Consider the following 45,948-nt stretch of genomic DNA (forward strand, 5'->3'; position numbering starts at 1 on the left):
TTTTTGTAGAATATTATTTAGAATATTATTTTTGTTTTAACTGCCATTCCCAAGCAGATTTTAAGGCCTCTTGCAACCCTAATTCCGTTTTCCATGCCAACTCTTTGTTAGCAATAGTTGTATCGGCATAAGCAGCAGTAATGTCTCCCGCTCTTCTATCTACAATTTTGTATTTTAATTTTACGTCGTTTGCAGTTTCAAACGCATTGATTACTTCTAACACAGAGCTTCCTTTACCTGTACCAACGTTAAAAAACTCGTAAGATTCTTTGTTTTTCTTTTCTATCAATCTGTTTAGAGCTGCAATATGAGCTTTAGCTAAATCTACCACATGTATGTAGTCTCTAACTGCTGTTCCATCGGGTGTTGGGTAATCGTCTCCAAATACAGACAGTTCTTCTCTAATTCCTGCAGCCGTTTGTGTAATAAAAGGAATTAAATTTTGAGGCACACCTAAAGGTAATTCTCCAATTTTTGTTGATGGATGAGCTCCAACAGGATTAAAGTAACGCAAAGCAATAGCATTAATTCCGTGTGCTTTAGAGGCATCTTGTATGATTTCTTCACCTATTTGTTTGGTGTTTCCGTATACAGATTCAGCTTTTTTAACAGGTGCTTTTTCCGTAATAGGCAATTCGTCTGCTTGACCATATACAGTGCAAGATGAAGAAAAAATAAAGTTGTCTAATTTTCTATCTCTCATTTCTTGTAGTAAGTAAACCAAGGCTCCTAGATTGTTTTCGTAATAATCCAAAGGTTTGTGCATACTTTCTCCTACGGCCTTAAAAGCAGCAAAATGGATAATTCCATCAACTTGATACTTGTCAAAAAAGTTTTTTACATCTTGTTTGATACGCAAATCAATTTGTTCAAAAGAAGGTTTTTTACCTGTAATTTCAGCAATTTGGTCTAAAACTTTAAGGGTAGTGTTCGACAAATCATCGATTACTACTACATCAAATCCTGCGTTTTGTAATTCCACTACGGTATGCGATCCAATAAATCCCAAACCTCCTGTAACTAGTATTTGCTTAGCCATGTTAAAAAAGTATTATTTAAAAAAATTAAGTATTATTTCGACAATCAATTCTTGTTGTTCTGTTTCTAATTCGGTATGCATAGGTAAAGATATAACTTGCTTAATTAACCTATTGGTGTTGGCAAAGTTTTCTTCTATAACGTTTTCTGTTTTGTAAGCTTTTTGATTGTGCAATGCTACTGGATAATAAATAGCATTGGGAATTTGCTTTTCTTTTAAATACGCATGCAGCTCATCTCGTTTACCATTGGTAATTTTTAAGGTGTATTGATGGTATACGTGGTTAGAGAATTCAGAAGTTGCAGGGGTACTAATATGTTTACAATGCTTAAAGGCTTGAGTGTAATAAGCAGCCGCTTTCTGGCGAGCTTGGTTATAAGCATCTAAATAAGGCAGTTTTACATTTAGGATAGCTGCTTGTATACTGTCTAATCTAGAGTTTACTCCAACTACATCGTAGTAATATTTTTGATACATTCCATGGTTTACCATACCTTTAATGGTGTGTGCCAATGCATCATTATTAGTAAAAATAGCTCCACCATCTCCGTAACATCCTAAGTTTTTAGATGGGAAAAAAGAAGTTGTACCTAGGGTACCCATGGTTCCTGCTTTTTGGACTCTTCCATCACTAAAGGTGTAGCTAGCTCCTAGTGCTTGTGCGGTGTCTTCTATTACATACAGATTGTTTTCTTTAGCAATTTGTAAGATGGGTTCCATATGTGCACATTGACCAAACAAATGTACGGGTATAATAGCTTTTGTTTTAGGAGTAATTGCCTTTTTTAAAGAATCCAAACTCATGTTAAACGTATCTTCTTCTACATCTATTAAAACAGGAGTTAACTTTAACAGTTTTACAACTTCTACTGTTGCAGCAAAAGTAAAATCTACAGTGATTACTTCATCACCTGGAGCTAAATCCAAAGCCATTAAAGCTATTTGCAATGCATCCGTCCCATTTGCACAAGGGATTACGTTTTTTACATCTAAATAAGTGGCTAAATTGTTTTTAAAAGAGGCAACTTGTGGCCCGTTTATAAAAGTAGAATTGTTTATAACTTCTTGTATAGAAGTGTCTATTTGTTCTTTTATTTCTAAGTATTGACTTTTTAAGTCAACCATGGTCAATTCTTTCATTCAAGACAGGTTGAGTTACAAATAAACAAAAAAGTAACCACTAATCCTATCATTCTCCTCTAGGTATTCTTTATATTTAAGCACAAAAATATTTAAGAAATGAAATTGATAAAAAATATAGTACTCGGTATCTTATTGCTACTGGTTTTAATAATGGTAGGGGGATTTTTTTATTTACAGAGTACTAAACCAAGCTATCAGGGAACAGTAAAAATCAAAAAAATTAAAAACACAGAAGTAGTGTTTGACGATATGGGAGTTCCTCATATTTATGCTGATTCAGAATTGGATGCAACCAAGGCACTAGGTTATATTCATGCTCAAGAACGTTTGTGGCAAATGGAACTTCTTAGAAGAATTGCTTCAGGGAGATTGGCCGAGATTTTAGGGAAAGACTTGTTAGAGGTGGATGTGTTTTTTTCTCACTTAGGAGTAGACAAAACTGTTGAAAAACAAGTGGCTGCTTTGGAAAAAAATCCAAAAGTAAAAGCTTTAGCACAAGCATATTTGGACGGGGTAAATACCTACATAAACAATGGAAGTACCCCAATTGAATTTACCTTATTGGGAATAGAAAAAGAAAATTACCAAATCAAAGACATGTATTATGTAGCTGCGTATATGTCTTTTAGTTTTGCACATGCTTTTAAAACAGACCCATTATTGTCTTTTGTTCAAAAAAAATACGGATCAGTTTATCTAAAAGATTTGGCGATTAATGCAGATGAACAAACGTTTTATCAAAAAAATTATGAGGATAAGATTGCAGGAATTTCAACAGTAAATTCCATACTAAAAAAATTGCCATTTCCTCAGTTTATCGGAAGTAATGGCTGGGTATTGGGACCAAAAAAAACAACCACAGGTAAAGTCATTTTTGAAAATGATCCACATATTGGATATGCTCAGCCATGTGTTTGGTATCAGGCACATATCAAAACTCCAGATTATGAAAATTATGGGTTTTATTTAGGTTTATTTCCTTTTCCATTATTGGCTCATAATAGAGATTACGCATACGGAATTACTATGTTCGAGAATGATGATTTAGATTTTTATCAAATACTCAATCATCCAACAGATAAAAGTAAATATATCAGTAGCACAGGAACACATACGTATATTTACAGGTCAAAAATCATTAAAGTAAAAGGAGAAGATGATGTAAAAGTTAATTTAAAAGAGACGGTTTTAGGAACAGTTTTTACTCATCAAAAAAAAACATTAGACAGCCTAAAAACAATAACTTTACAGTGGGTGTATAACGAGCAACCAAGTCGTGTGATTCAGGCAGCTTACGGATTAAGTCGTGCTAAAAACATCACAAACTTTGAAAGTTATTTAGAGGGAATTACTGCTCCGGGGTTGAATTATGTTTATGGTGATGCAGAAAACAATATTGCATTATGGTCTGTGGCAAAACTGCACGAGTTCAATGCAGACGTAAACACAAAGTTTGTGCTAAATGGAATGGATTCTTTACAAACACAAAAAATACCTCTGTCTTTTACCGAGAATCCAAAAGCTATCAATCCGCCTAATGGATATGTAATTACTTCTAATACACAACCAGATTCTATTCACGGAAGACTTTTTAAAGGGTATTATTTACCTCAAGACAGAGCAGTTGCTATTGAAAAAGGAATACAGAAAAAACAAAAATTATCTGTTTTAGATGTCCAAAGTTTGGCCAATAGTCATACCAATACAGTTGCATTAGCTAATGTAAATGCTTTGGTTGCTGAACTTAACTTGCAGGAACTTACAAGTTTTGAGCTTTCTGTGTTAGATGCTTTGGTAAAATGGAAAGGAAATCATGGGCTACAAAATATAGAGCCAGTAATCTATTACAAATGGACCAACAAGCTTTTGCATAAAACTTTTTCTGATGAGTTACCCAAAGCTTATTTTGATGATTTTGTTAACTCCAATCTTTGCAAACGCACACTAAACAAAATAGTTCATATACGCAATGCTGCCTGGTGGGATGATGTAAACACAGCTATTAAAGAAACTTATAAAGACATCGCTATGCAAACATTTAAAGAGTCGGTGGCAGCGTTAAAAAAACAATTAGGAAACGATATTAGCCAATGGCATTGGGGTAAAGTACATACTGTAGAACATGAACATGCTTTGGCAAAAGTGAATGTGCTAAAAAAATTATTCAACGTAGGAAGTTTTTCTATAGTGGGAGGAAACGAAACCATTAACAATACCATGTTCGACTTTACTTTAGACGGAGTTTACAAAGTCAACGCAGGACCTTCAACACGTAGAGTCATCGATTTTTCAAACATAGAAAATTCTTATGCAATTATACCCACTGGTCAATCTGGAAATTTTTTAAGTCCTTATTACAAAAATCAAGCAACAGATTATGTAAAAGGAGTGTATCATAAAATGTTATTAAACGAAAAAGAAATTCGTAAAAGTAAAAATATTTTGAGGTTTGAAGAGTAAAATCAATCAAGACCTTATAAAAATAAAGCCATCTGTAATAGTTACAGGTGGCTTATTTAGTTAATGAGAGATAATAATTATTTTTTTATAAAGTTTTCAGGTGTTGTAAAATCTACCTGATCAACAAACTTTATGTTAGACAAAGTTGCTTTTCCAATAACTTCGGTTAGTCCTTCTTGTTTGTTCCATCCCGAAAAACTCCATTCCGAAGCAATAGGAATTCCATCTACTTTAACATAATTGCTATAAGCAATTGCATGCGGATCAGATTCTGCTTTTTCTTTAGATTTTCCGTAAGTAACAATATATGCAGCAGCACTTACCAGATGGTTTTCGGTGTTGCTGTACACGTAATACCAATCATCAGGAGTGTCTCCAGTACCTCCTTTAAAGGTTAGCTTTTGAATGTTGTAAGGGGTTCCGTTCATGTTTTGGGTGCCAAATTCAGACCACATAGTACCCTTGTCAGAAAGTTTGTAGGGTAGTAAGAAAAAATAAGGCCACGTATAGGCATTAAAACGAATTCTTTCTTCGTTTTTCATTGCTGGATCATGATAAACTTTATCTGCAATCGTGATTAGTTGGGTACCATCACTAAAATCAATTTTTCCTTTAGAAGAATCTGTTAATAAAGAAACTTTTCCGTTAAAAATTTGATTTCCTCCGAACACGATAGATAAATCAAACGCAATGGCTTTTTTTGATAAAAAATGTTTCCTGTGGTGGGCAGCTTCAATACGGTCTATTTCCGTTTCTTTTTTTAAGGAATTCTCTTGTTGATGCGTTGCTGTGCTTTCTTTTTCTTTTTTGGGTTGACAAGCAATTAGAGCAAATGCAGTGCATCCTGCAACTAAAAAAATAGGTAATGGTCTCATAGAAAATGGTTTGTTTAGTCGAACAAATCCGACGATAAATATCTATCTCCTCTGTCGCAAATAATAGCAACAATTACACCTTCTTTTAATTGATTTGCAACTTTTACTGCCGTAGCTACAGAACCACCAGAACTCATCCCAGCAAAAATCCCTTCTTCTTTAGCCAAGCGTTTGGTCATGGCTCTAGCATCTGCTTCGGACACTTCTATAACCTGATCCACTTTAGAACGATCGAAAATTTTAGGTAAATATTCTTCAGGCCATTTTCTAATTCCTGGAATTTTAGAACCATCGCTAGGGTGTGCTCCTACAATTTGCACATTAGCATTTTGCTCCTTTAGGTATGTTGAGGTTCCCATAATAGTACCTGTAGTACCCATAGCAGATACAAAATGAGTGATTTCTCCTTGGGTGTCTCTCCATATTTCAGGTCCTGTGGTTCGGTAATGAGCTTTCCAGTTGTCATCATTTGCAAATTGATTTAACATAATATAACCTCCACCTGCAACTTTTTCATCGGCATAGTCTCTAGAGCCTATAATTCCAGTATCGGCAGGAGTCAAGGTAACTTTTGCTCCGTAAGCTCTCATGGTTTGCACGCGTTCTGCGGTAGAATTTTCTGGCAACACCAGTTCAATATCAATATTAAGAAGCTGTGCAATCATGGCTAGAGCAATTCCTGTATTTCCACTTGTAGCCTCTATCAACTTGTCTCCATCTTTTATTTCACCTCTATCCAAAGCTCCTTTTATCATGCTATAAGCTGCACGATCTTTTACGCTTCCTCCTGGGTTGTTACCTTCTAATTTTAAAAGAAGTTTCACCTTTGGATTTTTTACCAAATGACTTGTTTCTACCAAAGGGGTATTCCCTATATATTCTAATAATTTGTGATACATAGTATAATTAATTAAAGGTGTAGCTCAATTTTATTTGTCCTAGTCCGGCATCAAATTTCCAGAAATTGGTTTGTTTAGATTGAACTTCTCCATCGTAAATTTTATTCAAATATTTGTCTATATGATCCACAGTAATAAACCCGATAAAACTTCCTAAAGCAACATCAGAAAACCAGTGTGCACCACTCCATAATCTAGAAATAGGGGTGATAGCTCCCACGGCATAAATTCCGGCTTTGGCCCAAGGATTTTCTATTTGCCTAGCAATACTGTGAGAAAATACAGCAGCAACTACAGAATGTCCCGATGGGAAAGAATGGAATTCTGCTAATGGACTAAAAGGTTTGTAAAACCTTGGGTCGTAACCAGACGATGGTCTAGCTCTCCCTACAAAAGTTTTGATTGAGGATTGTAAAAATCCAGCAGCTCCAATGGAAGACATTAATAGAATTCCTGTTTTTTTTAATTTAGAATTGTGTTTAATATGACCTATAGTATATAGCCCTGTAGATAAAACAACGGCATTGATAGGACCTCCAAACAAATCACCAAATCGTTGAATTCCTTCGGGTACTTTTTGAGATTGCTCTTTAAAATATGGAGCTAAAGGCTCGTCAACAAAAGTTAGTAGTGTATAGGTACTGGCTACAGCACCAAAGGTAATCCATTCTTTTTTTTGCCAACGTAAAGGAGATGTGTAGAAGTTGGCAATTGCTTTCCATGTATGATTAAAATCTTGTTTAGGAGTACTTATGTATAAAAGAGAGTCTACGGCCGTATTGTTTTCTTTTTGGGAATACCCTTTTAAAAAGATAAAAAAAAGTAAGAGATAAAACATTGTTTTTTTCATAAGCTTTATCTAGTTTTTATATTCGATTCAATGGTATTATAGACTACAGAGTTTTTGGGGATAGATTTTACGACCCAAACGTTTCCTCCTATAATTGAGTTTTCTCCTATAACGGTTTCACCACCAAGTACAGTAGCATTTGCATAAATACAAACATCTGATTTTACTGTAGGATGTCTTTTTACATCTTGCTTATCTTTAGTAACACTCAATGCTCCTAAGGTAACTCCTTGATATATTTTAACACGTGGTTCAATAATACAAGTTTCACCAATTACAATTCCAGTAGCATGGTCTATAAAAACAGGAGCTTGTATGGTTGCTCCTGGATGAATATCCGTTCCTGTTTGACTGTGTGCATACTCACTCATTAAGCGAGCAAACAAATACAATTTTTGATTGTATATTTCATGGCTTAACCTATGAATGGCAATAGCGTAAAAACCAGGATAAGCAAAGTAAATTTCTTCTAACCTACGTGCTGCTGGGTCGCATTGCATAAAGTAAGCAGCATCTTTGTTAAGATCGTTTAGAACTTTGGGTAATTTTTTAGCAAAAGTTTCCCAATTGCTATTGCAAATTTCCTCTGGAGATTCGCAAGCAATTTTTGCAGCTCTTTTAAAGAAAATTTCCAGTTCTAGGAATCCTTGTTTTAAATCTATTGTATCATCAAACAAAACTCCAAAGATTTTTTTGGTAAAATCTTCTACACTTGTTTTTACACTGTAGTTTAAATTGGTTTGTTGTTTGATTGCTTGTAATTCTGTAATGATGTGTTCCATATCAAAATTGTCTAAGCATAAAAGTAAACATTACACGCTTAGGAAAAAAAATGTAATTGGATCTTTTGTGTAATGGTTTTTGCTAGTTTGAATTTAGATTCTACAGTCCAACCTGCAACATGCGGAGAAAGTAATACGTTTTCAGACTGAATTAAATATTGAAAAGCAGCAGGTAGCTGTTGGTTTTCAAATAAATTTTCGAAAGAGGTTTTTTCGTATTCTAATACGTCTAAACAAGCTCCAAGAATTTTTCCAGACTTAAGTGCTGCTACCAAAGCATCGGTTACAATGGCAGTTCCTCTTGCTGTGTTGATTATGTAAAAGTTTTTTTGAAACTTTTCAATAAAATCAGCATTAATCATTTTATAAGATTGTTCGTTGTGCGGAGTATGAATGCTAACTACATCGGTTCGTTGTTGTAGTTCTTGCAAGGAAACTTGCTGGCAGTTTTCATCGCCTACATTTGCTTTTAGGTCGTAACAAATTACCTTGCAATCAAAACCTTTTAACTTTTTAGCAAATGCTTTTCCCATGTTTCCATAGCCAATCAATCCTATGGTTTTTCCTTCAAGCTCTAAACCTCTGTTTTGTTCCCTCAACCACAAACCTTTTCTAATTTCTAAATCTGCTTTTTTTAAGTGGTTAAACAGGCTTAAAATCATTCCCAGAGCATGTTCTCCTACGGCATTTCTATTTCCCTCAGGAGCAGCAATTAGTACAATTCCTTTACTTGTTGCATAATCGCAGTCAATACTTTCTAAGCCGGCTCCTACACGAGCTATAAATTTTAGCTTTTTGGCAGCATCTATAAAAGTTTTGTCTATTTGAAATCTACTACGGATTACAATTCCATCATAACTATGAATTATAGTTTCGATTTCAGTTTTAGAGGCTGTAAAATTTTGATGGTTTTCACATCCAAAAGAAGCCAAATCTTCCATTAATATAGGATGATTGCTGTCTAGGTGTAATACTTTCATAATTGTTTTTTACCGTTAGCTAATGATGATTGCTTAGGGTTAAAGGACACAAGCTTTTTGCAAAAAGTTACTTAATATTGTTCTTTTTCGTTAGGAAAGTCAACCGATTTTACGTCTTTGCAATATTGTTCAAAAGCATTGCTCATATCATCGTATAAGTTTAAGTACCTGCGTAAAAACCTTGGATGAAATTCGTGAGTCATCCCCACCATGTCGTGAGTCACTAATACTTGACCATCAACATGAGAACCTGCTCCAATACCAATAATTGGGATGTTAAGTTGTTCTGCTACTTTTTTTGCCAGTTTTGCTGGAATTTTTTCCAAAACTATGGCAAAACATCCTTTAGATTCTAAGAATTTAGCATCATCAATTAGTTTTTTAGCCTCGGCTTCCTCTTTAGCTCTTACAGTATAAGTTCCAAATTGATAGATAGATTGCGGCGTTAGTCCTAAGTGTCCCATTACAGGAATACCGGCATTGATAATTCTTGTTAATGCGTTGTCTATTTCTATACCTCCTTCTACTTTAACAGCGTGTGCACCAGACTCTTTCATAATTCTGATGGCAGAACGCAACGCTTCTTTAGAGTCCGACTGATAACTACCAAAAGGAATGTCTACCACCACCAAACTTCGTTTAGAAGCCCTTACCACACTGCTGGCATGGTAAATCATTTGATCTAAAGTAATTGGCAGCGTGGTTTCGTGTCCTGCCATTACGTTAGATGCAGAATCTCCAACCAAGATTACATCTACTCCGGCATTGTCTATAATTTTTGCCATGGTGTAATCGTATGCCGTAAGCATAGAAATTTTTTCACCATGTTTTTTCATTTCAATAAGAGAGTTGGTTGTAATCCTTTTGTATTCTTTTTTGATTGCAGACATAATTGTATGAACTAAAAATTGCGAGGGTAAAATTACTGTTTATTTATCAGAATTTGGTGGCTTAGAATAAGGATTGCATAAAAAAACACATCTTGTATAACTAAGATGTGTTAAAAGTGTAATGCTAAACAATTTTTTATTCTGTCGGAATTCTTTCGTCTATCATTTTTAACGGCATTCCTTCCATCAAATCAAAAATGTCTATAATGCTTCTAAATTTATCTTCTTCTTCTGCTTGTTCTGTTATAAACCATTGTAAAAAAACTTCGGTTACAAAGTCGTCTTCAGTTCTGGCTTTTTTAAATATTTTTTTGATAGAATCACTTACAGCAATTTCTTGATCAAGTGATTTCTCGTAAATAGCTTTTAAACTTTCAAAGTCGTTGTTTACACTGTCTATTGATGGAGAAATAGCGGCTCCTCCGTTATCATTTATAAACGTAAAAAATTTCATCGCATGTTCACGTTCTTCTTCTGCTTGTTTGTAAAACAATTCTTTACTGTTTAACAGTTCTCGTTGATCACACCAAGAAGCCATGGCTAGGTAAGCTGCAGAAGCATGCATTTCCATAGCTATTTGTTTATTAAGCAAATCCATCACCTCTGGGTGAATAGAAATTTGTTTTCTGATGATTGTATTCATAATTGCCTGTCTTAATTGTTACCTTACAAATTTAATAAGCCAACAGGGTAGAACAAATATGAATAGATGGTTTAGAGAGATTCATAAAGAATCTAAATTAAAATATTGTTTGTATCAAAACTAAAGAAAAATAGTAATTCTTCTTTTAATGCAATTAGGCTGGGAACCTCTAAAAACAACAATTCTTTTTTGTCTGCAACAAAAAGCAAAGCACAGTTTTCGTTTTCTATAATACGATAGAGATTGTTAGGGCTAGTAAGTTGCAGCAGTTGTTGTCTTAACTGTAACAATTGCGGAAAAGTTAACGGAATTGTTTTTTCATAAAAATACAATTGAAAACGGCAAAAGGTTTCCATTTCTATGTGTATATCAGCAGAGGAATTGCAAACAGTTTTCAAGATAAATTGAATTTGGGATGCAAATATAGTTCTTATTTAGAGTAAATAAAAACAATATTGCTTTTTTATTCTTAGAATTGCAAAAAAAACGGTGCTGTATTCGTTTATTGGCAGTTAATTTGTAGTGCAAAAAAGTTATATATTTATGCTATAAATCAAAAAGGATGCAGGAAAACAAAGTGCACACACTAGATCCGGATAAATGGATTGATGCTTACGCTGATTATTTGTTTAATTATACCATTGCAAGAGTTAATGATACAGAGAAAGCAAAAGACTTGGTTCAAGAGACTTTTTTTGCTGGACTAAAATCGATGAAAAATTTTGAAGGAAAAGCAAGCGAAAGAACTTGGTTGGTTTCTATTTTAAAACGAAAAATTATTGATCATTACCGCAAAATTAATTCTAACAAAGGAAAGGCGGAAGTACGTATGAATTTTTATCAAGAAGGAGATAGAGAAGGAGATTGGTTGGAAGAACGAGTGCCTCAGAAATGGGATAGTTCTGCCGATGCTATGATAGAGTCAGAAGAATTAGGTGAAGCGTTAACGGCATGCATACAAAAGTTGCCAGAAAAGTACAGAATGGTGTTTGAGATGAAAACTATTCAGGGTTTTGAGACCGAAGATATTTGTAATGAGTTAGATATCACATCGTCTAATCTTTGGGTAATCATCCATAGGGCTAGAACGCAGTTAAGAAGATGTATGGAAGATAACTGGTTTAAAAAGTAAGAAAGGGCATGGGAAAATTAAAAATTACTTGTGAAGAAGCAACAACCATATGTACAAAAGCACAGTATGGAGAAGCGAGTTTTTTAGATAAATTTAAGTTGAATTTACACTTTGTATATTGCAAAACGTGTAGAACATTTAGTAGGCAAAACTCAGAATTGTCAGATATGTGTGCACTTGCAAAAAAATATCAAGAAAAACACAAATGTTGCTTGTCTGAGGCAGACAAAAAAGCGTGGAAAGAAAAAATGAAAGAACTGGAAAAATAAACAAACATGCACTTTTTACCAGAAAAAATTGATGAATATGTAGTGGCTCATTCTCAAGAAGAACCAACTTTATTGCAAGAATTAAATACCGAGACTTGGCAAACCGTTTTAAATCCACGTATGTTAAGTGGAGCTTATCAAGGACGTTTGCTATCTATGTTGTCTAAATTAATTCGTCCCAAAAATATATTAGAAATAGGAACCTATACGGGCTACTCTGCTTTGTGTATGATAGAGGGAATGCAAACTGATGGAGAATTGCATACCATTGACAAAAACGAAGAATTGTATGATTTGCAAAGAAAATACTTTAACAAATCTTCTTTTGGAAGCAAAATACACCAACATGTAGGAAACGCAATAGACATTATTCCAACAATTTCTACAAAGTTCGATTTGGTTTTTATTGATGCAGACAAAGCCAATTACGCCAATTATTTTGATTTGGTTATAGATAAAATGAATGCAGGCGGAGTAATTTTATCGGACAATGTATTGTGGAGTGGTAAAGTAACCGATGAGGTTATTAACGAAAAAGATGTAGACACCAAAGAGTTAATTGTTTACAATAAGAAAATAAATGAAGACCCAAGAGTAGAGACAGTATTGTTACCCGTAAGAGATGGGTTAACAATAACAAGGGTTAAATAAAAAGTATTTATTTGCTTTATTAAAAAACGACATTTCTAAAAGAAATGTCGTTTTTTTAGTACATATAATCTTGTTTATGGTGTAGCTACATTACACACAATTCTCTTAAGTTTGTTTTATTTCTGTAACTTACAAGTTAAAAAGCTATGCGTTGGATTACCAAACCTTTACCCAATACTGAACTAGTAAACTCTTTGTCTAAATCCTTAGGAATAGACAAAATATTAGCACAGCTATTGGTACAAAGAGGAATTTATACGTTTGATGAAGCCAAAAGTTTTTTTAGACCCAACTTAGAAGAATTGCACAATCCTTTTTTAATGAAAGGAATGGAGCGAGCTGTAACTCGAATTTTTAGAGCCATAAAAAAACAAGAAAATATCATGGTTTTTGGAGATTATGATGTCGATGGAACCACAGCTGTTGCCCTAATGTCAACCTATTTGTTAAGCCTGTATCCTAATGTGGTTACTTACATTCCAGATCGATATACTGAAGGTTATGGAATTTCTTATCAAGGAATAGATTTTGCAGAAGACAACAACATCTCTTTAATTATTGCTTTAGATTGTGGGATAAAAGCTATAGACAAAATAGCTTATGCAAAAGAAAAAAACATTGATTTTATTATTTGTGATCATCATAGGCCCGGAGCAACAGTTCCCGATGCTGTAGCAGTGCTAGACCCAAAACAAAAAGATTGTAATTATCCTTATGATGAATTGTCGGGGTGTGGAGTAGGTTTTAAGTTGATTCAGGCAATAGCACAAGTACAAGAGCAACCATTTTCAGATTTAATTCCATACTTAGATTTATTGGCCATTAGTATTGCAGCAGATATTGTACCTATTAATGGAGAAAATAGAATTTTAGCCTATCACGGTCTTAAAGTTATTAATAGCAATCCAAGACCCGGAGTTAAAGCTATTTTAGAGCAAGTACAGAAAAAAGAATTGACCATTACCGATGTAGTATTTATCATTGCTCCTAGAATTAATGCAGCAGGAAGAATGAAACAAGGAATTCATGCCGTTGAATTGTTAACAGAAACAGATCAAAATTTAGCACAAAAATTTGCTAGAGAAATAGACCAATACAACTTAGATAGAAAAGAATTAGACAAAAAAATTACTGATGAAGCTTTGCAACAAATTAGAGAAAATAAGGAAGAACAAAACAGTGCAACTATTGTTTTTTCTGAAACTTGGCATAAAGGTGTTATTGGTATTGTTGCTTCTAGATTGATAGAAACCCATTACAAACCAACCTTAGTTTTTACCAAAAGTGGAAATAAATTAGCAGCATCGGCACGTTCTGTAAAAGGTTTTGATGTGTACAATGCCTTAGAGGCTTGCTCCGAACACATAGAGCAGTTCGGTGGGCATATGTACGCTGCAGGGTTGACTTTATTGCCAGAAAATTATCAGTCTTTTAAACAGACTTTTGAAAAAGTAGTGAAAGAAACGCTACCTAAAGAATTAACAACTCCTGAGATTTCTATAGATGCTGAGGTTGACTTGGTAGATTTGAATCCGAAGTTTTATAGAATTTTAGCTCAATTTGCTCCTTTTGGACCTGCAAATATGAAGCCTGTATTTAAAGCATCGGCACTAAGAGATAATGGTTACGGAAAAAGAATAGGAAAGGTAGAAAAGGAAGGAGACTTGCCAGAACACTTGCGTTTACATATTATATATGGTGCCGATGAAAGAACTTACAATGCTATTGGCTTCGGAATGGGAGATCGAATAAAAATTATTGAAAATTCCGAAACTTTTGATGCTGTTTTTACTCTGGAAGAAAACTGTTGGAATGGGTACACGTCTTTGCAATTAATGCTAAAAGATATCAAAGGAAATAGTTGATTTTTGTTTGTGATACTTTTGCATTAGGGATTACCGAACTCTAGTAGTTTTAAAACGGTTTTCCAATTTCTTGTAGTAGTATTCATTTTTAGTTTTTTTTCAAAAAAAAGATTGCTAAACTTAGACTGATGGTATTTGCCTTTACAGCAAATAAACACATCTTTGTTGCTAATTTTAAAAACATCAGTCTCATCATTATAAGAAAGAAGAGTAGCCAAGTTTTCGGAGCTAGGTGTTTCTTTTAAAAATGTTAAGTGCAAGTTGCTAACATCTGTTTGATTGTTGTAAAAAGGGTTGTTGTGTACAGATTTTTGCAATTCAGCAATAGATCTTATGATAACGGGAACTTTAAAATGAAAGGTTTTTAAAATTGCATCTTCAATCAAAATTTCTAAATCAGAATTTTTTTGGTTAGAGGTGAAAAGTATATTGCCACTTTGGATGTAAGTAGAAACATCTCTAAGGTTTAGATTTTTACACATCAACTTCAAATCAGCCATTAAAATTTTTCGTTTTCCAGCTACATTGATTCCCCTTAAAATTGCAACTTTTAAATCCATTATATTCTTATTATAAATAATACACTAGCTAAAAAACATTACCAGTTTACCCCAATACCAAAGGTAAAACGCAATCCCTCTTTACTATTAAAAAAGTTAAAATTTGCTTTGGTAGCACCAGGTGCACTTGCCCATAAGGTAGTTCCGTAAGCTACGTGCCATCGGTCAGAATCTTCGTTAGGTAACCAAACTCGTCCGTAATCATAACCCAAAGATATTCCGTAAGTCAATGGTAAAATTGGTGTGATAATTTCATCAATAGTATAGCGTAAATTGGTGTTCTGTACAAAGCTTTGTTTTCCTGCAAAACGTTCGTTTCTAAAACCACGCAACCCATTGTTACCTCCAATAAAAGCAGATTGGTAAGGCATAAACTCTGTTGGTCCTATGTTTATTTGTGTTCTAATTTTACTGTTTAGGATCCATTTATTATCTAAAGACAATGGATGTACCATTCCGATGTTGGTTTTAATAAAAATCAGTGAGTTTCCTTTAACCGTGTTGTAATCCCAACCTGGATTTAGCTGAAATTCAAAACCTCTAGTTGCCAAAGAGGTATTATCTTGGTTTTGGTAGGTAAGTTTTGTATTGATTCCTGTAAAAAGTTGATCTTTGAATGTAGCAGGAGCAAAAGTGTCTATAAATCTGTTGTTTGTATTTTCTATTTCATAAACTTTTAGAGGAATGGTAATTGCCACAGAAGCTCCTTTTTGATTCTCCCATTTCATTCCCAATTCAATTTTTTTAATTTCAGTTTTTACACGGTTGTAGTTTAGCCCCTTGTTATTGTCAACATTTACTGTGTTGTTCCCAAATCCAAAAAAGTTGTTGCTAAAGTTAGAGCTGGTAAGTCGGGTGTTAACTAGTCCATTCCAGTTGTTTAGATAGGTAGCAAACTCACTGCTATGAGAAAAATCAAAACCTTGGGTTGCAGTATAGTATTTTGCGCTTACATAATGCTTGTTGGTAAAAGGTTGCCTATTGTACCCTAAATAAGTTCTGTTTAATGCAGCACCAAAAGCAAAACCATCGTCTGGGTTAAAAGCTACTAAGGGAATTATTGTTTGTGTATGATCTTTCACTTTTCGATATTGATAAATATTGTTGTTATACCTGTCCGAAAGGTGTTTTTTTATATTACCATCATAGGTGTTTTTTTTACTGATAAAATCATGCACACGCACTTTTTTTGCTGATTTTTCTACGTGATATGTGTCGTTATTTTGTCCACCAATCAATCTAATTTTTGGACTATTTGTAGCTGTGTTTATCACATAAAATATATCATCGTCATCCAAACCGTATACCCATATTTCTTGCGTGTTTCTATTGTTAAATTCCTTAAAAAAATGCAAGTCTTCTTTTTTACCATCTTTTAAGTTAAAAACCTTAATGATAGTTTTGTTTTTAGTAGCTGATATTTCAAAATATTCATCTTTGTCGGTTCCTTTTACAATCGCAAATTTTTCTAAAAGACTTCTGTATTCTTGGGCAATTTCTTCTACGTGATCTCTTCTGTATTTCAAGATTTTTTTAATTTTTTTTATGTGATGATCTTGCAATACAGGTGCTAACTTGCTAAAGGCTTTCTCAATTACATCGTCTGTTAGTTGGTTTTTAATAAACGTAGCTTGTTGGTTCCATACGTCGTAAGAACTTTCTTGTAGTAAAGAAATATCCATAGGGTAGGGTTCGTCATTAAATTTAAACAAGTTTCGGATGTCTTTATCGTAGGTTTGCATCAGTTTAATAGGATCTACCAAAGTGGTTAAAGATTCTAATATAAACCCATCATAATTAGAAAAAGCTTGGTCTCTATCTCTAGGAATTGGTTTAAAGGTTTTCTTTTTTCCATCCTTAAAAACTGCCCATCTCCATTGGTCAACATGTCTGTCCCAGTCTCCCAAAATCATATCAAACAAACGAGCCGTAATGTAATTTTTCTCGTCCAATTTGTTTCTTTTATGTTCTCTTAGTTCAGCAAACAAATCATCGGTACTGATAATATCATCTGGAAAACCAAAAGATTTTAAATCTGTATGATGATCTTCAGGACGTTCTTCTATCATATATAAAGCATCACCAAATTCATCATCGTAAGGAATTAAGGTGTTTTGTCTAGGCACATAAAACAGTCTAGGATTGGTATGTAAAACTCCAATAGGATCGGATAAATCATCAATAACAAAAGGAGTATAAGGATGTGCCGAAGTATAGAAATCGTATAGTAAATTTTCGGTGTACGTTCCTTCCATTTTTTTGCTGATGTAGTCTTTTTTAAAAGCTACAGTTTGTAAAAAACGGATGGCACTTTTTTTTAAGGCTCTCATTACATATTGCTTACCATTTTTATCTTTTAATCGTAAAGATTTAGATTGATGTCCTCCCCCTTTTTTTACTAAAGATAAACCACCGTATAGCGTATCTAACAACACCGATGGAGCCCAAATTTCTTTGCTGTAAACATCTCTATAGTGCTTGCCCCATAAAGATTTGTAAAGTTTATTTTTGTCGGTCAATTCATTAGGATAGATTTGGGCTTTTACCATTTTGGGAATTGAAGCTGTAGCGTATTTTGTCTGCTTATGAGACTCTGTTGAGTTAAAAACAGTAGCTTTAAATACAGATTCTTGATTGCTTATAAAATTGGCAATAACCTCTTTATTAGGATATATACTAAGTTTTACATAACCGTTTTCACCATAACTAAAACCAGGTTCTTTACCTAAATAGGTAGGCGACTTTTTAGAGCCAGATCCGCTAACAATTTGTGGAATTCCGTCTTGATGCAAATATTGCAAACTATGATCGTGACCCGATACAAACATTAAATGCGAATGTTCTTTAGCCAAAGTACTAACTCTCTGAACCAATTCATTGTACCTGTATGCTTGAATGTCTTGAGAATTTAGTCCACTAGTCTTTCTAAGCAATTGGTAAAAACTACCTAGCACAGGCAAAGGTATGTTTGCATTAAAAGGAAAAAGATGTTGTTTAACTGAAGAAGCACCACCGTGTACTCCTAGGGTTTTCATAGGATGATGCAAAGCCAACAATGTTACCTTATCCTGACTTTTGTTGATAAGCCCCTCTAACTCTACAAAGAATTTTTCTCGAGTTTTAATTTCATCACACTTATCGTTCATTTTTGGGTGTTGATCCCAATCGGTAATGTACCATTGTGAGTCTATAATTATAATTTCTATAGCATCGGTTAAATGTACTACCTCTAGCGGACATCCATTTTCGGGTAAAAAGGTGTTTTTTCCTAAAGCATCCTCTACAAACTTTTCCTGTTCTTTGAGGCCATCCAAACCGTAATACCAGTCGTGATTACCAGGAATAAAAATAGTTTGTCCTTTAAAGTTTGTAACCGTTTTTAGTTGAGCCTCTAATCTTTTAATTCCGTCTTTTTGTTTTTTCTGATGATTGGGATGCAAGCCTCTTGGATAAATATTATCACCCAAAAAAATAACGGTTGCGTTTTTTTTTCTTCTTGTAATTCTTGTGCTAAATTTTGTAAGTTCTGATTGCTTTGTGGACTATTACCAGCATCACCTATAAGGTATATATGATGAGCTTTTGTTTTACTTTTTGGCTGAATTTTTTGCCAGTTTTGATGTGAATCAGAAATTTGTTTTTTATACGTGGCACAATTCACTAAAGTTAGAAAAGCAAGAAAATAAAAAGATTTTTTTTTATATATTAACTTCATTGTTTTTTTCATATAAAGAGGCAATTAAAAGTAACTTATATTTTTAATACTTTTGGTAAAACACAAACAAAAATTATGAAATCTCCTGTAGTAGATTCTGCTGAATTGTATGTAGTCAATTATTTAAAACACAACCTGCCCACAGGTACACTTTACCACGGGATATCTCATACACAAGATGTCGTAGATGCTGTTAAAACCTTAATAAAAGAAGAAAAAATTTCTAATGATGAGGCTGAATGTGTGTTGATTGCTGCTTGGTTTCATGATGTAGGTTATGCCAAAGGAAGCGATGCGCATGAAGAAAGAAGCATAGAAGAAGCTGTTGGTTTTTTAAAAGATCATGAGTACCCTGATGATAAAATAAAAAAAGTGATCGGTTGTATAAGAGCAACACAAATGCCACAAGAACCTAAAACCAAAATAGAAAAAATTATTTGTGATGCAGATTTGGTACATGTAGCTACAACTTCTTTTGAAGATAGCAGCAAGTTGTTACGTGCAGAATGGGAACTTCTAGAAGGTAAAACATTAACGGATGTAGAATGGTTTCAGTGCAATTCTGATTTTTTAAGAGGACATAAATTTTATACCAATTTTGCCTTTAGGCATTGGAGTGCAATGAAAGCTTCTAATTTAGCAGCAAATGAAAAAAAATTAAAGAATGCCATCCAGAAAGAAGACGATGCACTGCTAAAGAGAGAGAAAAAAATACTAAAAGCATCCAAAAAAGAAGTCAATAAAAAAGAGCAAGCTGGTAAAACGATTGAAACAATGTATCGTGTTACGTTAAAAAATCATATAAAATTAAGCGACATTGCCGATACCAAAGCCAATATATTATTAAGTGTGAATGCTATTATTTTATCGCTAGCACTGGCCAATTTATTTCCTAAATTAGATAAAGTAGACAACCAATACTTAATTATTCCTACAATTATATTTTTAATAACAGCGGTTGTGTCTATTGTATTTGCTGTACTTTCTACCAGACCCAAGGTTACATCGGGCACGTTTACCCAACAAGATATAGAAGATAAAAAAGTAAACTTACTGTTTTTTGGAAATTTTCATAAAATGCCTTTAGACGTTTTTGATAAAGGAATGTTTACTTTAATGGAAGACAAAGAATATTTGTACAAGTCGCTAAACAAAGACTTGTATTTTTTAGGTGTTGTGTTGGCTAAAAAATACAAGCTTTTAAGGTTAACCTATGCTGTTTTTATGGTAGGAATTGTAGTTTCTGTAATTTCTTTCGGAATTGCATTTTACAATTTAGGATTGCAATAGAATAGATTAGGACAATAGCTTTGTTGCATCTAAAAGATTTTTAAACGATATATCTTCTTGATGTCTTTTGTCAAAATTGATAGGGATTCTTAAGGCTTTTAAACCAGAAACACCTTGTAAATCTTCAATTTCAAGAAACTCAAGATCACCTTTAAAATAATCTAGTTTTTTTAAGTAATCTATGTATTTAAGGTATTCTTGCAAATCATGCTCATGTGTGTAAACAATGGCAATTTTTCCTTGTTCCGTAAGTCTTTCCTGACTTCCTTTTAGATATGATTTGTCAATTCTTTTTTTGATGATTTCATAACGCATATTATAAGCTCCATCAACATCAAATTTTTTCTCGTCCATTCTAAACTTAATGTCTAATGGAAGCGAATGTACTAGAATTAAAGAGGTTACTTGTAAACTAATTTCAGAATGTTCCGCATCAATTCTTTTAGCTATGTATTCTAATTCGCATTGTTGTTGTAGTTGCCAAAGTCTTAAGTTCTGAATGTACAATTCGTGAAACTTTTTTTCTTTGGTAATGCTTTCTCCAATGTAAATGTTATAATCCAAGCCATCTGTTTTAAAACGTTCGTAATAATGAGGAAAATAATTTTGGACTTCTACCTGTGCTTCGTCTAGGTGTTTTGCCAAGGCAGAGTTTAAATGGGTAATAAACTCTTCGTAAGCTTTTCTCTTTTTGTAAACAATTTTATGATTTGGGTCAATCTCGGCTTCGTATTTTTCAATCAATCCTTTTAGTTTTGGGTTGATGGTTTTTACGTGTTCTAAGACTGGATATATATCGTTCTTTAGCAACTCGGTCACTTGAAGCTCGTCTGTAGTTTTAATTTCTCCTTTAATAGAAGCTAAGGTTTTTCTTAGTCTATGAATGGTTTGAGAGTAAACAATTAGATTTTCTTTTTGAAAAATATTTTCAAAAAGAGCTATGGTTTGCTCTAGTTGATAGGTTAAATCTTCTTGAATAGCTAAATTTCTTGCATCAGAAGAACCTTTTACATCGCATTGTCCGTATATAGGATATACGTTTTTAAAAGAGATGTCTTTAAATTTAGGGCTCCCATTTTCGGTTAGCTTTTCTATGTAAGCTTCGGCAGCATTGTAAAACTTCCATTTTACACTAGAGTGGATACTGGTGTAATTTTCTTGAATTATAGATTCTAGCAAATTATGACGATCGTCCATAGCACGTTCTACCGTTATAGACAATACAGGAATAATGTCTTTTAATTTGTTAGCATTAATAGAGTTCAGTTCGTATGCATTTGGTGAACCGACTTCTAAAATGGCCATAAAATCTTCGTTTAAATTTATGGGAACAAGAATAATACTTTTGATTTTGTTTTTTGAAATAGCCTTATACAGCTTGTTTTGGCCTATTGTTCTACCGTAGTTTTCAATATCTGTAATGGTTGTAATTTGTGACGATTTAAAAACCTGCTCTAAAATAGTGGTGCAAAAATGATCTTCTAATGAGGGACAAAAACCGTTGGTAATTATGCTAAAGTCATTAAAAGCCAAATGATTTTGCATGTTCTTTTCTGTTTTACTGTACATAGAAATTCCCAACTTAATACAGTCAATTCCAAATAGTTTTTGGATGTGTTTTTCTAAGTGAGTAAACCCATCAATATCTCTTTTGATCAATGTGTTTTTTATATCAGAAATAATTTCGTCTTGAGTTACATCAAACAAGTTCATCATTCCAAATCCTTTAAAAATATAGGAGTTCGGAGGAAATTTTTCTTTCCAAACCTCTATGTTATCAAAGTTATCCATCAAAACTTTTACATCTTCTTGCGTTATGTTTGGGGTGTGTTCTTGTTTTTTAATTACGGCAAAATCTGCATTAAATAAAGCTCTGTAGCTTTTTAAGGTGTTGTTTTTTTTGTCTGGAATTTCAAAAAAGAAAGGACGTTTAAAATCGATATGTATTCCATAACAGTAGCTTAAAATATATACGCAGGTTAAAATGTAAATATTTTCTAGTTGTGAATCTCTGATATCAAAAATAAAATCATCACCAGCATTGTCTATAATATTTCTAAATCTTTTGGAAAGCATAAAGCTTGTCATGTCAAAAGGAATAGAAGCAGCTTTAATTTCGTTAGTTTGTAATAATTCAGGAAATAACAAACTCAATAATTTTTGAATTTGTTTATCGTAAGTATGTAGCAGATTAAAATCTGTAAATCCCTCTCTTAAAACAGGATATTGATTCATTTCCTCTAGCAGTTTGATAGAAGAATCGTACAATACACACTCTTTGTTTAAAGACTGCTTTTCTAAATACTCATAAATTTTTTCAAAACTTATATGAATCTGTATGGGTAATTCTTTGTTTTTTATAGAGCTTTTTAAGATGTGCATAGTTTAGTTAGGTATATTCTTGTATGGAATATACCAATTTTAGGTCGAAAAAATGATAAAAACTAACAGATACTGTTCTTATTTTTGTCTAAAATAGATGGTAATAGGAACTCCGCTAAAATTGTAAATTTCTCTCATTTTGTTTTCAATAAATCGCTTGTAAGGATCACGAATGTATTGTGGTAAATTGGCAAAAAAAGCGAACTGAGGTGTAGGTGTAGGGAGTTGCATACAGTATTTTATTTTAATGTATTTCCCTTTAACTGCAGGTGGTGGATAGTTTTCTATAACCTCTAGCATAGTTTCGTTTAGTTTGCTTGTAGGAATTCTATGGGAACGGTTTTTATGTACTTCTACAGCAGTTTCTAGAGCTTTTAATAAGCGTTGTTTGGTAATTGTTGAGGTAAAAATAATAGGAACATCAGTAAACGGAGCAATTTCTTTTCGCACCATTTCTTCGTATTTTTTCATGGTATTGGTTTCTTTGCTTACCAAATCCCATTTGTTGATAAGGATAACAATTCCTTTTCTGTTTTTTTGAGCTAGCCAAAAAATGTTTTGATCTTGTCCTTCAAAACCTCTGTCTGCATCGACCATTAGAATAGCCACGTCACAATATTCTATAGCTCTTACAGCTCTCATTACAGAATAGAATTCTATGTCTTCTTTTACCTTAGATTTTTTTCTAATACCAGCGGTATCAACAAGTTTAAAATCAAAACCAAATTTATTGTAAACAGTATCTATGGTATCTCTTGTGGTACCTGCAATATCGGTTACAATATTTCTGTCTTTACCCGTTAAAGCATTAATAAAAGAAGATTTTCCAGCATTGGGCCTACCTACTACGGCAAACTTGGGCAATTCATAAGATTCTTCTTTAGTTTCGCTTTCTTCTTGGTTTGGCATTTCTTGTATCAATGCATCCAGCAATTCTCCAGTTCCACTACCGTTAATAGAAGAAATTGTGTAAAAATCTCCTAACCCCAAATTATAAAACTCAAAAGCATCTGCTTCTCGCAAAGCATTGTCTACTTTGTTGATAGCGACAAACACAGGCTTTTGAGTTTTTCTTAGTAAGTTGGCTACAATTTCGTCCAAAGGCGTAATTCCAGCAGTTACATCAACAACAAAGACAATAATATCACACTCGTCTAAAGCCAGTAGTACTTGTTTTCTGATTTCTTCTTCAAAAATATCATCAGATCCTTCTACATAACCTCCTGTATCTATTAAAGAAAATTCTTTACCATTCCAATCACTTTTACCGTAATGACGATCTCGTGTTACTCCACTCATATCATCAACAATGGCTTCTCTACGTTGAATTAGACGATTGAATAAGGTTGATTTTCCTACGTTAGGTCTACCTACTATAGCTACAATGTTGTTCATGAAACATAAATTTTGTGCAAAGATACGCAAAAATGTATGTTTGCGTGTGTAACTATTTTAAACAGTAGTTTCTTTGAACTTTTTCTTAACTCTACTTAAGGATTCTGGTTTTACACCTAGATAGCTTGCAATATGATATAAAGGAATTCGAGCTACTATTTCTGGTCGATTTTTCTTTAAATCAGTGTACAATTCTTCTATTGTAAAAGTTTTTTTAAGTTCCTCGTTTTCTAAAAGCTTGGCATAATTTAACAAGTAAAAATTAAGCGTAGCTTCTGTAAAAACAGGACATTTTTTTAAAATGGTTTTAAAAGCCTTTTGCGAAACTTCAATCAACTCAGTTTTTTCTATTGCCTGAACACTGGTTTTGGAGTTTAAATCATTCATAATTTGATGAATTTCTCCTATCCAGTCTTCCTCAAAAGCAAAATGCCTGTTGTGTTGGTTTTTTGCCTCGTCTTCGATAAAAATACGAACAGAACCTTTAAGAATATATGCCAAAGATGTTTGTGAATCATCTTTTTTGTAAAAGTATTCTTTTTTGTTTAATTTTCTGAAAGTAATCAAATCTGCAATAACGTCAATCTCTTTTTGCGGTAGGCTTACATTTCTTTGGTTGTAATAATTTAAAATTTTATCAAGCATTACTTTTTGTTTTAGGGGTTTAGTTGTAATACTTTTTCATAGAAAACGGTGCAAATCTAATAAATGTCTTCGAGATAATTGATATGTATTTTATCTTTAATTTTTTGTTTGATTTAACTGTTTTCGTATCCTACTTAAAGATTCTGGCTTAATACTTAAATAGGATGCAATTTGAAAAAGAGGTATTTTTTTATCTATTCCGGGATGTGTTTTTAATAACTGTTGGTAGTTTTCTGCTGCGGTTAAGCTTTTTTTCTGCTTTTCGTTTTTTGCTAATGAGTATTTTTCTGCGGCAGAAATTTCTAATATAATGCTAGTGGTGACAGGACATTGTGCAACCAAAATTTCAAAATCATTTTTGCTAAATATCAAAACTTCGCTTTTTTCTATAGCTTGTACACTGTACAAAGCAGGTTTTTCATGCATCAATTCAAACAAGTCAACAACCCACCAATTTTGATAAGCAAATCGTCTTATGTGTTCTGTTGCTTTGGTGTCTGTATAAAACTCTCGCAAAATTCCTTTTAATACAAATGCACCATGTTTGGGAGTTTTGTCTTCTTGATATAAAAATTCACCTTTTTGCAGTGTATAAGGTCTTGCTAATTGTTTAAGAATGTCGATCTCACCTTGTGGAATTTCTTTAGTTTTGGTAAGAAAGTCTATGATTTGATGTGACATTTTAAAGTTGATTATAGGTTGTTGATATTTAAGTGGTTACGTGTTTTTTCGCAACCACTCAAATATACGTTTTTTTTACTAGTAAAATGACAAAAGCTAGTTTTAAGATCGGGTTTGTCCGTTTCCTTTAACAATCCACTTATACGAAGTAATTTCTTCTAGAGCCATAGGTCCTCTAGCGTGTAATTTTTGGGTACTAATTCCTATTTCTGCACCTAATCCAAACTGGGCACCATCTGTGTATGCAGTTGAAGCATTGGCATAAACTGCTGCAGCATCTACTCGGTTAAGATAGGTGGCTACTGTATCTGCGTTTTCAGATATAATAGCTTCACTATGTTTAGAACTATATTTAGCAATATGGTTTAGTGCTGTTTCAAAAGAATTTACAGTTTTTATAGCCATTTTATTTGCTAAAAATTCAGTTCCAAAATGACTGTCGTCTGCTTTGTGTAGCAAATCTTTAGGATAATCAGTTAGTTTATTGTAAGAGGCTTCATCAGCATAAATAACGGTGTTTTTGGTAGCTAGCTCTTTGGTTAACTGGTTTAAATTGTCTAATTGAGATTCGTGAAGCAACAAACAGTCTAATGCATTACATACACTTACTCTTCTTGTTTTAGAATTGGCGATAATTGCGGTTCCTTTGGCTAAGTCTCCATCTTTATCAAAATACACGTGTACAATACCAGCTCCTGTTTCGATAACAGGTACTTTTGCATTTTCTCGAACAAAATTAATCAATCCTTGACTTCCTCTAGGAATAATAATATCTACATAATCTACAGCATTCAACAATTCTGCAGTAGCACTTCTGTCTGCAGGCAATAGCGTTACAACATTTGTATCTACATTGTGTTTTTTTAATACTTCTTTAATGATGTTTACAATTGCAATGTTAGAGAATTCAGCATCGGATCCTCCTTTTAGAATACATGCATTTTTGGTTTTAAAGCATAATGAAAAAACATCAAAGGAAACGTTAGGTCGAGCTTCGTAGATAACTCCAATAACACCTATTGGAACCCTTACTTTAGAAATATCTAAGCCGTTATCTAGCACTTTATTTTCTATTACATGTCCTACAGGGCTTTTTAGCTTAGCAACATTTTTAATGTCTCCTGCAATTCCTTTGATTCTTTCTTCGTTTAACAAAAGGCGATCGTATTTAGGATCGTTTTTATCCATTCTGTCCAAGTCTTTTTGATTGGCTTCTAAAATGCTGTTGGTATTTTCGATGGCCAAATCGGCTATTTCAATCAAAATAGCATCAATGGTTTCGTTATTCAGTTCTACCAAAGTTCTGCTTGCTTTGGTGGTGTTCTCAAAAGTGTTTTTTAAGGTTAACTCCATAAAATTATTTTATTGTTAAGTAGTTATAGTGCACTAATGCAGGCTGGTGGTGTTTTTGTAAATACCCTAAAGCTTTCTCTGCACTATAAGATGCTTTACCATAGCCTATTTCATTGCCTTCTAAATCTAGCAAAGCAATAATGTCTCCTTTTTTAAAATCTCCTTCAATTTTTTCTACCCCAATGGGTAACAAACTGTTGGCTTTTTTACTAAAAAGGGCAGCTGCCGCTCCAGAATTCACAAAAACTTTACCTTTAGAAAAGGTTTCGGAGTTGCTAATCCATTTTTTTACAGCAGTCTTGTTTTTATCATGTTTAGCCGCAAAAAAAGTACCAGTTTCTCTATGTAACAATTTATGGGTAATATTGTCAGTTGTACCATTTCCTATAGATACATGAACTCCTAATTCTGAAATTTTAATAGCAGTGTTAACTTTGGTCAACATACCTCCTCTACCAAATTCAGATTTTTCTGCGCTAATAGCTTCTTCAAGGTTGATCTCTTCTTTATAAAACTGTCTAATTAACTTTGCAGTGGGCTTGCTAGGATGGTCTGTAAAAATACCATCTACATTGCTTAAAATTAACAGCTCATCGGCTTGGACCATAGTAGCTACCAATCCTGACAATTCGTCGTTGTCTGTAAACATGAGCTCGGTTACCGAAACAACATCATTTTCATTAATAATTGGAGTAATGTCACATTTAAGCAATGCTTCAATGCAGTTTACCATGTTTAAATAATGTTCTCTAGTGCCAAAAGATTCTTTGGTAATAAGTACTTGGGAACATTTTTTTTGATGTGTTTCAAAGCATTGGTTGTAAAGATTCATCAACTCAATTTGCCCTAAAGATGCTAATACTTGTCTTTTGCTAATGGGGTCTAATGTGTTGGGTAAATCAATTTTAGATCTACCAGCAGCTACAGCTCCAGAGGATATTAAAATCACTTGATGTCCTTGTTTTTTCAAGGTATAAATTTGCGCTACCAAATCAGTAATGCGTTCTTTGTTTGGGGTTCCTGTGGCAAGTGTTAACACGTTAGAACCAATTTTGATGACAATTTTTTTAGCAATCATGGTTGTAAACTCAATACCGAAAAATCAGTAATATGTAATGCAAAAGTCGTTAATTTTTAAGGACTTTACAAACCAGGTTGCGGAGATTTGCAGAGCTGTTATTTATTTGATTTGTTTTTGGATTAGAGAAAAAAATGAGGATAACTCTGTGATTTGAGTAGTTTTTTTAAAAAAAAGTGTTGATTTTTATTGTTTTGTTTTTTTATTGATTTCGGTAAATGTTGTATGTGTATAGTTGAAATCATACTAAAGTATGATGATTTATTTGTGAAATACTTATACATTTGTTTCCAGACAAAAAAGTCTTTTGTGATTGTAAGTCAACTTTTGTGCTGCAAATAATTAGAGTACCAGTATTGATAGAATTTAGGGGTAGGTTACTATCAAAAAAATGTGGTTATAATAATTGTATTTTGTGGTTGTTGTACAAAAGAAACAGGGCAATTGCAAAAGCTTTTTTTTATTCTTTAAGCAACGGAATATGGATTAAAATACTAGTTCCATTTTTTACTTTTACGTTAAAATTACCACATAACAACTGCACTCTTTCTTTAATTCCGTTAATACCAAAAGAGGTGCTAGGAATATTTTTGGTTTTAAAACCAATACCATCATCGGTAACAGCTAAGTAGATGTTTTGTCTTCTAAGAATCAGATCAATGTTAATAACGCTTCCTTTAGAGTATTTAATAGCGTTGGTAGTAAGTTCTGATGTTGCTTTAAAAATAAGTTTTGCTATTTGTTGGGGGAGTTCTACATGTTTATTAATAGCACTGTTAAAAACAATGGTAATATTGCTTAATTTATTCATTTTATCACAGTACTCTTCTATAGCTTGTTCAAAATTATCAGAATTAATGTTAGGGATGTAAAGTGAATTGAGTAAAAAACGATAGTCTTTTTTAAAAGCATTTAAAATCTCATTAATTTTTTTGTCGTTCAGTTTTTTGTTTAACAAATTCAAACGCAAAGCTTCAATATAACCACCAAAAGAATCATGAACATCACTCATTAAAATATTTTGATGTTCTTCTTGTAAAACAGATAAGTTTTCGTGAAAATTGTTCTTTAAAAAGTTGTTTTCTTTCTTTAGGTTGATGGATAAAAATTCACCATCGATGGATTGTTTAGAGATGTAGAAAATAATTACAAATACGTTGATGAAAATACCTAAGTAAACCGATTGATAAATAAAATAGATAACATAAGGATCGTTAAACAGCTCTTTAAAGTTTCCTAAGTTAGCATATACACCTACAATAGGAAGTAAAAAAGCAACAAACATATACATAGGGATTACTCTATATCTTGCCAAGATGCAGTGTGCAATAAGAGAAGCCAAAGAACAGTAGTTTAGTGCAATATGTGCATAGTATTCGATGTTGATAATTTCTACAAAAAATAGAGTAACTAAAGATAGCAGAACTCCACAGGCACAAAATAGACTGATCCCTTTGTAGATGATACTTTTACAAAAAAGAGTTTTATGATTGTAATTGTAGTAATTTCTAAAAAATTCGGATAATGACATAACTGAAATCATTATAAAAATATTGTCCAAATTGTATTTGTAAATAGTTTGATTGCTAACCAACCACTGACCTAAAATTCCATTGTCGGCCAAGTATTCTGACACCAAAGCACAAAGGTGTACCATGTACCATAATATAACATATTGTCTTTTGTATAAAAATAGAATACAAGCACAGGTAAGTAGTACAATAATTCCGATAACGTATGCTCCTATTATAAAATAATCAGCTTGCATTTTTTTCTTAAACTCTTTAATGTTTAAGATTTTAATTAAAAACTCAGTTCTGTAACTAGTAGCATCTTTAGTTCTTATGAATAGTTTAGAAGGGCTTGTTTCTTTACTAATATGTGCTTGAGGAAACCTATATTCTCCTGTTTGCAACTCTAGTCTTTTTATTTGGTTATTTCTGTAAAGGTAGATTTCTAAAATATCCAACAAAGGATTTTCGATGCTAATAAAATAATCTTCTTTTAGCTTAGGGATTTCAGCTGTAATCCAAATAGCTTCTTTGTTCTTAAAATCTTGATAAATTTTATTGGTAAAGAGAGTAGAAAAACGTCCTTGTTTTTCTAGTGTTACAATTTCTGATATGGTAAGGCTATCGCTTTGAAAAGACAGTTGCTTGTATTCTAAATCCAAAACGGATTGTGAAAACATAAGATTGGTAATCAATAAGAAATAAACAACCAGTTTCATATAAGTGAATTATGTGGCTAATAAACAATTTTTATACTATGTAAATCCTATGAAAAAATCATATTTTGATATGATTTATGTTATTAAAACGTTATTTTAAGTGTCATTGTTCTCCCAAATGAAAAATGGTAATTTCGGGTCTAACGTTGCATCTTACAGGAAACAGGTTTCCTAATGCTCTGTTAATGTATAAAGTTCTTTTGGCATCTAATTCAACTTTGCCAGCTGCATACCTTTTGTTTTTTACGGGAAGAATAAAGGGAGGTAAAAAAGGAGGTTTTACTTGCCCGCCATGAGTGTGACCAGACAAAATCCAGCCTTCAAATTGTTCCCAAATAGGCAAATCGCACACATCGGGATTGTGGCAAAGTGCTATTTGCGGATTTGTTTTATTTAGGGTTTTCATTACGGGTTCAGGAAAAAAATTGGTTCCCCACAAATCATCTATTCCTATAATGTCTAAGCCAAAATAATTTTTTTTCTCATTTCTTAGCACATCAATCCCTGCATTTTTTAGAAGGTTGCTTATATTGTTGGCTACTTCTTGTTCTTGAAAATTTTTACCATAATCATGGTTACCAAGTATTGCAATGCTAGCCAGTTCTCCACAAACAGCATGCATCATTACTTTTTGTAACTGAGTGTATTGTTCTTCGTTTTCCCAGTTTACAAAATCTCCTGTATATACTACAAAATCTGGCTTGTATTTTTGTGCTTTCTGAAAAGAGTCGATGATGTAGTTCCAATCAAACCTATTTCCTACGTGTATATCGCTAATTTGCATAAGGGTCTTACCCACCAACTTAGAAGGTAAATTTTTAATGGGCATGCCTAGTGTTACAAACTCTAGCCAGTAAGGTTCAATTTGCCAAGCATAGGTTCCTAAGCCTATTGATAACGCAGCTGATCCCAATAGCCCTTTTTTTATGAAGCTTTTTCTTTTCATCTCCCTTTTTATAGCATGTTCTATTGGCTAATATAACTACAAAGGCCTTTCAAAAAAAATGAAAGGCCTTTGTAGATAGGTGATAAAAATCAATTTATTTTTTTAAAATTTTCCATTGGTATGAGCCATTTTGGATGGGATTTCTGAAATAACATCCCAGTGTTCTACAATTTTACCATCTTCTAATCGGAATAGATCGTAAAAAGCTTGTTTTTTTCCAAACCAAGTTCCTTCACTCATACTTAGTACAAAATTTCCTTGTCCCAGTACCTTGTGTAATTTAGTAACCACAAACATGTTGTTCTGAGAGATTAAGTAATCAATTGCATTGCCCAAGCCGTCTAATCCATCTTTTATGGCTACATTGTGTTGATGGTATTGTTCTGTGCTAATATATTCTGTAATTTTTTTTGGATTTTTACCCATCAAAATATCGTTTACAAAATTGCGAACCAAGGCTTTGTTAGTTGCTGTTTTGTCTAAATCTTTTATTTGGGTGGGGCCATCTGTTTGACTACGTCCGCTAGCAGTTTTTTCTACCCACGGAGTTAAATTGTCCCAATGTTCAGCTACTTTTCCGTTTTCTAATCGATAAACATCAAAAGCTACCATTTTTTTAGCACCAAATGCTTGTGCATTGTTATAGGTGTTGTGTAATATCACAAAGTCTCCGTCCTGAAAAACACGGTGCGTGGTGCTTGTAGTTTTAGCTTCTTTTAGTTTGGGTAAAAAGTTGATTATTGTAGATCTTCCTGTAGGTACATGTGGATTGTGTTGAGTGTAGTTTTCAGTAAAGTGTTTTTTAATCCCCCTGGGATTATAGTCTTCAAAAAAGGCTTGTTGAGCTTTTAAGGTGCGTTTAATGTTAGGCGAGTTTTGTATGGATTTACATGCGGTAGTAAATACAAATGCAATTAAGCTAAGTTTTACAATTGTTTTCATAATTAAAATGTTTTATTGTTTCTAAAAACAAAAGTACCTGTCTTTTGTATGCATGCGACTATACAAAAAAGAATAATGACTGTAAAAATGGGAAAATGTCTTAGGTAAATGTGGTTCTAAAATGTTCCGGAGTGGTCTGTGTGTGTTTTTTAAAAAACTTGTACAAATTACTTGGATCCTCAAAACCTGAACGATAGGCAATCTCTTTTACAGAAAGTTTGGTGTTAACCAAAAGTCGTTTGATTTGTGTAACAGCAATTTCGTCAATAAACTGTTTGGCCGATTTGTGTAAAATAGCCTGCGTAATGTTGTTTAGAGTTTTACTACTAATAGCCATTTTGCTGGCATAAAAGTTAATTTTTTTTGTTTGAAAACATTCTTGCTCTACCAATTTTTGAAAAGTTAAAAACGGTGACAAATACTTGTGGTGTTCTTGATGTTGTTTTTGTAGGCTTTTGTTTCTAAGCAACAGTCTTATGATAATTTGTAACTGACAGCGAACAATATCTGTAGAATATAAATCGTTAATGGAAAAATTTTCTTGCTGTATTTGTTTTATAAGTAATAATAGTGTTGTAAAAGTAGTAGGTTCTAGCGTAGATTTTGGATTGCTAATCAGTTCGTTAAAAAGCTGTAGACTTTTTAGAATTTCTTTTTTTTCAAAAAAATGAATCAAAAAATCATCGGTAAAGAGCAGTAAAAAACCTTGGCTGTTAGAGTTGGGGTGAAACTTGTGAATTTGGTCCTTTCGAATGCTTAAAACACTACCTTTTTGATATGAGTAATCTGTAAAGTCAATAGTGTGAGTGCCTTTGCCTTTAGTGCAAATAAACAACATGTAAAAATCTATTTGCTGAAATTCGAAAAGAGCGTGTGGTAAGTTTTTTCTATCTAATAATTCACGTAGCTCTATCAAATCAAAATGGTTTTTACTACGTTGGTTATTAAAGCTAATTTGCTGGATGTCTTCTTTCAAAAAAGTTAAGATTTTATAATTAACAAGCTGTTCTTTTTAACAACATATATTCACCGTTGTTTTTGAATTCCTTTAGAGATATTCCTGCATAACGCTTAAAGGTTTTAGAAAGATGGCTTACATCGGTAAAGCCTAGGTCGTCTGCAATTTCAGTAAGAGTATAATCTGAGTTTAGCAGACGTATTTCAACCATTTTTAACTTGGCTTTAATAATGTATTCTCGCAAAGAAACTTGCATTTGTTTTCTGAAAAACTCGCTTACATATGTTGGCGACATCGAAAAAACTTGTGCCAAATGTTCTACTTTTAGCAAGCTAGGTTCATGTAGGTTTTCATTTATATAGGTTAGCATTTTATTGATTCTGTCGTCCGTGTTTTTATCAGTAGCTTCGTGATAATTGCTTTTTTTGATGTTACGGATCAAGATTTCTAAAATACTAGTCATTAAACTTTTAATCAGTGAAACAGAATCTTCTCCAAAGTGAGTAGATTCTTGTAATATCATTGAAATTAATAAATCAATATATTGTCTATCTGCTTCACTTTTAATAATATCTCCTGGCAACTGATTGTAGTTAGATAATATGTAAGCTGCCTCTTTAAACCATTCGTCTCTGTTAATAGATGCTTTAGACATGTTTTTAAAAAAAGTATCGGTAAATTTTAAAAATACAAAGGTGGTTGAGGATTCAATATTAAAGGAATGACATTTTAGAGGAGGTAGTAAAAAAATACTTCCTTCTTGATAAGGGTAATGGTTGTAATTAATGCATTGTGTACCAGCTCCTTTTTTAATAAGTACCAATTCAAAAAAATTATTTTTAACGGGACGTTGTTTCCATTCAGATAAATTGATTTCTTGTATTTCAAAAGGTTTTGGGGCTTCTAATACTTGCATAAATATCATTTTTAAATTCAAAAATAATTATTTTTTACATTTTAATCTTTTTTTAGCCTTTAAACTTACATTAACTACCGCTTTTTGTACATCAATAAATAAAGGGTGCTGTTGTACCTTTGAAGTGTAAAAAAATCATAAAAATAAAATTAAATGAAAGCTGTAGGATATCAAGAGAATTTAAGTATCGATCATAAAAATGCACTGGTAGACATTGAGCTGCCAACTCCAAAAGCTATAGGAAAAGATATTTTGGTGGCTGTAAAAGCAGTGTCTGTAAACCCGGTAGATTATAAAGTAAGATTAGCTGTAAAATCAGAACCTGAAGAATGGAAAGTACTGGGGTGGGATGCTGCCGGGATTGTAGCTGAAGTTGGGAATGATGTGGTTGATTTTAAAGTAGGTGACTCTGTGTATTATGCAGGAGACATAACCCGATCAGGGAGCAATGCTCAGTACCATTTGGTTGACGAACGTATAGTAGGGCATATGCCCAAAAGTCTTTCTTTTGCCGAAGCAGCAGCTTTGCCCTTAACCTCGTTAACTGCTTGGGAACTTTTGTTTGATAGAATGGAAATAGATACTAAAAATGCAAACAAAAGTATTTTAGTGATTGGTGCTGCAGGAGGAGTAGGGTCTGTTTTGGTACAGCTACTAAAACAAAAAACACAACTTACAGTAGTAGGGACTGCTTCTAGGAGTGAGACCGCAACTTGGTTGCAAAATTTAGGAGTAGATTATGTTATCAATCATAAAAATAAGTTGAGTGATGAGTATGATAAATTAGCGTTAGCAGCTCCTGACTATGTAGTAAGTTTAAATGCAACCGAACATCATTTTGATGAAATAGTAAAAATTATAAAGCCGCAAGGAAAATTTGGCCTCATAGATGATCCAAGTCAATTCAATATCATGCCTTTAAAATCTAAAGCAGTAGCTACTTATTTTGAGTTTATGTTTACTCGTTCAATGTTTCAAACAGCCGATATTAGAAAACAACAAGAAATACTCAATCAAATTGCATATTTGATAGATGAAAAAGTGATAAAAACTACCGTTGGACAACATTTAGGAACACTAAATTCAGTCAATCTAAAAAAAGCGCATGCCATGTTAGAAAGTGGAACTTCTAAAGGAAAAATTGTGTTAGAAGTAGGTTAATATATCTATAAAATAACATATTAGTCAGTATTAGATGTAACACCTACATAAACAGGTTGGTTAGGTGATTATAGACAAGAAATAGTTAAATTTTAACTAAATGCAGAGTGAAATATTAAGTAAGAATACCTTCTTATTGTAAAATAGAAGGAGAAGAAATTAAGGGGTGTTTTAGAATGGCCTCACTAATAAGGGGGGCGATTTTATGAAAGATATAGATGGTTAAAAAACTTATCAGTTAGAACCTCTAGATTTATCAGTTGTGATTATAGTATAAAATACAAAGACAAATTGGCTTGATGTGAATTTATAAAAGCTTTCAGAAAAAGCTTTTATGGTTAAAATAAATATAAAAGGAATAATGAAAAAAAAGATATTGATTACAGGGAGTACCGATGGAGTAGGGAAGTTGTTGGCTCTACAGTTGGCAGAAGAAGGACACGATTTGTGTGTTCATGGTAGAGATGCTTTTAAGGTGAAAAATTTAGTGTCTGAGTTAAAGGCAATTACTCATCATAACGAAATAAAGGGGTATGTAGCCGATTTTTCGGACGTAAAGGCTGTTAAAAAAATGGCGAGTAAAGTAGTTTCTGAACATTCAAAACTAGATGTATTGATTAATAATGCAGGAGTGTTTAATAGTTCTGAAACAAGCAATACAAACCAAATAGATTTACGCTTGGTAGTAAATTATTTAGCGGCTTATGTATTAACGGAGTCGCTAATGGTTTTGTTACAAAAATCTGAGAGTCCTAGAGTGGTAAATTTAAGTTCTGCAGCGCAGGCTTCGGTTTCTATAGAAGCACTTGCGGGAACAAAAGCTTTGGGAGTTAGTGAGGCGTATGCACAAAGTAAATTGGCGTTAACTATGTATGGTTTTTATTTAGCTAAAAAAGAGCCTTGGTTAGGAGTTGTAGCTGTCAATCCAGGTTCATTACTCAATACCAAAATGGCTCATGAGGCTTACGGCCAATATTGGTCTCCGGCCGAAAAAGGAGTGGCAATTGTAAGACAGTTAGCCCTAGAATACAGCAAGGAAGAAATACAAGGGAAGTATTTTGATAACGATCAGGGAGAATTTACGAAAGCTCATTCAGATTCTTATAAAGAATCTCTTGTTTTAAATTTGATAGATCAAACTAAGAAAATTGTAAATATTTAGTAACTAGAATGCTACGCTGTTAAAGACATTGTTTTCAATGTCTTTTTTTTGTGTTAAGAAAAGGTTAAATATGTATGTATTCATGCAAAATGGTTTTTTAGTATGACCTGTATTGAAAAGGATTGATATATATTTGTTACAGGTTTTTATAAACCAATGTTAAAAAACTAAACAAGCAAATATGAAAAAAACATTGATTTTATTGATTTGTCTTTGTACAAGTCTATCGGCCTTTTCGCAAGAAGAGAAGGAGCGAAAACATGCACTTGCTATTGGTGCAGGTTCTGGGTTAAATGTAGGATATTCCTATAAATTAAATGATTACTTTTCTTTAACAGCCAAGTATGGAGCATTAAAGTACAAGCAAGAAGATTTTGATTATGAAATTGATGGTGAAGATTTATTGGTAGACGGAGAGTTTGATTTTACACATGGAGATTTAATGCTAAACATTGCACCTTTTGGAAGTGGATTTAGATTTGTAGTTGGAGCAGGTTATTTTATGACAAGTGCTATTGATGTAGATATGACTTTTAGTGAAAGTGTTTTTATCGGAGATGTAGAGTTTACATCAGACGATGTAGGGCATATCTTAATTAATGCAGAGTGGGATCAGATATTGCCATATTTTGGATTAGGCTTTGGTAGAGCAGTACCCAAAACAGGTTTTGGGTTTGGATTGGAGCTAGGTACTTATTACGATGCCGATGGTCCAACCATGACTCTAGATGCCACGGGATTGATTGAAGATACTAAAAATCAACAAGAATTGCTTCAAGAAAGCTTTAAAGAGAACAAGTTTATTCCTTATGTAAATCTAAGATTTGCGTTCTCATTCTAACAAACTAAATTAAAACGAACATATTATGAAAACAATTAAATATTTAATTATTGCAGCTGTACTTGGTTTACAGGTAGGTTGTATCGATAAAAAATTTGAAGACGAATTTAAAATTTCAATTACTCCCGATGCAGTTGTTAGTAAAACAACCCTAGAGATTTCAAATGCGAATGGAGATGAAACACCTATATCAGGTGAAATTTCTTTTTACGGAGAAGGGTCAGAGTTTATTTATACTCCTGAAGGAAAGAAAGAATTTGTAGTGAATGAAGGGGTTGTAACAGTTGGGGTAATAGCAAATGCTAATGCTTCTTTAGAAGATCCGATCACAGTTTTAGGAACTATTACAGCAGAGGGGTATGAATCTAAACATGTTGAATTAACTTTTGATGGTGAGGATGAGTTTAAATATATCAACACTACTATTTCTAAAATAGGAGAAGAACCTGAAGGTGTTGAAAGTAGTTCTAAATCTGTTGATTTGAATAACGGAACAATTACAGAAGAAGTAACGGTAGATGTAACCAGTAATGGTTCTGGAGAAAGAGTTGAGGTTACCCTTCCTGAAGGAACGATTGTAAAAGACGAAGAAGGAAATGTATTAGATGATAGTGATTTGGAATTTGAATTAGTTTCTTATGACTTGACTAAACCTAGCACACTTGATGCTCTGTCTGAAGGTGGTTTTTTAAGAGAGGATGAAGATGAGGATGACTTAGTACAACGTATGCCTCTTGTAAATGCAATAGCTTCTGATTCACCCCAATTGGATTCGTCCGGAGATCTAATCATGCCGCTGACAAATCCTTTAGGTTTTTATTTAAAATCAAGCAAAGTAACACATAGGTATAGATACACTAGAAGACACTGCACTTGGAGTTGGTGGAGAAGAAGATGTCATTACCATACCTATTACAGATACAATACCTTTACTTACCCTGCAAGAATTATTAAGTACATTACCCCTGGTACATTAAATCCTGTATCAGGTAATCCGATGAAATTGGGAGATAGAGTTACGGTTTATAGAGAAGAAGGAGGCGTATATAGAACAAAAGGAGAAGTCTCAGTTGTTGATAGATACGGAAGTTTGGCTTTAGAATATTCAACATATAGTGATGGTCGTTATCTATTTGGTTTTTCACCCAAGCAGGTAGAAACATGTACAGTTGATGTTAGCTCTCAAATTACATTGGTTAACAATGGAATTCCACAAGCATTCAAATTTGTAGTCGCAAAAAATAATAGAGTTTATGCAAATGCATATATGTATGTAGGTGGAGAAATGACTATTAATTTGAGTTACGCCCCAAATTTAGCAGCTACTTTACGTTATTTAAATAATCCTGGATATAGTTTGCAAGTTTATACTGCTGTAGGAGGAGTTAAGGTGTATGATAAGCAATTAACTTTATGTGATATTATTGGAGGAAATATTGATTTAGACGGAACTTCTGAATGTGTATATCAAGCTAATTATGACGTAAAAATTGATTGTCCATCAGTAAATTTGGTCTTAAACTATTTACCTGTTTTCTATAAAAAAGAATCTGATGTTTACTATAAGAGATTTGGTTATATAAATAAGGGATATATCAAAGGGGGGACTCCTTGTTTAGATGCGTCTGAGAAATATCAGTTTAGAGTATTGTATGATAATCAATGGAGGGTTTCACCAGTTCGTACAGGAGCACAAGTTAATGCACAAGCAAATGGGATTGGCTTTAATGAAACTAATATTTGTGACTTTGTAGAGGAGCAGTTGAAGTAAAAGGAAGTTATATTTTAAAAATATATTGAATAAGTATTTTTTGGAATATAATAAATTGGTATCGAGAATATTTTTGAGAGAAAGTTATGAATTAAATAATTATCTGTTTTAAACTACATATATATGAATTTAATACGATTATTTAGGTTCTATAAAATGTTTTTAAAAGTTTGTTTTCAATCAGTTTAAAAGAAAGAAGAAATGATTTTATTACTTGAGAGTCCTTTTTTATTTTGTAAAATATATCAAAACACATTTATGATTTAGGGTTTTAGAAAAGGTCTGTAAAACAATAACTCAGATTTATATTCCATTCAGAAATCCAACAAAAAAACGAGGCATTTGCCTCGTTTTTTTTGTTGTTAGAAATGTAGTTTACTTTTTACGCTTTTTCTGAGCCTCTTGTTGTGCTTGGGCTTGTTTCATCGCTTCGTCCAAACGTTGTCTAAACTTACTTTCTTTTTTAGGCTTCTTTCTGTTTTCGTGAATTTTCGCTAAAATCTTTTCTTCATCAATTACATAGTTTTTAATAACATACATAATAGTTAAAGTCAATAAGTTAGAAATAAAGTAGTACAAACTTAAACCAGATGCGTAATTGTTAAAGAAAATCAGCATCATAATTGGAGAAAAATACATCATCATTTTCATCATCTTTTGCATATCAGGCATCCCTTCTTGTGCCGGCTGTTGCATGCTCATTTGCTGACTCTGGTTCATTCTCATATAAAAGAAGATCGCAACTGAAGCTAATACGGGAAACAAACTAAAGTGGTTTCCATAAAAGTTAGAAATAATAGGAATATTGGTAGACCATTCAAACACACTGTCATAAGAAGCTAAATCGTCTGCCCATAAAAAAGACTCTTGTCTTAAGTCTATCTCAGAAGGGAAAAAACGGAACAAAGCAAAGAAGACTGGCATTTGTAATAATGCAGGAATACATCCAGCCATCATGTTTACTCCAGATTTACGCTGCAAAGCCATCACTTCAGATTGACGTTTCATTTGATTTTCTTTACCTGGAAATTTTGCGTTAATAGCATCAATTTCTGGTTTTAAAACCTTCATTTTAGCACTAGAAACGTATGATTTGTATACCAAAGGAGACATTAACAACCTAACAACTAATGTCATTAAAATAATTACCAAACCGTAGTTGCTAATAAAGCTGCTTAGCATGTGAAAAATTGGAATAAAAACAACTTTATTAATCCATCCAAAAATCCCCCATCCTAAATTCATTACATTTTCAATTCCTTTGTCGTAAGATTTTAATTGGTCATATACATTAGGTCCTACATATAAATTTAAGTTATAATTTAAATTTCCATTACTAAGTTTTAAAGGAACAGTAGTCGAAAATTCTTTGGTAGCTAAAGTGTCTTTCATCACATCGTTTACTAACGACTTAGATGCTAATTCTGCTTTTTCAAAAGGGGTTTCGGTAAGCAAAATGGTCGAAAAGAAATGTTGTTTAAAAGCAATCCAGTTTACATCTTCTTCTAATTCATCATCTTTAGATCCTGTTGATAAATCATCAAATTTTCCATCTTCTTTTTCGTAATGCAAAGCCGTCATTTGATTCTCGTATTTTACGCTTTTTTCTTGACTTCTGGCTACAAAATCCCATTCAAGATTTATTTTATGATTGCTGTTGATTACATTTTCTAATCCTATAGAGCGTACAGAGAAATCAACCATATAATCATTAGGCTTTAACTGATAATTGTACTCTAAAAATTGATTTTCAGAAACTTTTAGTTTAAAAGATGCAATTTGATTGTTACCGTTTTTAGAAACCTTTGGCTGAAACACCAACTCTTTAGTATTGATGATTTTGTTTTCAAATGTTCCAAATTCAATATTAAAATTGGCATTGTTGTCTTTAATCAAAAACAAAGGTTTGTTGGTGTGAGTGGTGTAGTTTTTTAGCTGAGCTTCTACAATTTGTCCTCCTTTATTAGCAATAACTAGTCTTAATACATTGTTTTCTAAAGTGGTTGTTCCAGCTTTATTTGTATTTAGGGTAGCATAAGCAAATTCCCCATATTTTTTTTGAGCCTCTAGATTGGCAACAGAATCGGTTACGATGCTTGGGGTTGATTCGTTTTCAGAAACAGAAGTTTCTACAGTGGTTTCTTGTTTTTCGGGAGTGGTAACTTTGTCTTTTTGGGTCATTGAGTACCAAAACAAAACTGCTCCCATTAATGCAAAACCAATAATTTGACTGGCTCCTAACTTGTTTTTTTCTTCCATTGTTTAAAAAATAGAAGTCTGTCATGAAGAAATGACAGACTTAGATGATATAATTATTTTACGTTTATTTTGATTGTAAATATTCTAAACTAGCGTTTACAAAATCTTTGAATAAAGGATGAGGTTTTAGTACCGTACTCTTGTATTCTGGATGGTATTGTACAGCAACAAACCAAGGGTGTGATGGAATTTCTACAACCTCTACCAAACCTGTTTTAGGGTTAACACCTGTGGCTTTCATTCCTGCAGCTTCAATTTGTTCTTTGTAGCTTCCATTAAACTCATAACGATGTCTATGTCTTTCGGAAATAAGCTCGTTTTCATAAGCTTTAAAAGCTTTAGAGTTGTTGGTTAGTTCACAATCCCAAGCTCCCAAACGCATCGTACCTCCTAAGTTGGTAATCTCTTTTTGATCTTCCATTAAGTTGATGACTGGGTGTGGTGTGTTTTCATCCATCTCGGTAGAGTTGGCATCTTTTAACCCAAGTACATTTCGGGCATATTCTATCACAGCCATTTGCATTCCTAAACAAATTCCCATAAAAGGAATGTTGTGTTCTCGTGCATAGCGAATGGTTTCTATCTTCCCTTCTGTACCACGATTTCCAAAACCAGGAGCAACCATAATTCCGCTCAGACCGTGTAATTTTCTTGCGATATTATCTTTGTCAATATCTTCAGAATGAATCCATTCTAACTTAACTTTTATTCTTTGAGAAGATCCAGCATGTATAAAAGCTTCGGCAATAGATTTGTATGCATCCTGTAGTTCTACATACTTACCAATAACTCCAATTTTTACTTTGTGTAGTGGATTTTTGTGTTTTTCTACAAACTTGTTCCACTCAATCAACTTTGGTTCTTTAGGACTGCTGAGTTGTAATTTTTTAAGAACCACTCTGTCCAAGCCTTCGTGGAACATCATGTTAGGAACATCATAAATGGTTTCTGCATCTAAAGAAGAAATAACATCCTCTTTTTGAACGTTGCAAAACAAAGCCAGTTTTCGTTTAATATCATCAGAAATATAATGTTCTGATCTACATACTAAAATATCAGGATTTAAACCATTTTGCATCATCATTTTTACAGAGTGCTGTGTAGGTTTGGTTTTTAATTCTCCGGCAGCTGCCAAGTAGGGAATTAAGGTTAAATGAATCACTACAGAGTTGTGTTCTCCCAATTCCCAAGTCAATTGTCTAACAGATTCTACATAAGGTAAAGATTCAATATCACCTACGGTACCTCCCAATTCAGTAATTACTACATCATATTCTCCTGTTTCTCCTAAGAGTTGAATACGTTCTTTAATTTCATTAGTAATATGAGGAATGACTTGTACTGTTTTTCCCAAAAATTGCCCTTCACGTTCTTTGTCTATAACGGATTGGTAAACTCTACCTGTGGTTACATTGTTTGCTTGCGAAGTTCTTACACCTAAAAACCTTTCGTAGTGACCTAAGTCTAGGTCTGTTTCAGCACCATCATCAGTTACAAAACATTCTCCATGCTCATAAGGGTTTAGCGTACCTGGATCAATGTTAATGTATGGGTCGAACTTTTGAATTGTAACTCGGTATCCTCTTTCTTGTAAAAGTTTAGCCAAAGATGCAGCAATAATTCCCTTACCTAAGGACGAAGTAACACCACCGGTTACAAAAACATATTTCGTATCAGTCATTGTATTTTGTTTGTGCAAAAGTACAAACTTCTCTAGAAATATAACCACGATTTTTTGTTACATTTTTAGCACTTGCTTAACTTGCTGATAATCTAGTTTTATAAGTGGTTTGTCTTGTTTTAATAGCAAGTGATGAAAATGGAAAAAAGATAAAATCAACATTAAATAAAAAAAGATTTGTAGTTAATAAATAATCATTTATATTTGCACACGCTTTAGAAAAACCCTCGAGACTAGGTTTTTTAACATAATTAAAAACAAACGACGTTAAGATATAATACAATGAAAAGAACGTATCAACCATCAAATAGAAAAAGAAGAAACAAGCACGGTTTCAGAGAAAGAATGGCTTCTGCTAATGGACGTAAAGTATTAGCTAAGAGAAGAGCAAAAGGTAGAAAGAGTTTAACAGTATCTTCGTCACCAAGACATAAGAAATAATGTTCTTTTCATTATCATATATAGGGTGTTACTTTTTTTAAGTAACACCTTTTTTTTGAAATTTTTAGTTAAATATCATTTCAATCTAACTTAAACAGATTGTTATATTTGTATCAAATTTATTCCTATGCCTAAAAATCCAAACATCAAATCGGTTTTAATTATTGGTTCTGGTCCTATTGTAATTGGTCAAGCTTGTGAGTTTGATTACTCAGGTTCCCAATCCATTAGATCTTTAAAAGAAGAGGGGATAGAGGTTGTTCTAATCAACTCTAATCCAGCAACCATCATGACAGATCCTTCTTTAGCTGATCATGTGTATTTAAAACCACTTACCACCAAATCTATTAGAGAAATATTAGAAGAACATCCAAACATCGATGCTGTTTTGCCAACTATGGGAGGTCAAACCGCATTAAATTTGTGTATAGAAGCTGATGAAAAAGGAATCTGGGAAGATCATCATGTAGAAATGATTGGGGTAGATATTGATGCCATCAATATTACCGAAGATAGGGAGCAGTTTCGTGAATTGATGGGAAAGATTGGGGTTGGAATGGCTCCTCAGGCAACAGCAAGTTCTTTCTTATCAGGAAAAAAGATAGCACAAGAATTTGGTTTTCCATTGTGTATCCGTTCTTCCTTTACTTTAGGGGGTGCAGGAGCAGCAATTGTATATGAAGAAGAAGACTTTGACGAGTTGTTACGTAGAGGGTTAGAGATTTCTCCAATACACGAAGTAATGATTGACAAAGCAATGATGGGGTGGAAGGAATATGAATTAGAGCTGTTGCGTGATAAGAATGACAATGTAGTAATTGTGTGTTCTATCGAAAATATGGATCCTATGGGAATCCATACAGGAGACTCTATTACAGTAGCTCCGGCTATGACCTTAAGTGATTCTACTTTTCAAAAAATGCGTGATATGGCCATCCATATGATGCGTTCTATTGGAGATTTTGCTGGTGGTTGTAACGTACAGTTTGCTGTTTCGCCAGACGATAAAGAAGAAATTATTGCCATAGAAATCAATCCGCGTGTATCTCGTTCCTCAGCCTTGGCTTCTAAAGCAACAGGATATCCAATTGCGAAAATTGCATCTAAGTTAGCTTTAGGGTATACTTTGGATGAATTGAACAATCAGATTACAGGAAACACATCTGCATTGTTCGAGCCTACTTTAGACTACGTTATTGTTAAAATTCCTCGTTGGAATTTTGATAAATTCGAAGGAGCAGATAGAACTCTTGGACTGCAAATGAAAGCGGTTGGTGAAGTAATGGGAATTGGACGTTCTTTTCAAGAAGCATTACACAAAGCAACACAATCTTTAGAAATTAAAAGAAACGGTTTAGGAGCCGATGGTAAAGAAGAAACACACTACGACACCATAATTTCTAAATTAACCAATGCATCTTGGGATAGAGTGTTTACAATTTACGATGCCATAAAAGCAGGAATTTCTTTGCGTAAAATTTATGATATCACTAAAATAGATATGTGGTACCTTAAACAATACGAAGAGTTATATACTTTAGAAAAAGAAATTTCTACCTACTCTTTAGATACTATTAGCAAAGACTTGTTATTGGAAGCTAAGCAAAAAGGATATGGAGACAGACAAATTGCTCATATGCTTAAGTGTTTGGAGTCTCAAGTGTACAAAAAACGTGAAGAGTTTGGAATTAAGAGAGTTTATAAGTTAGTAGATACGTGTGCTGCAGAATTTGAAGCAAACACACCGTATTACTATTCTACTTTTGAAAACACTATGTCTGTGAATGGAGCAGAAGCTTACGCTCACAACGAGTCTAAAGTAACCGATAAGAAAAAAGTGGTTGTATTAGGTTCTGGGCCCAACCGTATCGGTCAAGGAATAGAGTTTGATTATTGTTGTGTACATGGAGTTTTGGCAGCAAAAGAAGCAGGTTACGAAACCATTATGATTAACTGTAACCCAGAAACGGTTTCTACAGATTTTGACACAGCAGACAAATTGTATTTTGAGCCAGTTTTCTGGGAACATATTTACGATATCATTCAACACGAAAAACCAGAAGGTGTTATTGTACAGTTAGGAGGACAAACAGCTTTAAAGTTGGCTGAAAAATTAGAAGCTTACGGTGTAAAAATCATGGGAACTAGTTTCAAAGCTTTAGATTTAGCCGAAGATAGAGGACGTTTTTCTGAGATGTTAACAAAGTTAGATATTCCTTTCCCTAAATTTGGAACAGCAACCAATGCAGACGAAGCTTTAGAAATTGCAGACAATTTAGATTTTCCAATTTTAGTACGTCCATCTTATGTATTAGGAGGTCAAGGAATGAAAATTGTAATCAACAAAGAAGAATTAGAAGCTCATGTGGTTGATTTGTTACGTTCTATACCAGGTAACAAACTGTTGTTAGATCATTATTTAGACGGAGCTATTGAAGCTGAAGCAGATGCTATTTGTGATGCTGACGGAAATGTATACATTATTGGAATTATGGAGCATATAGAGCCTTGTGGAGTGCACTCTGGAGATTCTAATGCAACATTACCACCATTTAACTTAGGAGATTTTGTAATGCAGCAAATTAAAAATCACACTAAGAAAATTGCAAGAGCCCTAGATACTGTTGGGTTGATTAACATTCAGTTTGCAGTTAAAGACGATACAGTATATATTATTGAAGCAAACCCTAGAGCTTCTCGTACGGTACCATTTATTGCTAAAGCCTACGGAGAGCCTTACGTAAACTATGCAACCAAAGTTATGTTAGGTGTAAATAAAGTAACTGATTTTACATTTAACCCTCAATTAGATGGTTATGCAATCAAGCAACCAGTATTTTCTTTCAATAAATTCCCTAACGTAGATAAAACTTTAGGACCTGAAATGAAATCTACTGGAGAAGCAATTTTATTTATAGATAGCTTAAAAGATGATGAGTTTTACGAATTGTATTCAAGAAGAAAAATGTACCTAAACAAATAGTTTTAGAGAAATACTTAAAAATAGAAAATCCGATAAACATATGTTTGTCGGATTTTTTGCTGTTTTTGATTAAGTTTCAC

At 33.2% G+C, this 45,948-nt stretch carries 38 protein-coding genes; 12 read left to right on the top strand and 26 right to left on the bottom strand.

Features of this window, described 5'->3' with window-relative positions:
- Positions 1–25: 25 nt before the first annotated feature.
- Positions 26–1,039 (bottom strand): UDP-glucose 4-epimerase GalE, encoded by a 1,014-nt coding sequence (gene galE, locus FS85_RS0108415; protein WP_010135746.1) that lies wholly within the window; start codon positions 1,037–1,039, stop codon positions 26–28.
- 12 nt (positions 1,040–1,051) lie between these two features.
- The gene (locus tag FS85_RS0108420) at positions 1,052–2,179 is read right to left on the bottom strand and encodes a DegT/DnrJ/EryC1/StrS family aminotransferase (protein ID WP_010135747.1); all 1,128 of its coding nucleotides are present in this window, start codon (positions 2,177–2,179) and stop codon (positions 1,052–1,054) included.
- A gap of 99 nt (positions 2,180–2,278) precedes the next feature.
- On the opposite strand from FS85_RS0108420, the gene FS85_RS0108425 reads away from it, so the two are divergent.
- Complete coding sequence (locus tag FS85_RS0108425) at positions 2,279–4,642, top strand: penicillin acylase family protein (RefSeq protein WP_010135748.1); 2,364 nt, start codon at positions 2,279–2,281, stop codon at positions 4,640–4,642.
- A 77-nt stretch (positions 4,643–4,719) separates the two neighbouring features.
- Here FS85_RS0108425 and FS85_RS0108430 read toward each other — a convergent pair whose 3' ends face one another.
- The 8 genes from FS85_RS0108430 to FS85_RS0108465 form a co-directional block, all read right to left on the bottom strand.
- Complete coding sequence (locus tag FS85_RS0108430; RefSeq protein WP_010135750.1) at positions 4,720–5,517, bottom strand: DUF6503 family protein; 798 nt, start codon at positions 5,515–5,517, stop codon at positions 4,720–4,722.
- A gap of 14 nt (positions 5,518–5,531) precedes the next feature.
- Complete coding sequence (gene cysM, locus FS85_RS0108435; RefSeq protein WP_010135752.1) at positions 5,532–6,416, bottom strand: cysteine synthase CysM; 885 nt, start codon at positions 6,414–6,416, stop codon at positions 5,532–5,534.
- 7 nt (positions 6,417–6,423) lie between these two features.
- A complete protein-coding gene (locus tag FS85_RS15365; RefSeq protein WP_010135753.1) occupies positions 6,424–7,266 on the bottom strand; it encodes a phosphatase PAP2 family protein in 843 nt (280 codons plus the stop codon).
- Between the two features lie 5 nt (positions 7,267–7,271).
- The gene (epsC, locus tag FS85_RS0108445; RefSeq protein WP_010135754.1) at positions 7,272–8,048 is read right to left on the bottom strand and encodes a serine O-acetyltransferase EpsC; all 777 of its coding nucleotides are present in this window, start codon (positions 8,046–8,048) and stop codon (positions 7,272–7,274) included.
- Positions 8,049–8,086: 38 nt separating this feature from the next.
- Positions 8,087–9,028, bottom strand: coding sequence for a 2-hydroxyacid dehydrogenase (locus FS85_RS0108450; RefSeq protein ID WP_010135756.1), 942 nt, complete (start codon positions 9,026–9,028; stop codon positions 8,087–8,089).
- Between the two features lie 71 nt (positions 9,029–9,099).
- Positions 9,100–9,918 carry a 3-methyl-2-oxobutanoate hydroxymethyltransferase gene (gene panB, locus FS85_RS0108455; RefSeq protein WP_010135757.1) on the bottom strand — a complete coding sequence of 273 codons (819 nt, stop codon included), beginning with the start codon at positions 9,916–9,918 and terminating at the stop codon, positions 9,100–9,102.
- Between the two features lie 136 nt (positions 9,919–10,054).
- Positions 10,055–10,561: a ferritin gene (locus tag FS85_RS0108460; protein ID WP_010135758.1), complete on the bottom strand. Its 507-nt coding sequence runs from the start codon at positions 10,559–10,561 to the stop codon at positions 10,055–10,057.
- A gap of 92 nt (positions 10,562–10,653) precedes the next feature.
- A complete protein-coding gene (locus FS85_RS0108465) occupies positions 10,654–10,959 on the bottom strand; it encodes a hypothetical protein (protein WP_033194657.1) in 306 nt (101 codons plus the stop codon).
- A gap of 164 nt (positions 10,960–11,123) precedes the next feature.
- Here FS85_RS0108465 and FS85_RS0108470 point away from each other — a divergent pair, with 164 nt between their 5' ends.
- The 4 genes from FS85_RS0108470 to recJ all read left to right on the top strand — a co-directional run bounded on the left by FS85_RS0108470 (position 11,124) and on the right by recJ (position 14,478).
- Complete coding sequence (locus FS85_RS0108470; RefSeq protein WP_010135761.1) at positions 11,124–11,693, top strand: sigma-70 family RNA polymerase sigma factor; 570 nt, start codon at positions 11,124–11,126, stop codon at positions 11,691–11,693.
- Positions 11,694–11,701: 8 nt separating this feature from the next.
- Positions 11,702–11,962 carry a hypothetical protein gene (locus FS85_RS0108475; protein WP_010135762.1) on the top strand — a complete coding sequence of 87 codons (261 nt, stop codon included), beginning with the start codon at positions 11,702–11,704 and terminating at the stop codon, positions 11,960–11,962.
- Positions 11,963–11,968: 6 nt separating this feature from the next.
- Positions 11,969–12,613 carry an O-methyltransferase gene (locus FS85_RS0108480; protein WP_010135763.1) on the top strand — a complete coding sequence of 215 codons (645 nt, stop codon included), beginning with the start codon at positions 11,969–11,971 and terminating at the stop codon, positions 12,611–12,613.
- A 146-nt stretch (positions 12,614–12,759) separates the two neighbouring features.
- Positions 12,760–14,478 carry a single-stranded-DNA-specific exonuclease RecJ gene (gene recJ, locus FS85_RS0108485; RefSeq protein ID WP_010135764.1) on the top strand — a complete coding sequence of 573 codons (1,719 nt, stop codon included), beginning with the start codon at positions 12,760–12,762 and terminating at the stop codon, positions 14,476–14,478.
- A 23-nt stretch (positions 14,479–14,501) separates the two neighbouring features.
- Here the strand turns inward: recJ and FS85_RS0108490 are convergent, their stop codons facing one another.
- The 3 genes from FS85_RS0108490 to FS85_RS16120 are packed head-to-tail and all read right to left on the bottom strand — an operon-like array spanning position 14,502 to position 18,765.
- Positions 14,502–15,038 (bottom strand): DUF1697 domain-containing protein, encoded by a 537-nt coding sequence (locus tag FS85_RS0108490; protein WP_010135765.1) that lies wholly within the window; start codon positions 15,036–15,038, stop codon positions 14,502–14,504.
- A 38-nt stretch (positions 15,039–15,076) separates the two neighbouring features.
- On the bottom strand, positions 15,077–18,505 hold the full coding sequence (locus FS85_RS15940) for a metallophosphoesterase family protein (protein WP_071585711.1): 3,429 nt from the start codon (positions 18,503–18,505) through the stop codon (positions 15,077–15,079).
- Positions 18,430–18,765 carry a hypothetical protein gene (locus FS85_RS16120; RefSeq protein WP_050809636.1) on the bottom strand — a complete coding sequence of 112 codons (336 nt, stop codon included), beginning with the start codon at positions 18,763–18,765 and terminating at the stop codon, positions 18,430–18,432. Before FS85_RS16120 ends, FS85_RS15940 begins: the two co-directional genes overlap by 76 nt.
- A 63-nt stretch (positions 18,766–18,828) precedes the next feature.
- Between FS85_RS16120 and FS85_RS0108500 the strand changes: the two genes are divergently transcribed.
- A complete protein-coding gene (locus FS85_RS0108500) occupies positions 18,829–20,043 on the top strand; it encodes a Pycsar system effector family protein (protein WP_010135769.1) in 1,215 nt (404 codons plus the stop codon).
- Between the two features lie 6 nt (positions 20,044–20,049).
- Here FS85_RS0108500 and FS85_RS0108505 read toward each other — a convergent pair whose 3' ends face one another.
- The 11 genes from FS85_RS0108505 to FS85_RS0108555 all read right to left on the bottom strand — a co-directional run bounded on the left by FS85_RS0108505 (position 20,050) and on the right by FS85_RS0108555 (position 33,569).
- The gene (locus FS85_RS0108505) at positions 20,050–22,425 is read right to left on the bottom strand and encodes a GAF domain-containing protein (RefSeq protein ID WP_010135770.1); all 2,376 of its coding nucleotides are present in this window, start codon (positions 22,423–22,425) and stop codon (positions 20,050–20,052) included.
- Between the two features lie 78 nt (positions 22,426–22,503).
- Positions 22,504–23,820: a ribosome biogenesis GTPase Der gene (gene der / locus FS85_RS0108510; RefSeq protein ID WP_010135771.1), complete on the bottom strand. Its 1,317-nt coding sequence runs from the start codon at positions 23,818–23,820 to the stop codon at positions 22,504–22,506.
- A gap of 57 nt (positions 23,821–23,877) precedes the next feature.
- The gene (locus tag FS85_RS0108515; RefSeq protein WP_010135772.1) at positions 23,878–24,465 is read right to left on the bottom strand and encodes a Crp/Fnr family transcriptional regulator; all 588 of its coding nucleotides are present in this window, start codon (positions 24,463–24,465) and stop codon (positions 23,878–23,880) included.
- Between the two features lie 96 nt (positions 24,466–24,561).
- Positions 24,562–25,146 (bottom strand): Crp/Fnr family transcriptional regulator, encoded by a 585-nt coding sequence (locus FS85_RS0108520; protein ID WP_010135774.1) that lies wholly within the window; start codon positions 25,144–25,146, stop codon positions 24,562–24,564.
- A gap of 102 nt (positions 25,147–25,248) precedes the next feature.
- On the bottom strand, positions 25,249–26,499 hold the full coding sequence (locus FS85_RS0108525) for a glutamate-5-semialdehyde dehydrogenase (protein WP_010135775.1): 1,251 nt from the start codon (positions 26,497–26,499) through the stop codon (positions 25,249–25,251).
- A gap of 4 nt (positions 26,500–26,503) precedes the next feature.
- The gene (gene proB, locus FS85_RS0108530) at positions 26,504–27,577 is read right to left on the bottom strand and encodes a glutamate 5-kinase (RefSeq protein ID WP_010135776.1); all 1,074 of its coding nucleotides are present in this window, start codon (positions 27,575–27,577) and stop codon (positions 26,504–26,506) included.
- 460 nt (positions 27,578–28,037) lie between these two features.
- Positions 28,038–29,807 (bottom strand): sensor histidine kinase, encoded by a 1,770-nt coding sequence (locus FS85_RS0108535; protein ID WP_010135777.1) that lies wholly within the window; start codon positions 29,805–29,807, stop codon positions 28,038–28,040.
- Between the two features lie 103 nt (positions 29,808–29,910).
- The gene (locus tag FS85_RS0108540; RefSeq protein ID WP_010135778.1) at positions 29,911–30,753 is read right to left on the bottom strand and encodes a metallophosphoesterase; all 843 of its coding nucleotides are present in this window, start codon (positions 30,751–30,753) and stop codon (positions 29,911–29,913) included.
- A 102-nt stretch (positions 30,754–30,855) separates the two neighbouring features.
- Entirely contained in the window at positions 30,856–31,695 is an 840-nt protein-coding gene (locus tag FS85_RS0108545; RefSeq protein WP_010135779.1) for a nuclear transport factor 2 family protein, read from the bottom strand.
- 100 nt (positions 31,696–31,795) lie between these two features.
- Entirely contained in the window at positions 31,796–32,671 is an 876-nt protein-coding gene (locus FS85_RS0108550) for an AraC family transcriptional regulator (RefSeq protein ID WP_010135780.1), read from the bottom strand.
- Positions 32,672–32,690: 19 nt separating this feature from the next.
- The gene (locus FS85_RS0108555) at positions 32,691–33,569 is read right to left on the bottom strand and encodes an AraC family transcriptional regulator (protein WP_010135781.1); all 879 of its coding nucleotides are present in this window, start codon (positions 33,567–33,569) and stop codon (positions 32,691–32,693) included.
- 153 nt (positions 33,570–33,722) lie between these two features.
- Here FS85_RS0108555 and FS85_RS0108560 point away from each other — a divergent pair, with 153 nt between their 5' ends.
- From FS85_RS0108560 to FS85_RS0108575, 4 genes are all read left to right on the top strand, one after another.
- Positions 33,723–34,730 (top strand): zinc-binding alcohol dehydrogenase family protein, encoded by a 1,008-nt coding sequence (locus FS85_RS0108560; protein WP_010135783.1) that lies wholly within the window; start codon positions 33,723–33,725, stop codon positions 34,728–34,730.
- 361 nt (positions 34,731–35,091) lie between these two features.
- Complete coding sequence (locus FS85_RS0108565) at positions 35,092–35,892, top strand: SDR family NAD(P)-dependent oxidoreductase (protein ID WP_029489353.1); 801 nt, start codon at positions 35,092–35,094, stop codon at positions 35,890–35,892.
- Between the two features lie 181 nt (positions 35,893–36,073).
- Positions 36,074–36,733 (top strand): hypothetical protein, encoded by a 660-nt coding sequence (locus FS85_RS0108570; protein ID WP_010135785.1) that lies wholly within the window; start codon positions 36,074–36,076, stop codon positions 36,731–36,733.
- A 25-nt stretch (positions 36,734–36,758) separates the two neighbouring features.
- The gene (locus FS85_RS0108575) at positions 36,759–38,504 is read left to right on the top strand and encodes a hypothetical protein (protein ID WP_010135786.1); all 1,746 of its coding nucleotides are present in this window, start codon (positions 36,759–36,761) and stop codon (positions 38,502–38,504) included.
- Between the two features lie 375 nt (positions 38,505–38,879).
- Here FS85_RS0108575 and yidC read toward each other — a convergent pair whose 3' ends face one another.
- Both yidC and FS85_RS0108585 read right to left on the bottom strand, forming a co-directional pair.
- Positions 38,880–40,763, bottom strand: a complete 1,884-nt coding sequence (yidC, locus tag FS85_RS0108580; protein ID WP_010135788.1) for a membrane protein insertase YidC — start codon at positions 40,761–40,763, stop codon at positions 38,880–38,882.
- Between the two features lie 64 nt (positions 40,764–40,827).
- The gene (locus FS85_RS0108585; protein WP_010135789.1) at positions 40,828–42,444 is read right to left on the bottom strand and encodes a CTP synthase; all 1,617 of its coding nucleotides are present in this window, start codon (positions 42,442–42,444) and stop codon (positions 40,828–40,830) included.
- A gap of 282 nt (positions 42,445–42,726) precedes the next feature.
- Here FS85_RS0108585 and rpmH point away from each other — a divergent pair, with 282 nt between their 5' ends.
- Positions 42,727–42,885 carry a 50S ribosomal protein L34 gene (gene rpmH / locus FS85_RS16385; protein WP_010135790.1) on the top strand — a complete coding sequence of 53 codons (159 nt, stop codon included), beginning with the start codon at positions 42,727–42,729 and terminating at the stop codon, positions 42,883–42,885.
- A 127-nt stretch (positions 42,886–43,012) separates the two neighbouring features.
- Positions 43,013–45,868, top strand: a complete 2,856-nt coding sequence (gene carB / locus FS85_RS0108590) for a carbamoyl-phosphate synthase large subunit (RefSeq protein WP_010135791.1) — start codon at positions 43,013–43,015, stop codon at positions 45,866–45,868.
- Positions 45,869–45,948: the final 80 nt, after the last annotated feature.

This window comes from Ochrovirga pacifica (assembly GCF_000220525.1).
GTDB lineage: Bacteria > Bacteroidota > Bacteroidia > Flavobacteriales > Flavobacteriaceae > Ochrovirga > Ochrovirga pacifica.

What these genes read in the sequence shown, in the direction of transcription:
- FS85_RS0108490 (WP_010135765.1), bottom strand. Translation starts at nt 15,038, where the DNA reads ATGGATTTAAAAGTTGCAATTTTAAGGGGAATCAATGTAGCTGGAAAA.
- FS85_RS0108425 (WP_010135748.1), top strand. Translation starts at nt 2,279, where the DNA reads ATGAAATTGATAAAAAATATAGTACTCGGTATCTTATTGCTACTGGTT.
- epsC (WP_010135754.1), bottom strand. Translation starts at nt 8,048, where the DNA reads ATGGAACACATCATTACAGAATTACAAGCAATCAAACAACAAACCAAT.
- rpmH (WP_010135790.1), top strand. Translation starts at nt 42,727, where the DNA reads ATGAAAAGAACGTATCAACCATCAAATAGAAAAAGAAGAAACAAGCAC.
- FS85_RS0108570 (WP_010135785.1), top strand. Translation starts at nt 36,074, where the DNA reads ATGAAAAAAACATTGATTTTATTGATTTGTCTTTGTACAAGTCTATCG.
- FS85_RS0108475 (WP_010135762.1), top strand. Translation starts at nt 11,702, where the DNA reads ATGGGAAAATTAAAAATTACTTGTGAAGAAGCAACAACCATATGTACA.
- FS85_RS16120 (WP_050809636.1), bottom strand. Translation starts at nt 18,765, where the DNA reads ATGAAAAAAACAATGAAGTTAATATATAAAAAAAAATCTTTTTATTTT.
- FS85_RS0108575 (WP_010135786.1), top strand. Translation starts at nt 36,759, where the DNA reads ATGAAAACAATTAAATATTTAATTATTGCAGCTGTACTTGGTTTACAG.
- FS85_RS0108560 (WP_010135783.1), top strand. Translation starts at nt 33,723, where the DNA reads ATGAAAGCTGTAGGATATCAAGAGAATTTAAGTATCGATCATAAAAAT.
- carB (WP_010135791.1), top strand. Translation starts at nt 43,013, where the DNA reads ATGCCTAAAAATCCAAACATCAAATCGGTTTTAATTATTGGTTCTGGT.
- recJ (WP_010135764.1), top strand. Translation starts at nt 12,760, where the DNA reads ATGCGTTGGATTACCAAACCTTTACCCAATACTGAACTAGTAAACTCT.
- galE (WP_010135746.1), bottom strand. Translation starts at nt 1,039, where the DNA reads ATGGCTAAGCAAATACTAGTTACAGGAGGTTTGGGATTTATTGGATCG.
- FS85_RS0108430 (WP_010135750.1), bottom strand. Translation starts at nt 5,517, where the DNA reads ATGAGACCATTACCTATTTTTTTAGTTGCAGGATGCACTGCATTTGCT.
- FS85_RS0108420 (WP_010135747.1), bottom strand. Translation starts at nt 2,179, where the DNA reads ATGAAAGAATTGACCATGGTTGACTTAAAAAGTCAATACTTAGAAATA.
- FS85_RS0108470 (WP_010135761.1), top strand. Translation starts at nt 11,124, where the DNA reads ATGCAGGAAAACAAAGTGCACACACTAGATCCGGATAAATGGATTGAT.
- FS85_RS0108545 (WP_010135779.1), bottom strand. Translation starts at nt 31,695, where the DNA reads ATGAAAACAATTGTAAAACTTAGCTTAATTGCATTTGTATTTACTACC.
- FS85_RS0108535 (WP_010135777.1), bottom strand. Translation starts at nt 29,807, where the DNA reads ATGAAACTGGTTGTTTATTTCTTATTGATTACCAATCTTATGTTTTCA.
- FS85_RS0108450 (WP_010135756.1), bottom strand. Translation starts at nt 9,028, where the DNA reads ATGAAAGTATTACACCTAGACAGCAATCATCCTATATTAATGGAAGAT.
- FS85_RS0108585 (WP_010135789.1), bottom strand. Translation starts at nt 42,444, where the DNA reads ATGACTGATACGAAATATGTTTTTGTAACCGGTGGTGTTACTTCGTCC.
- yidC (WP_010135788.1), bottom strand. Translation starts at nt 40,763, where the DNA reads ATGGAAGAAAAAAACAAGTTAGGAGCCAGTCAAATTATTGGTTTTGCA.
- FS85_RS0108505 (WP_010135770.1), bottom strand. Translation starts at nt 22,425, where the DNA reads ATGCACATCTTAAAAAGCTCTATAAAAAACAAAGAATTACCCATACAG.
- FS85_RS0108565 (WP_029489353.1), top strand. Translation starts at nt 35,092, where the DNA reads ATGAAAAAAAAGATATTGATTACAGGGAGTACCGATGGAGTAGGGAAG.
- panB (WP_010135757.1), bottom strand. Translation starts at nt 9,918, where the DNA reads ATGTCTGCAATCAAAAAAGAATACAAAAGGATTACAACCAACTCTCTT.
- proB (WP_010135776.1), bottom strand. Translation starts at nt 27,577, where the DNA reads ATGATTGCTAAAAAAATTGTCATCAAAATTGGTTCTAACGTGTTAACA.
- FS85_RS0108520 (WP_010135774.1), bottom strand. Translation starts at nt 25,146, where the DNA reads ATGTCACATCAAATCATAGACTTTCTTACCAAAACTAAAGAAATTCCA.
- FS85_RS15365 (WP_010135753.1), bottom strand. Translation starts at nt 7,266, where the DNA reads ATGAAAAAAACAATGTTTTATCTCTTACTTTTTTTTATCTTTTTAAAA.
- FS85_RS0108460 (WP_010135758.1), bottom strand. Translation starts at nt 10,561, where the DNA reads ATGAATACAATCATCAGAAAACAAATTTCTATTCACCCAGAGGTGATG.
- FS85_RS0108515 (WP_010135772.1), bottom strand. Translation starts at nt 24,465, where the DNA reads ATGCTTGATAAAATTTTAAATTATTACAACCAAAGAAATGTAAGCCTA.
- cysM (WP_010135752.1), bottom strand. Translation starts at nt 6,416, where the DNA reads ATGTATCACAAATTATTAGAATATATAGGGAATACCCCTTTGGTAGAA.
- FS85_RS0108480 (WP_010135763.1), top strand. Translation starts at nt 11,969, where the DNA reads ATGCACTTTTTACCAGAAAAAATTGATGAATATGTAGTGGCTCATTCT.
- FS85_RS0108555 (WP_010135781.1), bottom strand. Translation starts at nt 33,569, where the DNA reads ATGCAAGTATTAGAAGCCCCAAAACCTTTTGAAATACAAGAAATCAAT.
- der (WP_010135771.1), bottom strand. Translation starts at nt 23,820, where the DNA reads ATGAACAACATTGTAGCTATAGTAGGTAGACCTAACGTAGGAAAATCA.
- FS85_RS0108500 (WP_010135769.1), top strand. Translation starts at nt 18,829, where the DNA reads ATGAAATCTCCTGTAGTAGATTCTGCTGAATTGTATGTAGTCAATTAT.
- FS85_RS0108540 (WP_010135778.1), bottom strand. Translation starts at nt 30,753, where the DNA reads ATGAAAAGAAAAAGCTTCATAAAAAAAGGGCTATTGGGATCAGCTGCG.
- FS85_RS0108525 (WP_010135775.1), bottom strand. Translation starts at nt 26,499, where the DNA reads ATGGAGTTAACCTTAAAAAACACTTTTGAGAACACCACCAAAGCAAGC.